Genomic DNA, 45,506 nt, shown 5'->3' on the forward strand with positions numbered 1-45,506 from the left:
CATCCATCTCAGCAGGGCCACGAGCTCCTACTTTGCTACGACACGAACCCCGGTTTCACCACGAACCGTGAAGAGCCGCTTTACTGGTGTGGACAAAAAACACGAGCACGAATAGGGCAGTGTCCACGGGCACGTCGACGGCCGAATTGCCGAGCATGCACGGCGGATGCAGCACGGTCCGAAAACGGACAGGACGGTCTTTTTCAGCGACGCCGTATTTGCGATTGCCATGACGCTGCTGGCACTTGACCTGAAAATTCCCACACTGCCGTCGGACATCAGTGAGCAGGGCTATAACGAGGTGCTGGTGGAGCGCCTGCCGTCGCTGGCCGCGTTCGTGCTGAGTTTTGTGCTGGTCGGGAGGGCATGGCTCACCCACCACCACCACTTCAACGCCATCGCCGCGTACGACAACAAACTGCAGGTACGGAACCTGGTCATGCTGTTCCTTGTGGTGTTCCTCCCGGTGCCACGGCCATGCTGTTCCAACCCGGGCCGGACACGCCGTGGACGCCGGCCATCTATGCACTGGCGTTTGCCGGGCTTAATTTCAGCCTGCGCTGGACGTGGCAGTACGCGCACCGGGCCGGGTTGATGTCCGCCTGGGTGGACGAGCCGCTGTACCGGCTCGTGCGGAGCGCGGCGGACCCGGTGTGGGCCGTGTTCCTGCTGTCCATACCGGTGGCGTTCATCAGCCCGGCCGCCGCCATGTATTCGTGGATACTTATCTGGCCGGCGTCGGTGGTGCACGGCAGGGTGCAGGATTCCCGGTTCGCCAAGGCCGAGACCGCCCGGGTCGACGCCGGGCTGTTGGGGGACAGGTCCGTGCCGGGCTGCGCCTTAGACTGAAACAGTGACTGCACAAACCACTGCCATTGCCCTCCGCCCGGCCCGCACCTCGGACGTGCAAGCGATCAAGGAGCTGGTGGCGCCGCTGGCGGAGCGGCGAATTTTGATCTCCAAGGAATCCGTCACGTACTTTGAATCCATCCAGGAATTTGTGGTGGCCGAGTCCGACGGCGAGACGGTGGGCTGCGGCGCCCTGCATGTCATGTGGGAAGACCTGGCGGAGATCCGCACGCTGGCCAGTGCCGGCCCGTGGCGGGGCAGGGGAGTTGGCCATGCCCTGGTGGAACAACTCCTGGAGCAGGCCCGGCGGCTGGGTGTCAGCCGCGTGTTCTGTCTGACATTTGAGGTGGACTTCTTCACCCGCCACGGCTTCGAGGTCATGGCCGACCAAAGCGTCGTTGACCCGGCCGTGTACTCCGAACTGCTGCGCTCCGCCGATGAAGGCATTGCCGAATTCCTTGACCTGGCCCGGGTCAAGCCCAACACGCTCGGCAACACGCGCATGATCCGCAGCCTCTGATCCGCAGCCTCTGATCCGCAGCCCGGCCGGGACCGCCTGGTTGCCCGCGGCCGCGGTCGACACCCCCCTACCAAGCGGCAACCGGGCCGGGTAGGGTTCAAGGGAGGGGCGGCCGCCGCAGCGGCGGCCGCCACCCGCCTATGCTCACTGTTCGATTCGAAGGGTGCTGAAAATGAAAAAGCTCATTAATGATCCCAAAGCCGTGGTTGATGAATCGGTGGAGGGATTTGGCCTGGCGCACGCCGATCTCGTCACCGTCCATCCCGACCCGCTTTTCGTCTCGCGGAAGAACGCCAAAACCGGCAAGGTGGGGCTGCTTTCCGGCGGCGGCAGCGGCCACGAGCCCCTCCACGCCGGCTATGTCGGTTTCGGCATGCTCGACGCCGCAGTCCCGGGGGCGGTGTTCACCTCCCCGACCCCGGACGCGATCATTCCGGCGACCGTTGCAGCGAACTCCGGGGCCGGCGTCGTGCACATCGTGAAGAACTACACGGGCGACGTGCTGAACTTTGAAACGGCGGCCGAGATGGCCCAGGCGGAAGGCATCGAGGTGCGCACCGTACTGGTGAACGACGACGTCGCCGTGGAGGATTCGCTGTACACGGCCGGCCGCCGCGGCGTTGGCGGCACGGTGCTGGTGGAGAAGATCGCCGGCGCTGCGGCGGAGCGGGGGGACGGGCTCGACGCCGTTGCCGCCATCGGCCAGCGCGTGAACGACAATGTGCGGACCATGGGCGTGGCGTTGTCCGCCTGCACGGTTCCGCACGCCGGGGTTCCCAGCTTCGAGCTGGCGGAGAACGAGATTGAGATCGGCATCGGCATCCACGGCGAGCCGGGCCGGCACAGGATCCCCATGGAGAACGCCGACGGGATCACCGACCGGCTGCTGGAACCCATCCTCGCGGACCTCAAGCCGGCGGCCGGGGACAAGGTGCTGCTGTTTGTCAACGGCATGGGCGGGACCCCATCCAGCGAGCTGTACATTGTGTACCGGCACGCGGTGAAGGTGCTGGAGGCGGCCGGGCTGGGCGTGGAACGGTCACTGGTGGGCAACTACATCACGGCGCTGGAAATGCAGGGCTGCTCCATCTCGGTGCTGCGACTGGACGATGAAATGACGGCGCTGTGGGACGCGCCGGTCCACACGCCCGCACTGCGATGGGGGATGTAAATGTCGGACACCGGCACGGGGCAGGGTCTGGACGCGGCCTGGGCCGTTGACTGGCTGCTCCGCAGCGCGGCAGTGGTGGCGGACAACAGGGTGGCGCTGAGTGAACTTGACCGTGCGATTGGCGACGGCGACCACGGCGAGAACCTGGACCGCGGCTTCTCGGCGATTGTGGCCAAGCTCGATGAAGAGGAGCCCGCCACGCCCGGTGCGGCATTCAAGATGGCCGCGATGACGCTCATGTCAAAGGTGGGCGGCGCCGCCGGCCCCCTGTACGGGACGGCGTTCCTGCGCGCCGCCACCGCAGTGGGAGACGCCGACGCGCTGGACCCAACCCTGCTGGTCGCGGCTCTGACAGCGGCGCGGGACGGTGTCGTGGCCCGGGGCAAGGCGGAGCCCGGCGAGAAGACCATGATTGACGCCTGGACCCCCGCTGTCGACGCTGCCGCTGCGGCCGCAGCCGGCGGCAGTCCCGCAGACGTGCTCCTGGCCGCGGCGGAGGCTGCCGAGGCAGGGGCCGTGGCCACAGATCCGCTGATTGCCCGCAAGGGTCGCGCGAGCTACCTGGGGGAGCGGGCAATCGGGCACCGCGACCCCGGCGCCGCGTCCTCCGCGTTGATCCTGCGCGCCGCTGCAGATGCGGCGGTTTCTTCGGGGACCGCCGGGGCGGGCGCATGACCGTCGGGCTCGTGATCGTTTCCCATAGTGCCCAGTTGGCGGCCGGCGTGGTTGAACTGGCGGCCCAGATGGCCCGGGATGTGGTGCTCGCCCCCGCCGGCGGCACGGACGACGGCGGCATTGGGACGTCACTTGAGAAGGTCATGTCCGCGATGGGGCTGGCAGACACGGGTGACGGGGTTGTGGTGCTGACGGACCTGGGCTCGGCGGTCATGACGGCGGAGTCGGCGCTGGAATTCATGGGAAGCCCGGAGAACATGGTGCTGGCCGATGCACCCCTGGTTGAAGGTGCGGTGGCGGCGGCGGTCGCGGCCCAGTCCGGCGCCACGCTGGCCGTGGTCCAAAAGGCGGCAGAAACGGCGCTGGATCCGGGAGCTGCTGCGTCAGCAAAGGCGCCAGGTGCAGCACAGGCGCCAGGTGGGTCGCAGGCGCCATGTGGCGGGCAGCCGTCGGATGGCGGTCCGGCAGCAGATAAGGGGGCCGGCGCCGGACATTCCACCGGTGCCGCCGTTACCGCCGTGCTGACGCTCATCAACCCGATGGGACTTCATGCGCGTCCGGCAGCCGTGCTGGCGGGCGAACTGGGCGCCATGGACGTGGACATTGAGATTAACGGCGCGGACGGTCAATCCGTATTTCTCCTCATGGCGCTCGGGGCAGGTGAAGGCAGGGAACTGCACGTCAGTGCCTCGGGACCCGACGCCCAACGCGCCGTGGACCTGGTCCGCAGCAAGGTCGAAGAAGGCTTCGGCGAACTCTGAGCGCCGGCGGTCGAGCGTGTGCCCACGGAGGAGCCGGAATTCCCTCGGCCGGGCCCACAAGCGCGACGGAACCGCTGCGAGCTTGCGAACAGGGGGAGCGCTTGGGGACTATGCGACCGACGGCCGCGGGCGGTCTTGCGGTCTCCTTTACGCAGCCTACGGAAACACCGGCTCGGCCGACTCAGTGTCCCCCAGCAAACGACGCCCCACTCCGCCTCTCCGCCCGTAGTACGGATAGGGCGGCCCGTTGCGCCGGAACGTCACCAGAGCCGTACAGTTGCCGAGGTTTCACACCCGCCGACCCACCGCTTCTGTACTCTGGGCAAGGCACAGCTTCCGGGTACGGCGAAGTCCCCCGGTGATCAGTGGGGCAGGTGGTAGCCGTCCCCGGAGAGCTGGGCCAGGCCGTCGGTGACCAATCCGGCAAGGGCGCGTTGCAGCTGCAACGCATGGGTGTTCAGCTCGTGTAGTTTTTGCAGGGCCGCCGCGACGTCGTCCGGATGGTCAGTGTGGGCGGCAGCGGCCGCCGCCTCTACCGCCGGGCCCCACAACAGGTCTGCGTGGACAGGGGACTCCGCAGCGCGGAGCACGGCCATGACGGCCCCGCGGACCTGCCGGTCAGTCCCCGCCCATGGCTGGCCCTTGGGGAGGTAGGTGGGCTCCGGCTGGCCTGCGGCAATCCATGCGCACTGGTCAATGACGGGGCAGAGCCCGCACTTGGGGCTGCGGGCCGTGCAGACCAGTGCGCCCAGTTCCATGACCCCGGCGTTCCATTCCACGGATTCGGCGGGGTCCTCCGGCAGGAGCTCGGCAGCCAGGGCCATCTCCGCCGCAGTGAGTGCCGGGGAGGGCAGGGCCTGGCCGATGACCAGCCGGGCGTGGACACGGCGGATGTTGGTGTCGACCACCGTTTCCCGCCGGCCAAACGCAAATGCGGCGACGGCGGCGGCCGTGTAGCTGCCGACGCCGGGAAGCGCCAAAAGTTCGTCAAAGGTGTCCGGCACGGCGCCGTCGTGCCTTTGCACCAGCTGTGTGGCGGCGGCGTGCAGGCGCAGGGCCCTGCGCGGGTAGCCCAGCCGGCCCCAGGCGCGCAGCACTTCCCCTTGGGATTCGGCGGCAAAGGCGCCAGGAGTTGGCCAGCGCGCCATCCACTGTTCCCAGACCGGCCGCACACGGACCACGGGGGTCTGCTGCAGCATGATCTCGCTGACCAGAATCCCCCATGGCGTGCAGCCCCCGCGCCATGGCAGGTCCCGGGCCGTTTCGCGGAACCATTGCCGGATTTCCTGGTGCACCGTGTCTCCTTCAAGCTTGTGTGGGCAGTTCAACTGTAGCGAAGGCGGCGTGGTTGGCGTGGCGGCGGCCCGGGTTTCGCTACTGTTGAAGCGTGGCTACATCAGGGACAAACGGGCAGGGCGGCAACGCGCCGCAGCCTGCCCGCAAGCCCAAGGTGTCGGCCAAAGTGTACCGGCGCCGCCGCCAGGTGGTTGGCGTTTTGGCGCTCCTTGTCGTCGCAGGCCTGGTGGCTGGCGCAATCGCGCTGGCCAGCTTCTTCGGCGGCTTGGGCGCGTCCGACGCCGGGACCCACCCCGCCGGTCCCTCGGCCAGTGCCGCGGGCAGCGCGTCCCCAACAGGCACGGCGCAGACCAAGCCGGCCGCAAAACCCGCCACCCCGCCGTCGGGCGTCTGTGACGAGGCGGGCATCAAGGTCAGCGGTAACCTGGACAAGGCAAGCTACGCTGCCGGCGAAGACCCCAAACTGACGCTGCGCGTCACGAACACCGGCCAGGCGCCGTGCAACATCAACGTGGGGACCAGCCAGATGGACTTTAAGGTCACCAGCGGTGAGGACGTTGTCTTCAGCTCCCGGGACTGCCAGGCCGACTCCACCAACCTGGTCAAGAACCTAAAGGCGGGTGCCTCGGAGGCGGCCAATTTCACGTGGAAGCGGAACCGCAGCGCGCCCGGCTGCGCGAAGGTTGCGGCCACGCCCGGTGCGGGAACGTATGTGTTTGTGGCGACGCTCGGAAAATGGTCCAGCGACAAAGTGATATTTGAGCTGCACTAGGCCGCAGCCCCCGGTACCCCGCTTCCCTGGCGGGGTCCGCGGTCAGGCAGTGCCGGCAGGCTAGAGGAAGCGGTCCAGCAGGCTTGCCTCGGCGATGCGGGACAGGCCCTCGCGCACGGTACGGGCACGGAGCTCGCCGATGCCGTCAACCACCATGAGTTCGTCGATGGTGGCGGCCATCAAATTCTGCAGCCCGCCAAAATGGTCCACCAGTCGGCCTGCAACGGCGCCCGGAACTGCCTTGAGCTCGGATACAAGCCGGTAGCCGCGGGGCTGGACTATCGCTTCGAGCGAGTCCACGCCCGACACGCCGACGACGCCGGCAATCAGGTTGAGGTTGATCAGATCCGCCTGGTCAATGTCCTGAAGGGCTGCCACTGCCAGGGCGACATCCGTGGTGTCCGGGTCGGTGTAGTCACGGATCACCATGTCGGCACCGGACCCACGTGTTGCTGAGAGCTCGTCGAGCTGCAGTGAGAGAAGGCGGCCGTCCGTGCCAAGTTCGAGCACATACTGTGCGATTTCCTCGGAAATGCGGCGCACCATCTCGTGGCGCTGCAAGGTCACGGCCACATCGCGGACGGTGACCATGGCCTCGATTTCCAGCGCGGAGAGCGAGCTGGTCACCTGGTCCAGGCGTGCGCGGTAGCGCTCCAGCGTCGCCAATGCCTGGTTGGCGCGGGCCAGCACCTTCTCGGAGCCTTCCAGTACATAGCGCAGGCCATCAACGTACAGGGCGATGATTTGCATCGACTGGCTGACGGAGACCACGGGAACGCCGGTCTGGATGGCGACGCGCTCGGCCGTGCGGTGGCGTGTTCCGGATTCCTGGGTTTCAATGCTGGGATCCGGCACGAGCTGGACTGCGGCACGAAGGATCTTGGTGACGTCCTTGTCGCACACAATGGCCCCGTCCATCTTGGCAAGCTCGCGCAGCCGTGTGGGGGCAAAGTCGATCCCAATCTCAAAGCCGCCCGAACAAAGGCTGTCGATGGTCTTGTCGGAACCAAGCACGATCAGGGCCCCGGTGCGCCCCCGAAGGATTCGTTCCAGCCCGTCGCGCAGCGGCGTTCCCGGGGCAACACGGGCGAGAGTGGCCTTCAGGGCCTCTTCGGGGCTGCGAAGCATTAACGAATCCTTCTTTTCGAGCGCGGGAATCCGCGCAAGTCACATTGCCCATAATAGTGTGAACCGCGTGCCAGCGCGGTTTGTGCGATTTTTGTGGCATCGCGTGCCCGTCCGGGTTTGGCGGAATGTTGTGTCTCGGAGACCTGATGGGCCGCGGCCGGCTAAAAAGGGGTGTGGCCGTCAAGGACATACGGGAGTGGCCGTCAAGGACTGGCTAAAAAGGGCAGGGTTCCTCGGTTTGGGCCTGGATGTAGATGCGGCCAGTGGGCGTGGTGGTTTTGGTCTGCCCGGGGCCGTGGGGTTCCACGGTCCAGCCGGTGTCGGGGACGTCCTTGAGTTGGTGGCAGAACACGTCGCGGGGACGCAGGTTCTCCACGCTGGTCTCGCCCTTGGGCAGGAGGGTGCCGCCGGGGCCGTACCGGTTCATCCAGAACGGGACTGTGTGGTCGAGTTCGCAGGTGGCCGCCGGGTGGTCACAGCCGATCCCGGTGCAGACGGGATCCCTGCGACGTACTTCTGCGGCGATGTCCGCCGGCGGGTGGTAGCGCTGCCGTCCCACGCTGAGCCTGGCGCTGGTGGCCGGGTCGGTCAGGAGGCGCTCCCACCAATACGAACCGGCCGCCAGCTCACGTGCCTGCCCTGGCGGGATGGGGCCGTATCCTTGCAGGTATCCAGGCTCCTCCGACTGGTGCATAAGCGTCAGCACTGGAACCACGACCTCGATCTTCGCCGGGATTCTGGCTTTGAACCAAGCTTCCGGCACCGGGTGGCTGTCTTTGCCGCCAGTCCCTGGTTTGCTTACGCTGCCGTAGGGACTTGGCGCGGCGGCATCGCTGCCGCAGGCACCGTTTCCGGTACCGCCGTTCCCGTCACTGCTTCTGGCGCTTCCGGCGCCGCTGCCGCAGCCTCGGCTGCTGGCGCCACAGGTGACGCAATATCCGGCCGGGTGGAGGAGCGCTTGATGGACGAGGTCCAGGAAGGTGTCGGCGAGGTAGTTGTTCAGGGAGCGGGAGGGACGGCCTGTGGGCGTGGCGCCGGTGCTGGGCTCCCCTCCAGGCTGGGCGCCGTCACGCTGTGCCTGGCGGGCCCAGGACTCCAGGGAATCGAAAAGGGACTTGGCGGGGACGGCATCCACGACCGCACTGATTTGGGCCATGCCGTCCGGGAGCGGGGTGAACCAGACGCGGCGGTCGCTCCTTGCCATTTCGTGGCGCACGGCAAGGGTCTCGGGATTGTTCTTGAGGGCGAGCCTGCGGATTTTGCGTGTCAGTGCCCGCGGGTTGGTCCGCGACGCCCCTGGCAGGAACATTGGTTCAATGAGCGTTTGTATCTCGGCAGGCACGTTTTCCACTCCGGCCAGGATCGCCTTGATCCGGATCGAATCGAGCAGCCCTTCACGGTAGAGCGAGGTGGTGCCCGGCAGGTTGTTCGCCAGGGTCTGGGCGTTCTCCAGCATGTACTGCGCGGTGCCCACCCCCACGCAGTGCACGGCCATGATCTCCGCAGCAGCATATCTTGACCGATAGGCAGCGTCGGCCAATTTCCCTGCAGGCGTTGCGGGCATTTCGCTGGCCAGGGGCGGACGCCGGGTGGAGAAGACGGCCAGCGCAGCAACTTCCATGGCATGGGCGAACGCAGCCAGGCGGCTGGCCGCGTGGATGTAGTCGAGAAGGTCGTTCTGACCGAGGTTGTGCAGTTCCAGGTTGGCGAGGGCGTCTGCGCCGGCCACGGGCGACCATGCAACATTCCGCGGGTTGTCCGGCCGGGGAGCCGCGGGCAGGTCAGGCACGGAGGCGCGGATGACCCGCACCCGGCCCCGATCGGCCGGACCTGAAAGCAGCGACAGGGTCGGATCGCACTGCTCCCGGTCAGCCCACGGCGCATCCGCCGTCGGGAAGGGGAAGGCTGCCTGGCCCTGCGCTGCCGTCCCCGAGGAAGAAGCTGGCCCAGCTGGCACCGGCGTTCGGTCGTGATCGGACAGATGGGGATTGCCGGGCCCCGGAGCGCCGTCATCGGGCATGGAGGCGATCAGCCGTGCGACGTCCTCATCACTGGTCCAGCTCGCCGGGTCATCGATAGTGGCCAATTGTCGGGCGCACTCGGCGTCGCTTATGACGGGGAGGCGTTCGTCGGCATAGGGGTCGGATGCGATCAGTGCCGCCAGGGCCGCGTCGGAAACCACATTGTTGGCAGAAGCTGGGTGGGAGAAAGCTGAAGCCGGACGCACAGACTTTTGGTCCTCCAGCGGTTGGCTGGGGGTCTGATCCAAAAGAGGCGTCCCGGCGGGGGTGGATTCCTTCTTGCCGCCGGGCCGATCCATCATGCCCATGGACCAAGACTACATCCAATGAGATATATATGTAATAGTTTCTCGGATTTAATTTCTAATTTTTCTTATACCATTTCGCCGGCCCCGATCGCCAGGTCCCGGTCACCCGGGCTAGCCGTGGAGCAGCAGTTCGGTGGCTTCGGCAATGTGCTCAATTTGTTTCACCGTGAAATTCGGCGGGATGACGCCCGGGCCTGCGGGGCTGAGGGGAACCAACGCGTGCGTGAAACCCAGCCTGTGGGCCTCGTGGATGCGCTGGCTGATGCCGGGCACGGGACGCACTTCGCCGGCCAGTCCCACTTCGCCAAAGGCCACCATCTTGTGGTGCACGGGGTGGTTGGTTTTGGCCGACGCAATGGCCATCGCCACGGCAAGGTCCATGGCAGGCTCCGTCAGGCGGGCACCGCCAACTGTTGCCACATAGCTGTCGTCGGAATCCAGGCGTACACCGGCCCGTTGCTGCAGCACGGCTAGCAGCATGCCCACCCGGGAGGAATCGAGACCGCTGACGGTTCGGCGCGGCTGCGAACCCATGGAGGGGGCAAGCAGCGACTGCACCTCGGCCAGCAGCGGCCGGCGCCCTTCCATCGTGACCGATATGCACGTGCCGGAAACGGGATGGCTGGTGCGGCTGGTGAACAATCCGCTGGGATCGGCCAGCCCCTCAATGCCGTCGTCGGTCAGGTCGAAGCAGCCCACCTCGTCGGTTTGCCCGTATCGGTTTTTCACGGCCCGCAGCAGGCGCAGGCGGGAGTGCCGTTCGCCGTCGAACTGGCAGACCACGTCCACCAGGTGTTCGAGCAGGCGGGGACCGGCGATGGAGCCGTCCTTGGTCACGTGGCCCACCAGGAGGGTCGTCATGTTCAGGCGCTTGGCCGCGGCGATGAGCGATGCCGCCACCTCCCGCACCTGCGACACCCCACCGGCGCTGCCGTCCACCTGGGCACTGCTGAAGGTCTGCACGGAGTCCACAATCAACAGGGCGGGCTGCACGGCCTCCACCTGGCCCAGCGCTGTGCCCAGGTCGGTTTCCGCTCCCAAATACAAGGTGCCGGCGACGGCGCCGATGCGCTCAGCGCGCAGCTTCACCTGGGCGGCCGATTCCTCACCGGTCAGGTACAGCACCTTTTGCGGTTCCCGGCCGTGTTCATTGCGGGCAAACTTCGCGGCCACGTCCAGCAGCAGCGTGGACTTGCCCACTCCGGGTTCCCCGGCCAGGAGGATGACGGCGCCCGGCACCATGCCGCCGCCCAGCACACGGTCCAGCTCGGGCACCCCGGTCAGGTTGTGGGCGGCCTTGGACGCGTCCACCTCGGAGATCAGCTGGGCCGGCCGCACCACGGTGGTGGCCGCCGTCGTGCGTACAACAACAGTGCCAATCTCCTCCAGCGTGCCCCATTCCTGGCACTCGCCACAACGGCCCACCCACTTGACGGCCGTCCAGCCACATTCGGTGCAGCGGAAGTTCTGTCCGGTGGCCTTGGCCGACTTGGTTGTTTTTGTTGCCATGGAACAACCCTAGCGCCGGGCACTGACACCCGGCGCCCGGGAAGGCGCTGGTGTGGACAACTACAACTTCGGGAGGAGGGAGCGGGCGTCGGCAGGGTCCATCTTGGCCGTCTCCAGCAGGTCCACCATCAGTGTCCTGAACAACAGCACCAGTGCCTCGCCCTCCATGCGCGTGATTTCCAGCTTGCTTGGATGCAGGCGGGTGGCGATGTCGGCCAGGGTGTCGCGGGCACGGCCAAGCGATGCCTTTCTGGAGCCCGACGGGTCATGTGCCAGTGCCGCGGCCAATTCGTCGACGGCGGCGGCGGAATCGCTCAAAACGTCGGCCAGGTGCACCGTGCCGGCGTCGGACAGGGCCGCGTTGTTGATGGTGCTGGCCAGCCTGCGCGCCAATACCCGGCTGGAACGCATGGCATAGTCAACGCGTTCCATGGTCCGGGCCAGGCTTTCGACCTCGTCGAGGTGGCGCCGGTACAGCGGGGAGAACTTGGCGATTTCAACCGAGCCGTGTAGCCCGTGCCGCATCGCGTCAATGCGGGGCTGCTGGCTGCGGGCCCGCACCAGCGCATGCCAGGCCGTGGTGGAATCGTTGTAGGACAGCGCAGACGCACATTCCCGCAGCACCATCGACAGCTCGCCGAGCATGATCCTCAGCTCGCCCCTGGGCTCGCGGCGGGGGTCCCGCGGCACCAGCAGCGTGGCAGCCAGGGCAAAGCTGCCTCCCACGATGGCGTCCATGCTCCGGGTGAACGGCCCGCCTGCCGGGAGGGGCAGCAGGACCACCAAAAGCGACTGCAGGGCCAGCTGCGTGGTGAAGATGGCACCGGAATCCAGGAACCTGGCCAGCAGGATGGACAGGAATACCACCAGTGCGGCCTGCCAGATGCCGGAGCCCAGCCAGCGAAGGAGAATGTCTCCCAAGGCAATGCCGATGGTGCAGCCCAGCCCCACCTCCAGGACCCGCCGAAGCCGCGGGTCCCGGGAGAAACCCAGGGCGATGATGGCGCTCGTGGCGGCAAACAGCGGACCCTGGTGGCCCAGCACGTGTTCGGAAAAGAAATAGGCGCCAACTGCGCAGACGGTGATCAGCAGCGCCTGGACAACAGAATTCCAGCTGCGGCGCAGGCCGAGCCGGGCACGTCTTTTGAGGAAGATGACGGTTTTGGCGGGCCGGTCGAGCTCAGGCATGGGCACCAGTCTATGCGTAACGCTCCCGCGCCCGGGGCGCCGGGTGCGGGAGCGTTACGGGGCAACGGCCAAGGGGCCGGACTGTCAGTCGTTGCTTTCGTTCAGCCGGTCCAGGAGGTTGGCAAGGCGGCGGACCTCGCCGGCGTCCCACGTCGAGAGCCGGTCGAAAAGTACCTGGCGGGCCTCAGACCGGGTCGCGTCGAAGCGGGTGCGGGCCGCGGTGGTCATGGCGACCAGGTGGGCCCGTCCGTCGCTGGGATCGGCGGTGCGCGTGATCAGGCCAAGTGCTTCAAGCGCCTTGATGGTGCGGCTCATCACTGCCTTGTCCGCATCCACCTCATGCGCCAGCGCCCCTTGTTGCAATGGACCTGACTGGGCGAGGATCGTGAGCACCTTGAAGCCCATCGGCTGCAGCTCGGGATGGATGGCGGCTGCCCGGGCCCGGATGCTTTTGCGGGCCCGGACCACCATGATCACGAACTGTTGCTCAACGTCCGTGATGGCCTCTCTCAGGCCGGTGTCGATGGCGCCCGCAGACGGCGGCAGCGCGAAGGGGTCGCCCGCGCAGTCCATGTCAGCGCCGTGCCGTGGCAACTTCGGTGTCCATGCCCGGTGTAACGGCTATGAGCGATTCGCTGACATCCACCAGGTTGAGCTCGGCGGCTTCCAGCATGGCATCGGCGGCGTCTGTATCCGCACGTTCCTGTCGAGTCTGGCTGCTCAGTGCCAGGTTCGGCATGAACACGACTGCCAGGATCGTCAGGATGCTCAAGGGTGCGGCGATCATGAAGATGTAGGCCACGGAGTCGCCGTAGGAGGACTCGATGATGGTCCGAACCGAGTCTGGCAGCGTGTGGACGGCGGGGATGCTTCCGCCGGCAATGGCAGCGCCAATTGCCTTGCCCTGGTCACCGAGCGCAGCGATGGCAGCCTGCAGTTCGGCTGACTTGCTGCCGAGCAGGTCCCCAACCTTGGTTGCCATAAGTGCGCCGAGGACGGAGACGCCGATCGTTCCGCCGAGGGAGCGGAAGAACGCAATGCCGGAACTTGCCACACCGATTTCCTTTGGGGTAACAGCATTCTGGACGATCAGCACCAGGTTCTGCATGACCATGCCCAGGCCTGCGCCGAGGAGGAACATGTACAAGGAGACGAGGACAAAGTTGGTGTCGTAATGGATGGTGCCGAGGAGGTAGAGGCCCACCAGCTGCAGGATCGACCCGGTGACCATGATGGCCTTCCACTTGCCGTACTTGGAGATCATTGCCCCGGCAATGGTGGAGATGATCAGCAGTCCGGCCATCATGGGAATCGTCATCAGTCCGGACTGGGTGGCGTTGGCCCCACGGGCCAGCTGCATGTACTGGGCCAGGAAGACCGAGGTGCCGAACATTGACACACCCACGGAGATGGATGCGACCACGGACAGCGTGAACGTGCGGTTCTTGAACATGGTCAGCGGGATGATCGGCTCGGAGGCCCTGAGCTCCACAATGACAAAGGCGATCAGGGCCACCATGGCGCCGCCGACCATCAGCAATGTGTTGGTGCTGGCCCAGTCGAACTGGCTACCGGCAAGGGAAACCCAGATCAGCAGCAGCGAGACTCCGGCCGTGAGCAGGACGATCCCGGCATAGTCAATGGTGACCTTGCGCTTGGGCTGCTCAGGGAGGTGGAGGGTCTTCTGGATCAGGAAGATGGCAACGGCCGCAAAGGGCAGGGCCACGAAGAAGTTCCAGCGCCAGTTGATGGCGTCGGTGATGAATCCGCCGATCAGCGGTCCACCCACGGTGCCCAGGGCCATGACGGCACCGAACAGGCCCATGTACTTGCCGCGTTCGCGCGGGGAAATGATGTCGGCCATGACGATCTGGGTCAGGGCTGTCAATCCACCGGCACCCAGGCCCTGGAAGACACGCATGGTGATGAGCATCGAGGTGTCCTGCGAGAAGCCGGCGATCGCGGAGGCGACCACGAAGATCAGCAGCGAGAGCTGCAACAGCAGCTTGCGGTTGGACAGATCGGCAAGCTTGCCCCAAATGGGGGTGGAAATGGTGGTGGCCAGCAGGGTGGCCGTGACCACCCAGGTGTAGGCGGTCTGGCTGCCGTGCAGATCCGAGAGGATGACAGGAAGCGAGGTGGAGACGACGGTTCCGGCGAGGATCGAGACGAACATGCCCATGAGCAGGCCCGTCAGCGACTGCATCACCTGGCGGTGTGTCATGCCCGATTCGGACAGCCCGGGGGCAGTCTTGGCGGTGGTGGATTTCTGAGACAAAAGGGCTCCAAAAATGTAAAGAAAGGTTGATTGATGTCAACTATATAAAATTGGTTGAACTAAGGCAACTAATTAGTCAGTGACGTGCGTCTCCCCCCGGACCGCCCGGACCGCCCGGACCGCCCGGACCGCCCGGGACGTGCAGGGGGCACGCGCACGGTGCCAAGGGGCACCCGGGGAGTGGCCGCCGTCGTACGAAAAAAACCAAGAATCCCATCAGCGTTAATCTTCCGTTCACTTGGGGTGGACCGCCGCTTCACTTGGCGCCCGTAGCTTCAAAGGGTAAGGAATCCACAGAACCCATCGAAGAGGTAAATCGCGTGAAGGCACTTCACATTGGCCGCATGGCAGCAGTTCTCACCGTCGGCGCGCTGGCATTGACGGCCTGTGGCACGGACAACGCCGTGACGCCCGGCAACGGCGGCACTTCAGCGGCTGCGGGCGCATCCGTCTCCGGGACCCTGACCGGCACGGGCGCCACGTCCATCTCCGCCGCCATGGATGCCTGGAAGGCCGGTTTCGAATCCGCCAACTCCGGCTCCACGATCCAGTACTCGCCCGAAGGGTCCGGTGCGGGCCGCAAGGCGCTGATTGCCGGTGCTGTGCAGTTTGCCGGTTCCGATGCCTACATGAAGGACGCCGAACTCGCCGATGCCAAGGCCAAGTGCGGACCCGACGGCGCCATCAACGTCCCGTGGTACATCTCCCCGATCGCCGTTGCGTTCAATGTCCCCGGTGTGAAGGACCTCAAGCTCGACGCCGCCACGGTCGCCAAGATCTTCCGCGGCGACATCAAGAACTGGAACGACGCCGCCATCAAGGCTGCGAACCCGTCCGCGACGCTGCCGGACCTGGCCATCACGCCCGTGCACCGATCGGACAACTCCGGCACCACCGAGAACTTCACCGACTACCTGGCCCAGGCGGCCAAGTCCGTCTGGACCGACGCCAAGTCCGGCGACTGGCCCTCCGCACTGCCGGGAGAAAACGCCAAGGGCACCTCCGGCGTCGTAAAGACCGTGACCGAGACGGCCGGCGCCGTCACCTACGCCGACGACTCCGCCGTCACCGACGTGCTGGGCAAGGCCGAACTGAAGGTCGGCGATGCCTACGTGCCCGTCACCGCCGAGGCTGCGGCGAAGGCTGTCGACGCCGCCAAGGTTGTTGGGGGCCGCTCCGCCAACGACCTCTCACTGAAGCTGGACCGCACCACCACCGCTGCCGGCGCCTACCCGGCCGTGCTGGTCTCCTACGGCGTGTTCTGTGCCCACTACCCGGACGCCAAGACCGTTGACCTGGTGAAGGCGTTCGGCAACTTCGCAGTCAGCGACGCCGGCCAGAAGGCTGCCGCCGACGCCGCCAAGAGCGCCCCGCTCTCGGCAGCGCTCGCCGCCAAGGCGAAGGCTTCGATCGACTCCATCACCGTCGCGGCCAAGTAAGCGACGGCCAAGCCACAAAAAGGTACTAGATTGTCCACCACCAAGCCCGCACGCCGGGCCCTACCTGGCCGCACCTCAGACTTAGTGTTCTCCGGTGCGGCACTGGGTGCCGGCGTGCTGATAGTAGTTGTGCTGTTCGCAGTCGCCATGTTCTTGGTCATCCAGGCCCTGCCGACGTTCAGCGCTGCACCCGCCGACATTACGGGAGGCAAGGGGTTTACCTCCTACATCTTCCCGATTGTCATCGGAACGCTGATTGCCGCGGCCATTGCCCTGGTCATCGCAACACCCATTGGGATTGCGGTGGCGCTGTTCATCTCGCACTACGCACCCCGCGGCATGGCCCGGGGCCTGGGCTATGTGGTGGACCTCCTGGCAGCCATCCCCTCAGTCATTTACGGCGCCTGGGGTGCAACCTTCCTGGCCTCGCAGCTGAAGGCTCCGTATCAGTGGCTGGCGGAGAACATGGGCTGGATCCCGATTTTTGGCGGGCCGGCGTCCGGCACCGGCAAGACCATCCTGACTGCCGGAATCGTGCTGGCGGTCATGGTCCTGCCCATCATTGCCTCCCTGGCCCGCGAAATTTTCCTGCAGGCGCCCATGCTGCACCAGGAAGCGGCGTTGGCATTGGGTGCCACCCGGTGGGAAATGATCCGGATGGCCGTGCTTCCCTTTGCCCGCGGCGGCATCATCAGCGCCGTCATGCTGGGGCTGGGACGCGCACTGGGTGAAACCATGGCCGTGGCCCTGGTGCTCTCCTCCGGGCCGTTGATCGCGTCGCTGATCCGCTCCGGCAACCAGACCATCGCGGCCGAAATCGCCTTGAACTTCCCCGAGGCGTTTGGGCTGCGCCTCAATGAACTGATTGCAGCGGGCCTGGTCCTGTTCCTCATCACCCTGCTGGTGAACATGGTGGCCCGCTGGATCATCAGCCGGCACAAAGAATTCTCGGGAGCCAACTGATGGCCACGCTCATGACCGAACGCAAGCGCTCCGCACTGACCCGCGGCCGCCTGCCCAAGTACACGCCCTACGTGGTGGCCGGTTCCGCCATCGTGGTGGCCGCCGCACTCATGGCCCTCATCGGCTTCAACGCCTTTGGCTGGGCCGTGCTCTCCGCCGTATTGTTTGCCGCGGGCAATGTGGCGAGCTCCGCCGTCGTCGAAGGCCGCCGCAGGGCCACCGACAAACTGGCCACCTCCCTGGTGGTGGGCGCATTCCTGGTGGCGCTGCTTCCGCTGGTCTCGGTGATCTGGACCGTGCTGGTCAACGGGGTGCCCGGCCTGCTCACGCCCGGCTTCCTGGGCACGTCCATGAAGGGCGTCACGGGCGCCGTGGACAACGCCTCGGTCGCCGGCCACACGCAGGTGCTGGGCGGTGTCTACCACGCCCTCCTCGGCTCGGTGCTGATCACCTTCTGGGCAACGCTGATCTCCGTGCCGGTGGGCCTGCTGACCTCCATCTACCTGGTGGAATACAGCGCGGACAACAAGTTCTCCAAGGTCATCACGTTCCTGGTGGACGTCATGACCGGCATTCCCTCCATTGTGGCCGGCCTGTTCGCCGCGGCCTTTTTCGGCCTGATCATGGGGCCGGGAACGAAGACCGGGTTCGTGGCCGCCCTGGCACTTTCGGTGCTGATGATCCCCGTGGTGGTGCGCTCCAGCGAGGAAATGCTCAAGATTGTGCCCAACGAACTTCGTGAAGCCGCCTATGCCCTCGGCGTCCGCAAGTGGCGCACCATTTTGAAGGTGGTCATTCCGACGGCGATCTCCGGCATTGCCTCCGGCGTCACCCTGGCCATTGCCCGGGTCATCGGCGAAACCGCGCCGCTGCTCGTGACGGCCGGGTTCGCGACGCAGATCAACTCCAACGTGTTTGCCGGATGGATGGCGTCGCTGCCCACGTTCATCTACACGCAGATCATGACGCCCACCTCGCCGTCCAACCCCGACCCGTCCGCGCAGCGCGCCTGGGCCGCGGCCCTGCTGCTGATCCTGCTGGTCATGCTCCTGAACCTCGGTGCCCGCCTCGTGGCGCGCCTGTTCGCTCCCAAGACCGGCCGCTAGAACTTAAGAAACGGAACTTTCAACTATGTCCAAACGCATCGACGTCAGCGAACTGAACGTCTATTACAGCGACTTCCTGGCCGTGGAGGATGTCAGCATCACCCTGGACGCCAAGTCCGTCACCGCCTTCATTGGGCCGTCGGGCTGTGGCAAGTCGACGTTCCTGCGCACCCTGAACCGCATGCACGAGGTCATCCCCGGTGCCCGCGTTGAGGGCAGGGTGCTGCTGGACGGGGACAACCTGTACGCCGACGGCGTGGACCCCGTGACCGTCCGCAGCCAGATTGGCATGGTCTTCCAGCGTCCCAACCCGTTCCCCACCATGAGCATCCGCGACAACGTCCTTGCCGGCGTCAAGCTGAACAACCGGCGCATCTCGCGGGCGGACGCTGACGAGCTGGTGGAGAAATCGCTGCAGAGCGCCAACCTGTGGAACGAGGTCAAGGACCGTCTGCAGAAGCCCGGCTCCGGCCTGTCCGGGGGCCAGCAGCAGCGCCTGTGCATCGCCCGCGCCATCGCCGTCTCCCCGGACGTGATCCTGATGGACGAGCCCTGCTCCGCCCTGGACCCGATCTCCACTCTCGCCATTGAAGACCTCATCAACGAGCTCAAGGACGAATACACGGTGGTCATCGTCACGCACAACATGCAGCAGGCCGCCCGGGTGTCCGACAAGACGGCGTTCTTCAACATCGCCGGCACGGGAAAGCCCGGCAGGCTGATCGAGTTTGCCGAGACCGCCACGATCTTCAACAACCCGGGGCAAAAGTCCACCGAGGACTACGTGTCCGGCCGCTTCGGGTAATCTCCCTCGTTGAGGTTGGAGGTAATGCCCCCATTCCGCGCGGATAGGGTCATGATCTCCAACGTCAACGGTCCTCTTGACCGCCCGGCCATCCCTGAGCGCGGAGTGCTTCCCTTATGCGTACGACGACGGCCTGCTGGCCACCCGCATCCAGCACGCCCTGGGAGATGCGCACCTGCCGCCAGCCCAGCTGCGCCATCAGGTGGTCGCGGCCGTCATCGATGCCCTTTTGCTTCACGGAGCGGTGGTGTGCGCCGTCGTATTCAAGGGCGACCTTCCATTCCGGCAGGGCGAGATCCGGCCACGAGCAGTCCTGCCCGTTGAGATCCTTGACCACGTAATTCAGGACCGGTTCCGGGAGGCCGGCACGCTGCAGCGCCAGGCGGAGCTTGGTTTCCGGCGGCGAGTCCGCGCCCACACGGATCAGCTCAGCCGCTTCGCGGGCCTTCACGAGTCCCCGGCGGCGAAACTCATGCCGGAGCCCTTCCTTGAGGCCGGCCAGCGTCACCAAGGCAATCCGGGGCGGGCCAAAACTGCGGTGGTGCTCACAGACCAGGAAGTCCCCGGCCGCCACCAGATCCTCGAGGTCCAGCAGGGAAGCCAAATCCAGCCAGGTTCGCAGGGGCGAAGTGACGGCGAGCCCCTGAACCCAGCAAATCTCACCAGGCTTGAAACTGGTGTGGTGGCCGGTGATGCCCTTGCGCTGCGGCGGGCTGACCGGGGAGTCCCTTGAGATGTGTATTTGGAAACTTCCGCCCAGCCAGGCAGGCAACGGGATCTTCCACAGGCGAGCCGCAGTGACGTGGCTTGCCACTCCGTCCGGGGTCACCTCGAGTATTGGCCGGATCAGATCCGCGAGCCCCTGAGCCACGCCCCACGGCACCCTGATCCCACGGCTGGGCGTGTGCAGCCCCCGATTGGCCGTCTGCTTGCGCGTCACGCCGCAGGCATCGGACTCGTTCAAGGTAAATGATCGTCCCTGAATCGGTTCCGGAAGCGGTGTGGCCTGGTGCATCCCTTAAGTCTGGCCCGGATTTTCGCCTCGTTTTGAGTTATCCACAGCTTGAGGTTGGAGATCATGACCCTATTTCCCCCGGATGGGGTCGTGATCTCCAACCTCAACGGGCGGGGCGCTCAGGGCCCGCGCCGGGACGCTCAGGCCAGCGGCGACAGCGCCAAGAGGAACAGCGCCCCGAGGAACGCGCAGGCGAAGGGCGTTGCCACCCACATCCACACGATGCGGCGCATGACGCGGCCGTTGGCGACGGAGAACCGCTGGTTCCGCCCCGCCCCGGCAATGGCGGAGGTGACGGTGTGCGTAGTGGATAGCGGCAGTGCCAGGCCGATGGCGCCCACAAACAGCAGCCCGGCGGCCACGATCTGCGCCACGAAGCCGCGCATGGGGTCCAGCCGGACCAGCCGGTGCCCCAGTGTGTAGGAGATCCGCCAGCCGCCACACAAAGTCCCCGCGGTCAGCATCACGGCCGTAAACACCGGCACCCACAGCGGGACCTCCCCGGCCACGCCCACACCGGCGGCCAGAAGCGCGAACAGGACAACCGCCGTCGTGCGCTGGCCGTCCTGGAGCCCGTGCCCAAACGCCACGGCGGCGCCGGCCACGGACTGGATCTGGCGCGTGCGCCGGAACGCCCGGCCCGGCGTTGTGTTCCGAAGCGCCCATGCAGTGGGGTAGACGGCCGCGAATCCCAGCACAAAGGCGATCACGGGGGAGATGAGCAGCGGCAGCACCACCAGGGTCAGCAGCGTGGCGTTGATGCCCTGCAACGGCGCGTGGCCCAGCATGGCAGAGCCCAGTGACGCACCCACCAGTCCGCTGATCAGTGCGTGCGTGGACGACGACGGGTATCCCCGCCACCATTGGTGCACGCCCCACAAACACGCGCCCAGGAGTCCCGCCAGCAGCAGGAGCAGGCCCGTGCGCCCGGGCGGCACCGTGAACAGGTGGCCGGCAAAAACGGCCACCAGGGCCACGCTGAGCAGGGCGCCGAGACAGTTGAAGAGCCCGGCCAGCAGCACGGCGTAGGTGGGTGTCAGGGCGCGGGACCGCACGGAAAGTGCGACGGCGGAGGAGGCGTCGCGGAAACCGTTCAGGAACGCGAAGATCGCCGCAGCGACGATCACGGCGCCGAGCAGGAACGGCACCAAGGTCAGGATTCCTTGACGATGATGCTGCCCACCTGGGTGGCGACGGCACGCATCCTTGTGCTGGCGGCGGCGAACTGGTCGGCCACGGAGCGGTACTTGGCAAAGCTGGTGGGGCTGTGGGCCTCCAGCAGCTCGGCCACCAGGACCCGGTGCGTGTGGTCGGCGCGCTTGGCCAGGCGCAGGATTTCCAACCAGTAGTCCTCCAGCGAATCAAGGTCGTTGAGCGACTTCATTGCCGTGACGGTCAGTTCGGCCTGACGGGCCAGGATCTCCAACTGGTCGGCGGCACGCGGCGGGATGCGGTCAAGTGAATACAGTTCCACGAGTTCGGCGGCGCCGGTAAGGGTCTCGCTGGCTTCGTTGAGCAGCCGGCCCAGGGCGTAGAGGTCCTCGCGGGGGAGCGGGTTGATGAAGCTGGTGCGCATGGTGGTCAGCAGGGTGGAGAAGTGGGCCGTTGCAGCCCCTTCATGCTGGCGCATCGTTTCAGCCAGGGCGGGGAAGTCGGCACGCCGGGCACCGAGCAGTTCGGCCAGGGTGTGGGTGGCCGCCAGGACCTTCCCGGCCATGAGGGCCAGCGTGTCCAGGCCGGCAGTCTCTTTGCCAAAGAACTGCAACTTCACTGTGGAGGCCTTTGTTTTTCGTGGAACATCCGGGCACAAAAAGTGGTGCCGAACCGGGAGCGCCTCTCGGCACAGGGCCGCTCGAAGCGGCAATAAAATGGAGCCCGGGGGTTCCGCAGTTCGACACCACTTTTAGTGTTCTACGTTGAGTCCCTGCTGTCAACCGGAGCCGGTGAACGACACCATAAACGGTGGTTGTACAGGTGGTTGGGGCCACAAAACGGACATGGATCCTTAGTCCAGGTCACCCTTGCGCCAGGACGCGGCTGCGCCCTCCAGGTCCTCGGCCGTGCGCACCAGCTGGTGGGCCTTCTTGGTCAGGGTGCGGGCATGGTCAGGATGTGCGGCCTCGCGGTCGTTCGCCACGGAGGCCTGGCCCAGCGCCACCACACGGCAAAAGGCGGCGGAACGTTCCAGCGCAACGTCGAAGTCGCCGTCGAACGCGCCGGAAAGGATGGCGTCCGCCATGGTGGTGATTTCCTCGGCACCCGGCGGCTCGGCCACGCCGGCGACGGCGTTCGCCACCTGCGCACGGTGCTGGCCCGCGCGGAAGAAAATGCTGATGCCTTCCGGGTCCTGAAGGGTGGCGGCGCGCAGTGCGTACAGCCGCCACAGCGCGCCGGGCAGGGAGCGGGCGGGGCTGGCTGCCCACATCTCGGCGATGGCTTCCAGGCCCTGCCGGTCCGCGAGCTTGACCAGGCGTTTGGTGATGGCGGGGTCGTTGCTCTCCCGGCCGCCCCTGACCAGGGCCCGGGCAGCAAGGTGCGCGGCCTCGGAAACGCGGGCGGGGTCCGTCCCGCCAGTGAACGGCTCGAAGTCTGCCGGTGCAAACGGCAACGGCTTGTGCGGTCGGGGTGTTCGGTTGCCTGGTTCTTCCTTCATGAGTCGACACTACGCCAGCTGCGCGGCGGGGTCGAGGGAGCAGGCCGGGGTGTTGTGGCACCAGCCTGACTGCCGGAGCCCGGGGTGCAATTGCAATCCGACGCGTGCCGTGCGGTAGTCTAAATTCCGACAACTTTTCTTTTGAAAGGCTGTCGCTAGGTCGGGCCTTTAGCTCAGTTGGTAGAGCATCGGACTTTTAATCCGTGGGTCGCGGGTTCGAGCCCCGCAGGGCCCACCAACAAACCGCAGGCAGGTGCCACATATCCATGGTCCCGGCCTGCGGTTCTTATTTGCCCGGGGCCGGACAGGTGCGGCCCCGCCGTCGCGAAACGGTCCGCAGGAATGCCCCGCCCTCGGCGCTGCCGCCCCGGCTTGCGCAGGCTGCCGGGCTGCCGCACCAAGATGGCAAGATGGATTCATGACATCCACAGCACCAGCACTTGCCCTGACCATCGCCGGCTCCGAAGCGACCGGCGGTGCCGGCGCCCAGGCCGACCTGAAAACGTTCCAGGAACTGGGCGTCTTTGGCATCGTCAATCTCACCTGCATTGTGTCCTTCGACCCGAAGGACAACTGGAACCACCGCTTCGTGCCGGTGGACCGGCAGGTCATTGCCGACCAGCTGGAAGCGACGACGGCGGCCTACGGCCCCGCGTCAGGCGCACCCACCGTGCTGGAAACTGTGAAGATCGGGATGCTGGGCAGCCCCGCCACCATCGGCACCGTGGAAACGGCGCTCAAGGCGGCCAACTTCAAGAACGTGGTGCTGGACCCGGTGCTGATCTGCAAGGGCCAGGAACCGGGCCACGCGCTGGACACCGACCAGGCACTGAAGGCCCAAATCCTGCCGCTGGCCACGTTCGTCACACCGAACCACTTTGAGGCCGAGTCGCTCTCCGGCCTGAAAATAAGCAACGTTGAGGACCTCAAGGCCGCCGCCCGAAAGATCCACGAAATCAGCGGGGCCGCCGTGCTCGCCAAGGGCGGAGTGCGCCTGGCCGGCCCGGACGCCGTCGACGTCTTCTTTGACGGTGAAACGCTGGAAGTCCTCTCCTCCCCAAAGGTGGGCGACGTGGCCGTGTCCGGCGCCGGTTGCTCCCTGGCCGCAGCCGTGACCGCGGAGCTGGCCAAGGGTGCCACGCCGCTGGAGGCGGCCCGGACGGCCAAGGCGTTCGTCACCGAAGGCATCCGGAACCGCGTGGTTTCAGCGGCGCCGTTCACCGCACTGTGGCAGGGCGGCGCCGCGGGCTAGGGATCTGTTGCCAGCGTCCCGGCATTGTGCCAAGCTCATTTTATGAGCGATAAAGATGCCGGGCGCGGGGACGCATTCGAAGCAGGTGTGACCATGGTCCGCAACGATGGGCGGGGCCGGTATGAGCTGCACGTCGGTGAGGATCTGGGCGCCGTCATCATTTTCCGTGAGCTGCCCGGGCACATTGACCTCATCCACACCGAAACGCAGGCCGGCTTTGAAGGCCGCGGCCTGGCGAAGGTGCTCGTGCGGTATGCGCTCGATGACGTGGTGGCATCCGGCAAGCGCATCATCCCGCACTGCCCGTACGTGGCCAGGTTCGTGGAGCGGAACCCGGAGCTGTACACCCAGTACACCGACTTTCCGGCCGAGCTGTAAGTGGGGCGCCCCACCGCGCTCATCACGGGCGCCACGTCTGGGCTGGGTGCGGAATTTGCCCAGCAGCTGGCGCGCTCGCAGCACAACCTGGTCCTGGTGGCCCGGAACGTCTCCCGGCTGGAGGCGAAGGCCGTCCGGCTCCGGACGGACTTTGGGGTGGAGGTTGAGATCATGCCGGCGGACTTGTTGACGGACGACGGCGTTGCCTCCGTGGCTGCCCGGCTGGCTGATCGCGCGCGGCCCGTTCGGGTTCTGGTGAACAACGCCGGCTTTGGGCTGGTGAAGGCGTTTGAGCACAACACCGCCGAAGAGGAGACGGACCACCTGCGGCTCCTGGTGCGCACGCCCATGCAGCTGATGCACGCAGCCTTGGAACCCATGCTGGAACGCGGCCAGGGACGGATCATCAATGTGGCCAGCGTCGCCGGGTTCATCCCGCGGGGATCCTACGGTGCGGCGAAGGCGTGGGGCATCAGCTTTAGCCGCTTCGCCAACCTGCGCTACCGCGGCCGGGGCGTCAACGTGACGGCGGTCTGCCCGGGATTTGTGCATACCGAGTTCCACCAGCGCATGGGTGCCAACATGGGCCGCATCCCGAAGTGGATGTGGCTGAACCCAGACCAGGTGGTGCGTGAGGGACTTGCTGACTCTGCGGCCGGCAAGTCGGTGTCAATCCCGTCGCGGCGCTACGCCGTGCTCATTGCCCTCAGCCGGCTGGTTCCGGACAACCTTGCAGCAGCCGCAGGCAACCGCGGGCGGTGACGGCTTGGGCCGGCCTCAGGCGACGGGCCGTCGCTTGTTGTTGGGGACCATTCCGGAGTGTTTACGATGTGATGGTGATGAGGCGTTCCGTCACGCGTTTTGAGGTCTCGTACAGGGGTTGATTGTTGGCGCGGGCGTAAGACCTCAAAAGCGCAAATGCCTGGTCAATGGTGACATTCGCCGTGTGCGCGATCACCCCTTTGGCCTGTTCGATCACGATTCTGCTGTTGAGGGCCCGTTGGAGCTGGTCATTGACGATTGTACTTTCACGCAGCGCCCGCTCCTGCAGCAGGCTGATGGTGGCCACATCGGCGAACGCCTGGGCGATCGCAGCGTCCTCGGCACTCAGCGGTCCGACTTCCTGGCCAAACAGGTTCAGGGCGCCGATCGTTTGGCCACGCAATCTCATCGGAACTGCATGGACTGACATGAACCCCTGGGACAGCGCGGCCGACTGAAATTGTGGCCACTTGGACCCGTTGCTCGCGATGTCATCGATGGTGACAACAGCACCGGTCCGGAAACAGTCAACGCACGGGCCCACCCCGGCTTCCAATTGGAGAACTTCCACCAATTCGCTTTTCTCACTCGTTGAGGCCATGACCTGAAGATCGCCCGCCGGATCGACCAGCAGGAGTCCGGCAGCAGCCGCATCAAGGAGCGCCACTGATTCCTCGACCAGGGTGTGAAGCAGGTCGACGACATCGTAGTCGGCCACCAAGGTATCCGCTATCTTGACGAAGGCGGCACTTACGCGCCGGGCGCGGCTTAAGATCGCCATGGTCGAATTCTACTCCACGGAAGCGATGTCATTACCCTGCCTTTGGTGGTGTGAAGTCCAAGGTCTTACTGACCACATCACGCGCAACCTCACGCACAGTGAGGCCCTCGGAGAACGCGTGGGCCCTCAGTAGTAGAAGCGCATCAGTGGCCGACGTTCCAGTCTGGGCAAGGACCATCCCAGTCGCCTGGTGGACTTCCCTTCGCGAGAGCAGGGAGCCGTCCCGCGACGGGCCCAGGTTGTCCCCGGGGGCGACAGTCAGGATGTGCTGCAACAGCTTCCAGGCGACGGAATCGGTCAGCTGAAGGGCCATGGAGTGGTCAGGGGAGCTTAGCGGCCCAGGGGAGGTGCTGTACAGCTCAACGATTCCAATGTCCATGGCGCCGAGCACGAGGGGGAATACGAAGAGCGCCGAAACGTCGAGGTCCAACAGGGCCTTGGCAAATACCGGCCATGCGGTGTGCCCGGCCGACTTCACGTTGGGGATTGCCACCGGCCCGCGTGTCCGCAGGGCCTCCCAGCGTGGTCCCTCCCCCAAATCGAACTGAAGCTCGTCGATCCGTGCTGATGTCGCATCGCTGGCGCAAATCGAAGTCTCCGGGGCATGGCCTGGAAATGCCGAGATGGAAACGCCGGAAATTGGCAAATTCTGCAGAAAGGTTGAGCACAAGTCCGTACCGAAACCCTGAATACCAGGGGAGAATTTCTCAGCCATGGGGTGCCATCGTCCCCAGCGGCTCCGGCGGCCCAGGGCAACCCATGATGATTACAGGGGAAACGGCCAGCGCAGCAACAGCTGGACAAATAATACGGGGCACGGGGCCGCGCCTCCTTCGGCTTAGTTGGAGCGCTGCCAAGCGTACAACGGAACCAGCTGGTATACCTACAGTTTAGGCACGTTCCGCGGGAGCGCCCTCATTGCGCTCGCAGATGGGTCTATGTAGCTGAAAGTCAACTAGGATGAAGTATCTGCCCCAGTCCCCGGCGTCGTCCTATTGTCGCGAATTCTTGAAAGGGACTGATGTAATGCCGGCCAACGATCACCTCAAAATCTCCCCGCTGCCTGCGGCCCGTTTCTTTCTGCAATGGCCGGTGGTTTGCGATGCGACATCCCCCGAGCTCTGAAAGACTCTTCGACAGGGTGCCTCTTTTGGTTGGCCAGGAATGGCCACTGGAGGGCCGGCTTTTATGTGGCCCAACCCTGGAACCCGATCCGGCATCGGCCAAATTGCGGCCCACATCACCCAATGAAGGCCACCTTGCGCGGATTCGCCTGGTCCGGCAGAAACAGTTGATGGCCGACACTATTGGGATTATCGCCAAACTTGACCGCAAGCTCGAATGCTATTTGGCGGTTCAATCCGCAAGCCCCTCGGAAGAATCCTCAAAGCTGATCAACGATTCCGCAGTTGTGTGGATCCGGCAGACACTCGAGGATTTGGCGGCAACCATTGAGGGCATTGAAGCGGCATTCACGGCGTCGCGCGCCGAAGCCCTGGAGCCCTGAAGCGTAGTGCCTATCGGTTTGACGCGAGTCGGCCCTGCAGCCCCGGGGGTGGTTAAAGTGGCAGCTCCCGTGACTACGTTACTGCCAGGGGCGGACCTCGAGAGTGCACGCAGGGCGGCCTAGGGGCCGGAATCTCGCCCGGAACCGCCCCAGAGTACGGAAAAGGTCGTTCCCATCCTCGCGAGGGCGCCACAGCTGTACTGTCAGCGGCCGGCCACCCCCGGTGTCAATGGGGTGTCAGGATTGCCAGGCCCAGCGTCAGGATCACGTCAAAATCGCTGCCGGGCGTTTCCGGAGGTGTTTCCATGGAATGAGGAGGGCGGCGGCCACGGCACGCGGCGCAGGGTCCTCCCGGAAAGGGAGCACCATGGTCCGCAAACAGCAAGAGTTCGCGCCCGCTGCGGCAGCGGCACCGCCGTGCGGCAGCGGGCACGGGTTCATCTCGGTGGACGATGGCGGGGATTTCCTCTTCCACGGGTCGGCTGCGGCGGTGGTTGCGGATTTTGAATATCCCTCCGAGGCGGCCTGGATTCTGGACCGGCAGGGCGGGGGATACAGGCTGGCCGCAGACGCAGACGCAGACGCAGACGCAGACGCAGACGCAGACGCAGTCCAGGGTTCAGGCGCCGGCCCGGCCCCCGGGCTCAGGCTGGTTCCTGCCGCGGCGGCCACGGATTTTTCGTGGCTGCGCCGGGCATGGCTCACTTCCCAGCACCGAGATCCACACCGGTACCCGCTGCGAAGGTTTTATCCCCAGGACGACCAGGCTCTGCTGCGGACGCTCTTTGAATGCCTGACCCTGCGGCACGGGCCGCAACCCTGGCCTGCGCGGTCCGTCGTGGCCGCGGGCCGCATCCTGGTCGATCCTTATGGCCATGCCTACCGGCCGGTGAAAATCGCCAGGGTCCTCAAGCCGCTCCATCTGCGGGCCGTGCATGCAAAGCCGGGTGCCGGAAGCCACATCATCAACCCGGTGTTCATCGAGATTGAGGCAGCTTCCGGCACCCGGCGAGGGAACCACGGGGGAACCGGTCACGCCTCGGATTCTGGACGGCCCACGGTCACCGGAATGCCCGCGCCGGGGGTCGGCGGCTCGTAGGAGTCGTCAAACGGCAGGTGGTCCATGTCCAGCAGCGGGTTGTCGTCCTGCCCAGCCACCAGGGCTTCCGCCTCCTCGACGGTTGCCACGCTTGGCATGGAACCGGGCAGCGGCTTCTGGGCCGATTCCCGCAGGAAGTAAATGGCCACCGCGCCGATGGCGGAGGTGAAAATCAGATAGTAGGCGGGCATCAAGTCGTTGTCCGTGAGCGTGATCAGCCCTTGGATGATGAACGGTGCGGTGCCGCCAAAGATTGCCACGGCAAAGTTGTAGGAAATTCCCATCCCGCCGTAGCGGCTGGAGGTGGGGAACAGGGCCGGCAGCGAGGACGCCAGGTTGGCCACGTAGAACGTCACCGGGAAAGCAATCAAAGCCAGGCCCAGCAGGGTGGACCAGACCGGACCCATGCCAATGAGCAAAAAGGCCGGCAGGGCCAGGACCACGGTGCTCAGCGCGCCCACCCAGAGGATGGGCCGGCGGCCCACCTTGTCGGAGAGGCGTCCGGTCAGCGGGATGCACAGGGCCATGATGACCAGGACAGGAATGGTCAGCAGCGTGCCATGAACGGGGTCGTAGCCCATGGAGTCAGTGAGGTAGGTCGGCATGTAGGACGTGAGGGCGTAACCCACCGTGTTGGCCGCAGCGACCAGGATCATGGCCAACACGATCTGCCGCCAGTAGACCTTGACCAGCCGGACCGGACCCTGGGAGGTGTCAGCGTCGCCGGCAGCGGCGGATTTGGCATTCTCTTCGTTCGCATCCAGGGTGGCCTGGAACTGGGGGGATTCCTCGATCTTCATCCGGAAGTACACGGCGATGGCACCCAGCGGACCCGCGACCAGGAACGGAAGCCGCCAACCCCACTGTTCCATGGCGTCCTGGCCGAGTGTCAGCTGCAGCACGGACACCAGGGCGGCACCGATGGCGAAGCCCATGTAGCTGCCCAGGTCAAGGATGCTGGCAAAGAAGCCGCGGCGGCTGTCAGGTGCGTACTCGCTGACGAACGTGGTGGCACCGGCGTACTCGCCGCCGGTGGAGAATCCCTGAACCAGCTTCAGCAGGACCAAGAGCACAGCGGCCCAGATGCCAATCTGTGCATACCCGGGCAGCAGGCCAACCGCGAACGTGGACGCCGCCATGATGATCAGTGTGGTGGCCAGCACCTTCTGCCGGCCAACTTTGTCACCCAGCCAGCCGAAAACGACGCCGCCCAGCGGGCGGGCCAGGAACGTGGCGGCAAAGGTGCCGAGCAGGAACAGTGTCTGTACCGACTTGTCCGCCTCGGGCAGGAACACCGGCCCCATGGTGGCAATGAGGTAGCCGAACACGCCGACGTCATACCATTCCATGGTGTTTCCGACCACGGTGCCGCCCAGGGCCTTGTGGAGCATGGGCTTGTCAACGATGTTGACGTGGTTGACGTCGAGCCGGCGCCGCTTTAGGGTGGGCAGACGCGGTATTTTGGTCTTGGCGGGCGATCGTCTTGCGGTGTCCTTGACACCTTCGTCCGAGTGGGTCGTGCTTCGGTCCATGGGCATTTGTTTAGCTCCCTGTGGAGGTCATTTGCGTTTGACTTTTAGCTTCCCTGTTACGGGCAGACCCTAAACTCTATCAGATGGGCCAATTTTGGACCCTTGGATGGTGTCTTTCCATGCACAAATCAATGCACAAAATGGGCTGCCGCGCCCCTGAAATGGCGGGTCCGGCGACGGTGGTTGGACCCCACCGTCGTACCCCGGCCGCGCAAGCCCGAATGGGTCTTCGCGGCCGGGGTAACGCCCCTTCCGGCATGGCCTTTCAGGAGACTTCCTTTGGGCTTCGTCAGCTGTTCTGGCTCACAAGCTGAGCCGCGGCGACAGTCTCAACCGGCTTGCGCACCGCCCAGCGCTTGAGGGCAACCACGGTGAACGCGGAGACCACCATGCCAACCAGGATCGCAGTAATGAACATGCCGATGTTGCCGATGGCGAAGAAGACGAAGATTCCGCCGTGGGGTGCCTGCGAGGTGACGCCGGCGGCCATGCAGATGGCTCCCGTGAACGCACCGCCCAGCATCATGGACGGGATGACGCGCAGCGGGTCCGCGGCTGCGAACGGGATGGCGCCTTCGGAGATGAACGATGCCCCGAGCAGCCAGGCGGCCTTGCCGTTTTCACGCTCGGCCAGGGAAAAGCGCTTCCTGTCGAGCACGGTGGCCAGGGCCATGGCGAGCGGCGGGACCATGCCCGCGGCCATGACGGTCGCCATGATTTCCCACGGCGCGTGGTTCAGGGCGGAGCCCGTTCCGAGGCCGGCGACGGCGAAGGCGTAGGCCACCTTGTTGACCGGGCCGCCCAGGTCGAAGCACATCATCAGGCCCAGGACAACGCCCAGCACGACGGCGGACGCCCCGGACATGCCCGTCAACCAGTGGTTCAGGCCGTTGGAAAAGGCTGCGATGGGACCGCCGAGGAACAGGAGCATGGCGCCCGAGGCGATGATGGATCCGAGGAGCGGGATGATGACCACCGGCATGAGGCCGCGCAGCCAGCGGGGCACCTTCCAGCTGCCAATCCAGTAGGCGGCAAGGCCGGCCAGGAGGCCACCCACCAGGCCGCCCAGGAAGCCGGAGCCCATGAAGACCGCCACAGCGCCGGCGGTGAAGCCCGGCGCGATGCCCGGACGGTCGGCGATGCCGAAGGCAATGTAGCCCGCCAGCGCCGGGACAAGGAAGCTCATCGAGAGGCTGCCGATCTTGAACGCCACGGCACCCAGATACAGGGCGAGGTTGCCGCCGTCGGGGAGATTCAGCAAGGTGTTATGGGTGAGGATGTCGTCGGCATGGGTGCCCAGTGCGATGCCGTAGCCGCCCAGCAGGAAGCCGAGCGCGATCAGCAGCCCGCCGCCGGCCACGAACGGAATCATGTAGCTGACGCCGGTCAGCAGCACCTTCTTGATCTTGGTGCCCAGGTGTTCCCCGGATGCCTCAGCCTGGTGCTCGGCAGTTTCCTCGGCGCCAAAGTGCGGCACGCGGTGCGCGTGGGGGTCGCCGGCGGCCACAAGTGCCTCCTGGATCATCTTGGCTGGTTCGTCAATGCCGCGCTTCACCGGGGAGTTCACCACGGGCTTGCCGGCAAAGCGTTCCTTGCCGCGCACGTCCACGTCCACCGCAAAGATCACGGCGTCGGCGGCGGCGATGACGGCCGGGTCCAGCGGGGTCACTGCGCCGGAGCCCTGCGTTTCCACCTGCAGATCCACGCCGGCTTCCTGGGCTGCGAGCACCAGCGAGTCGGCGGCCATGTAAGTGTGCGCAATACCGGTGGGGCAAGCCGTCACGGCAACGAGGCGCAGCGGTGCGGCATCACGGGCGCCCGCTTCGCCCGCGGGGGAAACCCCGCCCGTCCCCAGCTGCTCCCCAAGCTCGCGAGCTCGCTCGGGGCCCCTCGCAGCCGTGGCCCCACCGCGGTGCCCGACCACACCCTGGCTCCCCCCGGCGGCTTCGCGGACGCCGGTGGCGCCGCCGTCGGCGTCCGCAGCCGTGCTCGGCTTTGGCGTGTCTGCCAGGGCGCCGTCCACGAGGGCGACGACGTCTGCCGGGGTCTTCGCCGCGCGCAGGGCCGCGGTGAAATCCTTTTTAATGAGCGAGCGGGCCAGCTTGGACAGGAGCTTGAGGTGTTCGTTGTCGGCGCCGGCGGGGGCTGCGATGAAGAAGATGATGTCGGCGGGGCCGTCCTTGGCGCCGAAGTCCACGGCCGGTGCCAGCCGGGCCATGGCCAGCGTGGGCTCCAGCACGGCTGCGGAGCGGCAGTGCGGGATGGCGATGCCGCCGGGGATGCCCGTGGCGGTTTTCTGCTCGCGGGCCAGGGCGTCGGCAGATAGCGCGTCGACGCCGGTGGCCCGGCCGGTGCCGGCAACCATGCCGGCGAGGCTGCGGATTACGGCGGAGGCATCGGCGCCAAGGTTGGCGTCCAGCACCACCAGGTCGGTGTTGATCAGTGTGGTCATGAGTGTTCTCCAAGACGTGCGTCCAGGGCCGTCACGGCGACGGCGTCGGGGTGGGTTTGGTGCAATGTGGGAACCAGGGTTCCGGGGAGGGAAGCGGCGGCCGCCCCATGGGCCACTGCCTGCTGCAGGCACGCTGCGGGGGAGTCCCCGCGGAGTGTGCCAAGCAGATAGCCGGCGAGGGCGGAGTCGCCCGCGCCGACGGTACTTTTTGCTTCGATGGCGGGCCCGGCGGCCAGCCAGCTGCCGTCAGCGGTGACCAGCACGGCGCCCTTGGAACCGAGCGTGGCCAGGACTGCGCCGACGCCGCCGTCCACCAGTTTTTGTGCTACGCCAGCCGCCAGGGAGGGATCTTCCTCAAGTGATCGCCCGTCGGAAATTCCGGTCAGCTCCGCCAGTTCCTCGGCGTTGGGCTTGAGGAGGTCGGGTGTCGCAGCCACGCTCGCGGCCAGCGGCGCGCCGGAGGAATCGACCGCGATGCGGGGTGCGCCGTCGCCATGCCTTGCACGGACGGCGGCAATCACGCGGGCATAAAAGTCGTCCGGGGCCCCCGGCGGAAGTGAACCGGCCAGCACCAGCCAGGACGCGCCGTCGGACTTCTCCACGGCCAGCTCCAGCAGCGAGGTGAGCTGCGCTGTGCTGAGTGTGGGGCCGGGCTCGTTGACCTTGGTGGTGGTGCCGTCGGGCTCCGTGACGGCCACGTTGCTGCGCAGCGCCGCGCCAATCGGCAGCGACAGGTGCGGGATGTTCTCCCGTGCCAGGGCCCGCACGACGTCGTCGCCCGGGTCCCCGGGCAGCAGCGCCAGGGCGTCGGTGCCGGAGGCCGTAAGTGCGCGGACAATGTTCACGCCCTTGCCGCCGGGGTGCGCCGAGGCGCGGACGGCACGCTGCACTTCGCCACGTTCCAGCGGGCCGGGAAGTTCGATGGTGCGGTCCAGGCTCGGGTTGGGGGTCAGGGTAAGGATCATGCGAGCACCACCTCGACGCCGGCAGCGGCCAGTGCCACGGCGAGATCGGGTGCGGGTGCGGCGGTGGTGATCAAGGTGTCGACCTCTTCCAGGGTGGCAAAGCGGACAAGGGTTTCGGCGCCCAGTTTGGACGCGTCGGCCAGGATGACAATTTGGCGGGCTGCCCGGACCATGGCGGTCTTCGTGGCGGCCTCGACGGGGTCCGGCGTGCTCAGGCCAAAGTCGGCATGGACGCCGTTCGTGCCAAGGAAGGCGATGTCGGGGCGGAGGGCGCCGAGCTGTTCGGTGGCGCGGGCGCCCACCACGGCGCTGGTCAGGCCGCGGACCCGCCCGCCCAGGATGTCCAGAAGCAGGTGGCTGCTGCCGCCCAGTGCGGCCGCGATCGGCAGTGAGTTGGTGATGGCCAGGAGTTCGTCGCCGTTGTTGGACGGCGTCCAGTCCGCGAGGCGGTCGGCCAGGGCTGCCGTGGTGCTGCCCGAATCCAGCAGGATGGACACGGTCTGCGTGTGGGGGATCAGGGCCAGGGCGGCTGCCGCGATCCGCTGCTTCTCCTCCAAGTGCTGGGTCTGGCGCTCACTCAGGCTCGGTTCGGAGCGGCTGAGCCTGTCGAGGGAGACGGCCCCGCCATGGACGCGCCGCAGGACGCGGCCGTCCTCGAGGCTGGCCAGGTCCCGGCGGACGGTTTCCTGCGTGATGGAAAAGAGGTCCGCCAGTTCGTTGACGCCGACGCGGCCCTGCGCGCCGACCAGCTCGGCGATGCGCTGGTGCCGTTCTTCTGCAAACATGGCGCTCCTTCTTCTAGTTCCCATTCACGTGATGGGCATCACATGGTGTTGTTTCAGATCACTCTATCTGTGCTTATCTTTGTTTGTCAACAAGAAACAACATAAACACAGATTGGGGCAACTCGGGTTGAGCGGATTTGCGTTCCGAACCGTCCAGAACGAGGCATTTTCGCGCCCTCGCGGATGCGCGGTTACAAAATGGCAGTTGCGTGACGGCCGGTGCGTAGGCTGGCAGCATGGAAACCGTCGCCTGGTCCCGGCCCCACGCAGAACGTGCCGGCACGCCGCTGCTGTTGATGCTGCACGGCTACGGCTCCAGCGAAAAGCGCATGGCTGAGCTGTTTAGTGCCATGCCGGACGGATTCACCTGTGCAGCGCCACGGGGCCCGCTGGATGTTGGAGGGGACTGGGGCTGGTTCCTGCTGGATTACTTCCTGGACAACGATTTCGCCGAGGTGGTGGGCGCGGCCTCCACGCTGCTCGCCTGGCTGGACACGGTGGCGCAGCGCCACCGCTTCAGCTCCGTCTCCATTCTGGGCTTTTCGCAGGGAATGGCCATGGGCACAACGCTGATGCGGCTGCGCCCGCTGGCGTTCACGGCCGGCGTGGGGCTCTCCGGGTTTGCCCTGGACAACGGCCTGCTGGCCGCAATGGAACCGCTGGAGCCGAAGATGCCAGTTTTACTGGGCGCGGGGCACGGCGGACCTGGTCATCAACCCCGACGCCACCGCCTTCACGGCGGACTGGCTCGCCAACAACACGGAGTTGCAGCAGGCCCGCTATGACGGCATGGGCCACAACTTAAGCGCCGCCGAGCTCTCCGACGTTTCATCGTTCCTGACGGCCAACGTCCCCGACTCCTTCGTGCCGCGGGGATAGGGGGAACGATGGCGGGCAAGGCAGCCGGCTTCGAGTTCACAGTGGCCCGCAGCGGCGAGGTCGCCATTAGGCACAACGGCTTGCCGGCCGCCACACTGCGCGGAGCGGCAGCCCAGAAATTCCTTGCCGATGTGGAAGCGGCAGACCCCCAGGAACTCATGGCGCGCGTGACCGGCAACTACCGCCGCGGCAACGAACGGACGGCCAGGAACCACCCGCGGAACGCCCGCCGGCGCCGCTGAACGCGAACGGCTGAACGTCGCCGCGCTGAACGTCACCGCTAGCGCCCGTCTCGAAAGCACCCAATTGGCGCCGCTGATTCAACCAAAAGGTTGATGGCCGGCGTCGTGCGTGTTCCTAAGCTGGAATCAAAGGCCCGCACAGGGGCCCACCAGCAAAGGACACCTCATGAAGAAGCTCTTTTACTCAGCATTCGCCTACATGGTCATCGGCGTGCTCTCCGGCCTGTTTTACCGCGAGTTCACCAAGGGCAAGGACTTCACCGGCTTCACCCAGCTCTCCGTGGTCCACACCCACCTGCTCACCCTGGGCTTCATCGTGCTGCTCATTGTCCTGATCCTGGAGAAGCTGTTCACGCTCTCCGAATCGCCCCTGTTCAACTGGTTCTTCTGGACGTACAACGCCGGCCTGGTGATGACCGCGGCCATCATGGTGGTCCACGGCATGCTGCAGGTCAACGGCGCCACCGACGTCTCCGCCGCCATCCCAGGCATTGCCGGCCTGGGCCACATCCTGCTCTCCGCCGGCATGGTGCTGCTGTTCCTGGCCCTGCGCACCCGCCTCTTCGGCACCCAGGCCGTGAAGCACGACGCCGGCACCCCCGCCGCGCTCGCCGGCTGAGCACTGCGCGGGCGCATCAACGGTCAGATAACTCGGTTTTACTTGGGCTCCACCCATTCAACGCTCAGATGGTGGCGGAATGGGCTCGCAAAAAGGCCACGATCTGACCGTTGAATGCCGTGACCAGCAGGGCTCCCTTCAGAATCGGCGGCTAGGCTTGGAACACGTCAACAGTCAGGGGAGTGCATGGCACGCAAGGATGTGGAAAAGACCGGGACAGTGCCCGGGCGCGGCTTTGGCAAGTCCGCCAGAAAGCCGAATCCCGCCGTCGGGCTGGCCGCGGCGGCCGCCTTTGACGAGCGCGGCAAGCCCAAGCCCGCAGTGCACAACATGCTGTTGCGGGCCGTGGAAGTGCAGCGGCCGCTGGTGTTGGCGAACCTGCGGCGGCTGCGCAAAAAACACCCCGAGGCCACGGCGTTTGAGCTCAGCCGGCGCCTGGAACGCGACTTTCTTAACGGCGTCGGAACCGGGGGAGCGGCCATTGGCGCCACGGCCATCATCCCCGGCGTGGGCACCGTTGCGGCGCTGTCCATCTCGGCGGCCGCAACCGTGGTTTTCCTTGAAGCGACAGCCCTGTACGCCCAATCCGTGGCCGAGCTGCACGGCGTGAGGCTGGCCGATCCCGAGCGGGCGCAGCTCACCGTCATGGCGATCATCCTGGGCGACGAAGGTACGGCCATGCTGGCCGGCCTGACCGGACACGCCCTGGGCAACGGCAGGACCCCCATGCAGGCGTGGGGCAAAACCGTCAGCAAGTCGATGCCGATCTCGGCTGTCAAGGGGATTGCGGTGTCCATGCAAAAGAAGTTCCTGCGGAAGGTGGCCGTCAGGGGCGGCGCGTCCGTGGTGGGCAAGGCGCTGCCGTTTGGCGTCGGCGCGGCCGTCGGCGGGGTGGGCAATTACATGATGGGCCGTGCCGTCATCGCCTCAACCAAGCGGGCCTTCGGCCCGGCGCCGCTGGAGATCCCGGAAGACCTCCGCAGCGAACTTGACGCGCCCAAGGAGCCAAAGGCCCTGAAGGCTTCACGCCGTAAGCGCTGACTCTGAGCGAACCGTAGCGGATCGGCCTGCAGCGATGTTGGGGCTGGCGGCGTGCGTTCAACCGCTTCTCCAAGTACGCGGCGCCAGAGCGCCGTGTACTTGGAGCCTCTGCGGTTTCTCTTGGGCGTCGCCACGGACGCACCGACGGAGTCGTGTGTGGCGCGGTGCGGGCACCAGCCCCAAGCATCGCCGAAGGCCGCCCCGCCGCTCAGTGGAAGACCAGCGTGGCGATCGTGAAGATGGCCAGTCCTGCCAGTGAGCCCACCACGGTGCCGTTGATGCGGATGAACTGCAGGTCCTTGCCGACCTGAAGCTCGATCTTCTCGCTGGTTTCCACGGCGTCCCACCGTTCCACGGTTTCCGTGATGATGGAGGCGATCTCATGCTTGTAGGTGCGCACCAGGTAGGACGCGGCGTCGCTGATCCAGGCGTTCGCCTTGCCTGCCAGCTCGGCGTCGGTGGCCAGACGGGTGCCAAAGTCCTGGACGGCCGCCGTGAACTTGAGCCGCAGCTCGGACTGGGGATCCTCGACGGCGTCAAACAGCGCCGTCTTGATGGTCTCCCAGGCGCGCCCGGCCACATCGCGCACTTCCGGATCGCCCAGCACCTGCGCCTTGATGGATTCGGCCCGGGCGATCATGGCCGGATCGTGCTGGAGTTCCTGGGCCAGCTCCGCCAGATAGTTGTCCAACTGCAGCCGAAGCTCGTGGCGCGGGTCTTCCTGGACGGCACGGGCAAACTTGTAGACCTCCGTGTAAATCTTGTCGCCGACCAGCCCGTCCACAAACTGGGGCACCCAGCTGGGCGAGCGGTCCGAGACCAGCCCGCTGATGGTGGCGTGGTTCGCCTCAATCCATTGGGTGGAGCGGTCCACGAGCAGGTCCACGAGGGCGTGGTGGTGGCCGTCGGCGAAGATGCGCTCGGCCACCTTGCCGATGGGCGGTCCCCAGGGCGGGTCGACCAGGTGCTTGCGTACCATTGACTCGATGACGTCTCGGACGTCGTCGTCCTTCAGCACGGCCATGGCGCCGCGCATGGCGGCCGCGCCCTCCGTGGCCACGCGCTGGGCGCTGGCCGGTTTCGACAGCCAGGCGCCCACCTTTTGGGCGATCTGTGTCTTGGCCAGCTTTTCCGCCACTACGGTCTCGGAGAGAAAGTTCGTTTCCACAAACTCGCCCAGCGACGCGCCGATCTCATCCTTGCGGTTGGGGATGATGGCGGTGTGCGGGATCTTCAGTCCCATGGGGTATTTGAACAGGGCGGTCACGGCAAACCAGTCGGCCAGGGCGCCCACCATGCCACCCTCGGCGGCCGCGCGCACGTAGAGGAGCCACGGGTGTTCACGCTGGAAGGCGAAAGCCAGGGAAAAGATGACGGCCATGGCGATCAACAGCCCCAGTGCGATGTTTTTCATTCGGCGCAGCGCCGCGGCCTTTTGCGCATCGGGGTTGGGAACCGGGGCCGGAAGCGTGCCCGGCTGTTGTGTTTGGGCCATGGAGCAAGCGTAGCGTGATGCCATGGACATGCAGATCTACGCCCACCGCGGCTCCAGCGGCAGCTTCGCCGAACATACCCGCGCCGCGTACCTGCAGGCCCTGGCCGACGGCGCCGACGGCGTGGAGTGCGATCTCCACCTCACCGCGGACGGTCACTTGGTGCTTTTGCACGACGATGCCGTGGACAGGACGTCGGACGGTTCCGGCGCCGTGGCGGACAAGTCGCTGGCCGAGCTCCGCGGGCTGGACTTTTGCGGTTGGAAGGGCGCGGCAATCCCGGCCGCCTATGGCACCCCGTCCGAGCAGCTGCTCACCCTGGACGGGCTGCTGGACATCCTGGCCGCTGCCGGCCGGCCCGTCGGGCTGGCCATCGAGTTCAAGTTTGGTGCCGGCTTTGAGGCCCGGCTGGTGGACGCCACGCTGGAATGCCTTGGCCGCCGCGGCTGGCATGCCGCGGACTCGATGGCCGGCAACGTTGACGTGTCCTTTATGAGCTTCCACCCGGACGCCGTGAACTACCTGGCCGAAAGGGTCCCCGCGGGGCGGCTGTGCCAGCTGTTGGAGGAGGTGAATCCCGGGGAGCCGGACGTCGGCGGCGCCGCTGGAGCCATGTTCATGCGCCAGTCTGGGTCTGAGGCCCTGCTGGACGACGGCGTGGCCCACCTCGCCGGACCCGGCGTCGACTACCTGCGGGCGAACCCGGGGAACGCCTCCCGGTGGCTGGCTGCCGGTCGCACCCTTCGCGTGTGGACGGTGGACACGGCACAGGAGCTGCAGCTTTGCCGAGATGCCGGCGTCGCCGAGCTCACCACCAACTGGCCGGCACAGCTGCGGGCCCTGATGGCGGAGCTCCCGGGCGCCTCCTGACCATCGCGCGGCACGGAACGGTGGCCGGTCGGGAGGCCGGGGTGCGCGGCCTGGAATCACCGCGGACCTGCATTCGCTGGGGCCATGTGGTTGCATGGACACATGGCCTCAAGGATTGAAGATTATGCGTTGCTTTCCGACCTCCACACCGGTGCCCTGGTGGGCCGCGATGGCAGCATCGACTGGCTTTGCTTTCCGCGCTTTGACTCCCCGTCGGTATTTACGGCGCTTTTAGGCAACGAGCACCACGGGCGGTGGCTCATTGCCCCCACCGACGCACGGGTGGCGGCCCGGAACTACGTGGAGCAGACCTTTGTGCTGGCGACCCGCTGGGAAAGCGCCGCCGGGGTGGCCCTCGTGACGGAGTTCATGCCCATCGGTGACAGGAGGGCCTCGGTGGTCCGGCGGATCGAGGGCATCTCCGGGTCCATGGAATTCAAGCAGGAAATCACCATGCGTCCAGGGTATGGCAAGGTGCTCCCCTGGGTGCGGCGGGTGAGGGCCGACGACGGCACCTACGTCATCGTTGCCGTGGCCGGCCCTGACGCCCTGGCGCTGCGCGGCAATCGGCTGCCCCACGCCGTCGACCACAAGCACGCGGGCAACTTTACGGTGGCGGCAGGAGAGGTGGTGCAGCAGGAGCTCACCTGGTACCCGTCGCACCGCCCCATCCCGCAGGACATTGACCTGGACGCAGCCTTGGCCGAAACGCTGGACTACTGGAACGGATGGGCTGCCAAGTGCAGCCACGACGGCCGGTATGCGCCCATGGTGGAGCGCTCGCTCCTGGTGCTGCGGGCACTGACACATGAGGACACGGGAGGGATTGTGGCCGCTCCGACCACGTCTCTGCCGGAGGATTTTGGAAACACCCGAAACTGGGACTACCGCTATTGCTGGCTGCGGGATGCGGCGTTGACGTTGGAGGCCATGCTCACCCACGGCTACGAAAATGAGGCCCTGAAATGGCGTGACTGGCTGCTGCGGGCTGTCGCCGGCGACCCCGAGGACCTGCAGATCATGTATGGTCTGGGCGGGGAGCGCGAGTTGTCCGAGGGCGTGCTGGACCACCTGCCCGGCTACGAGGGTGCGGTGCCCGTGCGCATTGGCAACGGGGCCGTGGGCCAGTACCAGGCCGACGTCGTGGGTGAGGTGCTGGTGGCGCTGGAAAAGCTGCGCCAGGCAGGCGGCAAGGAGGACCACTTCTCCTGGCCGCTGCAGCAGGCCATGCTGGCGTTTGTCGAACGGCACCTGGCCGACAAGGACCACGGCATTTGGGAGATGCGCGGGGAGCTGCAGAACTTCACCCATTCACGCGTCATGATGTGGGCGGCGTTTGACTGCGGCGTCCGCGCCGTCCGTGACCACGGGCTGAAGGGCCATGCAGAACGATGGGAGGCGCTGCGTGATCAGCTGCGTACCGAAATCATGGAAAACGGGTTTAACCGTGATCTGGGCACCTTCACGCAAATCTACGGCGGAACCGCCACCGATGCCTCGCTTCTGGTCATCCCCCAGGTGGGGTTCGTGGCCTACGATTCGCCGGAGATGCTCGGCACCGTGGCGGCCCTGGAGAAGGAACTGGTGGATGAATACGGGCTGATCCTGCGCTACGAAACAGCTGCCGGGCTCGACGGCCTGGCGCCAGGCGAGCATCCGTTCCTGGCTTGCTCGTTTTGGCTGGTGGAGCAGTATGCGCACACCGGCCGGCACGACGACGCCGTGGCCCTGATGGACAAGCTGACGGGGCTTGCCAATGAGCTCGGCCTGCTCAGCGAGGAATACTCCATGAAGGACGGGCGGATGGCGGGCAATTTCCCGCAGGCGTTCTCCCATCTGGCGCTGGTGCGGGCAGCGGATGCCCTGCACGGAACCGAACAGTTGAGCATGGCGGCCGACGGCGGCGGAAGGGGCCATGCCGGTGTTGACAGCCCGGACGAGGACAGCCCGGATAAGCCAGACAGCGCCGGAACGGACAGGATATTGGACGCGGGGGAGGATTCCGTCCAACAACATGGAACCATGGGTTCATGAACTTAAGAACCGTCAGTGCCGTTGCCCTGGCCGCCCTGCTCGGCGCCAGCGCCGTAAACCATGTGCGCAATCCGAAGTTTTACTACCCGGTGGTGCCGCCTGTGCTGTGCACGGAGAAGGACGGGAACCTGGGCGTCATGACCAGGAACCAATGGGTGCTGGCGTCCGCAGTTCCCGAAGCGCTCGCCGTGGCAGGGTTGCTGGCGCCGAAGACGCGCAAGGCCACGGCCACCGCCACGGCATTGATGTTCACCGGCTTCACGGCCGGGCATGTCTCGGCACTCCGGCACGCCTTTGGCCCCGCAGGGACACCGGAGGCCCGCCGCATCCATGCCGTTCGGCTGCCACTGCAAATTCCTTTGGTCCTGTGGGCCTGGAGCATCCGCCGGGCATGAGGCTCAGGGAGTCCCCGGCGGCCAGGATCGGCGCGTCGATTGCGATCGCCACGGGCCTCTATGGGGTGTCCTTCGGCGCGCTTTCCGTGGCGTCCGGGCTGAGCTTTTGGCAGACCATGGCGCTGAGCCTGCTGCTGTTCAGCGGCGGCTCGCAGTTCGCGTTCATCGGTGTCATCGCCGGCGGAGGCACGGGCGTGGCGGCCATGAGCGCGTCCGCGCTGCTGGGAATCCGCAATGGCGTGTACGGCATGCAGCTGAATGCGCTCATGAAGCCCACGGGATGGCGCCGCTTTGTCTCCGCCCAGATCACGATTGATGAATCCACGGCCACGGCCACCGGTCAGAGGGATCCGGCCGAGCAGCAACGTGGCTTTTGGGTTGCCGGAATCGGCATATACGTGTTGTGGAATATCTTTACGGCTGCCGGTGCCTTTCTCGGCGATGCCCTCGGGGACCCCAAGCAGTGGGGCCTGGACGGCGCCGCCGTCGCAGCGTTCCTGGGCCTGCTGTGGCCGCGGATCCGGGCTTTCCAGCCCGCCGCCATCGCCGTCGTGTGCGCCGTGGTGACGCTCCTCGCCGTGCCACTCGTCCCGCCGGGCGTCCCCATCCTGGTCGCCGCCCTGGCGGCCGGGTTGATCGGCTGGTTCCGGCGCGGCCACACCCCCGACCATTCCCCCGGCCACGATGACGACGGCATGGAGCCGGACATTGAGCCATACGGGCGCGGTGACCATTCCCACGGGCAGCCTGCGGCACGCCCCGTGCCGGGACGGACCGGTACCGGCGGAAGAGACGGAATTTTTGGCACGGCGGGATCCGGCGGAACTCCCGGCCACGGGCCCCTCGGCTTCAGTGAAGGTGGGGCCGCGTGAGCCTGTGGTTCTGGCTGGCGGTGTCCGTTGTCCTGGCCTACGCCACGAAGCTGTTGGGGTACCTTGTCCCGGCCAAGGTGCTGGCGAATCCCCGGATGTCCCGTGTGGCGGGAACGCTGACGATCGGGCTGCTGGCCTCGCTGACGGTGGTGAACGCGGCAGCCAGCGGCACGGCCGTCGTGCTGGATGCACGCGTGGGTGCACTGGTGGCGGCAGCTGTGGCCCTTTGGCTGAAGGCACCATTTCTGGTGGTGGTGATTGTGGGCGCCGCCGCCGCAGCAGGTCTGCGCCTACTTGGTTGGCCCTGACAAGCGTGGCTGCCGAAGGCCGGCGCCACTTATGCGTTATGCCGGCCCCGCGCCGTGCGCACAATGCAGTGGCAAGCCGCCGGGCCGGGGCAATAATGGAGGGAACCAAACGTTCAAAGGAGAGTTTTCATGATTGTGGCATTTTCAGTGGCACCCAGCGGCAGCCCCACGGCTGAACCTGCCGGCACGGGCGACGACGCATCAGTCCACACGGCCGTGGCTGCGGCGGTCAAGGTGGTTCGCGATTCCGGGCTTCCCAACCGCACCAGCTCCATGTTCACCGAGATTGAGGGCGAGTGGGACGAGGTCATGGACGTGGTGAAGCGCGCCACCGAGGCCGTGGGGCGCTACGGCAGCCGCGTGTCCCTGGTGCTGAAGGCGGACATCCGCCCGGGCCACACCGGCGAGCTCACCGGCAAGGTCGCCCGGCTCGAAGGCGCGCTGGACACGCTGGCGGAGTAGCCGGCGTCGGACTTGGCATCCCCTGTCCGAATGCCCCCACCTGGCTTACGCTGGGACCATGGTTGAGCATCAGCGCAGTCCCGGTTGGGCCGAGGTCGAGGAATATTTGTCCGCGACGCTCGTCCGCGGCGGCGACGGCATGGACGCGGTGATTTCCAGCATCGACGCTGCGGGCATGCCGCGCATTGAGGTGGCCCCGACGGCCGGCAAGCTGCTCATGCTGCTGGTCCGCATCCAGGGCGCCCGGCGCGTGCTGGAGATCGGCACGCTGGCCGGGTTCAGCACCATTTGGCTGGCCCGCGGCGTGCCCGACGGCGGACACGTCACCACCTGCGAATTCCTCCCGGAACACGCCGCCCTCGCCCGCAAAAACATCGACGCCGCCGGTTTCGGGGCGAAGGTGGACATCCGCGTGGGTCCGGCACTGGATACACTGCCCACCCTGGAGCACAGTGAGCCATACGACTTTGTGTTCATCGACGCGGACAAGGGCAACGACACGAACTACCTGCAGTGGGCGTTGAAGCTGACCCGCCCCGGCAGCGTGATCGTCATGGACAACGTCATCTGGGAGGGCACCATCCTGGACCCGGGCGGCGATCCGGACGCAGCTGCCATCCGTGCCGCACTCGACTTCATGGGGGCCAGCCCGTCGCTGGACGCCACGGCCATCCAGACCGCCGGTTCCAAGGGCTGGGACGGCTTCGCGATCGCCGTGGTGAAGTAGGGGCTGCACTACGCTGGACTGGCATCTTCGTGCCGTTGTGCCGTGGGTTGCCGCTATCCACCTCCGTTACGCTGGGACTGTGACCATTTCGCTGCGCCCCGCCGCCCCCGAAGATGCCGAGGCCGTGATGCGCCTGCACCTGCGCTGCCACGAGGAAGCGTACGGCCGCCACCTCCCGCCGGAGTTCTTTGCCATGCGGCGGGAAACGCTGCCGGGCCGCGTGGATAACCTCCGCAAGGGGATTGCTGCGGGCCATGTTCCAACACTGGCGTACGACGGCGGGGGGCTGCTGGGTGTTGCCGGGGCAGGGCCGGCGCGGGATTCCGATGCGCCCGCCGAATTGGAATTGAATTGGATCTATACCCTCGAACGCGCCTATGGCAGCGGTGCCGGGCAGCTGCTGCTGGACGCCGTGATTGGCAAACAGGCGGCGTTCCTGTGGGTGCTCGAGGACAACCCGCGCGCTCAGGCGTTTTACGCGAAGAACGGCTTTGTCCTGGACGGCACCCGCAAGCTGTTGCCGCCGGAATGGCACAGTCTCCCCGAAGTTCGCATGATCCGCCCTGCGGCGGCGGGCTGATGGGCCGGCAGCGCCCGCCCAAAAACGTCGTGGTTGAACCCGATGCCGACGTGTCAGGTCCCGTGGCCGGGCTGTACCCCACGGACACCGGCACGGCGGAATTGATCCCCGATGGCGACAACCCCAACGGCTGGCTGCTCATGCTCAACGGAGTGCAAAGTTCGCACGTGGACCTGGCCGATCCGCTCCGCCTCGAATTTGAGTACATGCGCTGGATCATGGCCCTGGTCCAGGACCGCTGGGCTCCTGATGCGAAGCTGCGCACTCTGAGCCTGGGCGGCGCGGCCTGTTCCATGCCGCGCTACCTGGTGGCCGCCTACCCCAATTCCCGCAATGTCGTGGTGGAGATCGACGGCAAGTTGGCCAACCATGTGCGCGGCTGGTTTGACCTGCCCCGGGCGCCCCTGCTGAAGATCCGCGTGGGCGAGGCCCGGGAAGTCACCGAATCACTGTCGGCGGCCAGCCGTGAGCTCGTCATCCGGGACGTGTTTGCCGGTGCCAAAACTCCGCACGCGCTGACCACGGCCGAGTTCACGGCCGCCGCCCGTAAAGTTCTTGTACCCGGTGGCGTGTATGTGGTCAACTGTGGGGATTCGCCCGCCTTGGCCACGGCTCGCCGCGAAGCGGCCACCATTGCGGCCGTCTTTGAACATACCGTGATCATCGCGGACCCGCCCATGCTCAAGGGCCGGCGTTCCGGCAACATCATCATCGCCGGAAGCGATGCGGCCCTGGGCGACGGCGCCGGCCTGCCGCGGGCGCTGCTCGGAGGCTCCATGCCGGCCCAGCTGTGGGACGACGCCAAGGTCCGCCAGTTCGGCCAAAGCGCGACGATCCTCACCGACGCTGTTTAGCCGCCGAAAGTACGGATATGGCGATCTGATTCACCGCCGGCCCACCGTATCCGTACAGTGGGAGAGCCCGGCGGCTCTTTAGTGGCTCTTCAGAATCCAGAGTGTAATTTTGGTCTGAACCCGCCGGATTCCAGCAGTGACCTGGCGACATAGTTGGTGA

Annotated in this window: 47 protein-coding genes and 1 tRNA gene; 30 read left to right on the top strand and 18 right to left on the bottom strand. The window is 66.2% G+C overall.

Going from position 1 to position 45,506, the window contains the following annotated elements:
* Positions 1 to 166 precede the first annotated feature (166 nt).
* From CVV68_RS19415 to dhaM, 6 genes are all read left to right on the top strand, one after another.
* Positions 167 to 595: a TMEM175 family protein gene (locus CVV68_RS19415; RefSeq protein WP_110502651.1), complete on the top strand. Its 429-nt coding sequence runs from the start codon at positions 167 to 169 to the stop codon at positions 593 to 595.
* On the top strand, positions 595 to 849 hold the full coding sequence (locus tag CVV68_RS19420) for a hypothetical protein (RefSeq protein WP_110502652.1): 255 nt from the start codon (positions 595 to 597) through the stop codon (positions 847 to 849). The genes CVV68_RS19415 and CVV68_RS19420 overlap by 1 nt, the downstream gene beginning before the upstream one ends.
* Positions 850 to 853: 4 nt before the next feature.
* Positions 854 to 1,369 (top strand): amino-acid N-acetyltransferase, encoded by a 516-nt coding sequence (locus CVV68_RS19425; protein ID WP_110502653.1) that lies wholly within the window; start codon positions 854 to 856, stop codon positions 1,367 to 1,369.
* Between the two features lie 172 nt (positions 1,370 to 1,541).
* Positions 1,542 to 2,540, top strand: a complete 999-nt coding sequence (gene dhaK, locus CVV68_RS19430) for a dihydroxyacetone kinase subunit DhaK (RefSeq protein ID WP_110502654.1) — start codon at positions 1,542 to 1,544, stop codon at positions 2,538 to 2,540.
* The gene (gene dhaL / locus CVV68_RS19435) at positions 2,541 to 3,215 is read left to right on the top strand and encodes a dihydroxyacetone kinase subunit DhaL (RefSeq protein ID WP_110502655.1); all 675 of its coding nucleotides are present in this window, start codon (positions 2,541 to 2,543) and stop codon (positions 3,213 to 3,215) included.
* Positions 3,212 to 3,976 carry a dihydroxyacetone kinase phosphoryl donor subunit DhaM gene (gene dhaM / locus CVV68_RS19440; RefSeq protein WP_110502656.1) on the top strand — a complete coding sequence of 255 codons (765 nt, stop codon included), beginning with the start codon at positions 3,212 to 3,214 and terminating at the stop codon, positions 3,974 to 3,976. The genes dhaL and dhaM overlap by 4 nt, the downstream gene beginning before the upstream one ends.
* Positions 3,977 to 4,338: 362 nt before the next feature.
* Here dhaM and CVV68_RS19445 read toward each other — a convergent pair whose 3' ends face one another.
* Positions 4,339 to 5,304 (bottom strand): iron-sulfur binding domain-containing protein, encoded by a 966-nt coding sequence (locus CVV68_RS19445; protein ID WP_110502657.1) that lies wholly within the window; start codon positions 5,302 to 5,304, stop codon positions 4,339 to 4,341.
* Between the two features lie 59 nt (positions 5,305 to 5,363).
* Here CVV68_RS19445 and CVV68_RS19450 point away from each other — a divergent pair, with 59 nt between their 5' ends.
* Positions 5,364 to 6,044, top strand: a complete 681-nt coding sequence (locus CVV68_RS19450; protein WP_110502658.1) for a hypothetical protein — start codon at positions 5,364 to 5,366, stop codon at positions 6,042 to 6,044.
* A gap of 60 nt (positions 6,045 to 6,104) precedes the next feature.
* On the opposite strand, the gene disA is transcribed toward CVV68_RS19450, so the two are convergent.
* The 6 genes from disA to CVV68_RS19480 form a co-directional block, all read right to left on the bottom strand.
* A complete protein-coding gene (gene disA / locus CVV68_RS19455; RefSeq protein WP_110502659.1) occupies positions 6,105 to 7,172 on the bottom strand; it encodes a DNA integrity scanning diadenylate cyclase DisA in 1,068 nt (355 codons plus the stop codon).
* Positions 7,173 to 7,386: 214 nt separating this feature from the next.
* The gene (locus CVV68_RS19460) at positions 7,387 to 9,501 is read right to left on the bottom strand and encodes a DUF222 domain-containing protein (RefSeq protein ID WP_110502660.1); all 2,115 of its coding nucleotides are present in this window, start codon (positions 9,499 to 9,501) and stop codon (positions 7,387 to 7,389) included.
* Positions 9,502 to 9,612: 111 nt separating this feature from the next.
* Positions 9,613 to 11,010 carry a DNA repair protein RadA gene (radA, locus tag CVV68_RS19465; protein ID WP_110502661.1) on the bottom strand — a complete coding sequence of 466 codons (1,398 nt, stop codon included), beginning with the start codon at positions 11,008 to 11,010 and terminating at the stop codon, positions 9,613 to 9,615.
* A gap of 60 nt (positions 11,011 to 11,070) precedes the next feature.
* Positions 11,071 to 12,198, bottom strand: a complete 1,128-nt coding sequence (locus CVV68_RS19470) for an FUSC family protein (RefSeq protein ID WP_110502662.1) — start codon at positions 12,196 to 12,198, stop codon at positions 11,071 to 11,073.
* An 84-nt stretch (positions 12,199 to 12,282) separates the two neighbouring features.
* Positions 12,283 to 12,792: a MarR family winged helix-turn-helix transcriptional regulator gene (locus CVV68_RS19475; protein WP_146238969.1), complete on the bottom strand. Its 510-nt coding sequence runs from the start codon at positions 12,790 to 12,792 to the stop codon at positions 12,283 to 12,285.
* Positions 12,773 to 14,422, bottom strand: a complete 1,650-nt coding sequence (locus CVV68_RS19480) for an MDR family MFS transporter (RefSeq protein WP_110502696.1) — start codon at positions 14,420 to 14,422, stop codon at positions 12,773 to 12,775. Before CVV68_RS19480 ends, CVV68_RS19475 begins: the two co-directional genes overlap by 20 nt.
* Positions 14,423 to 14,796: 374 nt before the next feature.
* Here CVV68_RS19480 and pstS point away from each other — a divergent pair, with 374 nt between their 5' ends.
* Genes pstS through pstB form a run of 4 tightly spaced genes read left to right on the top strand, consistent with a single transcriptional unit; the run spans position 14,797 to position 18,789 of the window.
* A complete protein-coding gene (pstS, locus tag CVV68_RS19485) occupies positions 14,797 to 15,915 on the top strand; it encodes a phosphate ABC transporter substrate-binding protein PstS (RefSeq protein WP_110502664.1) in 1,119 nt (372 codons plus the stop codon).
* Positions 15,916 to 15,945: 30 nt separating this feature from the next.
* Complete coding sequence (gene pstC, locus CVV68_RS19490; RefSeq protein ID WP_110502665.1) at positions 15,946 to 16,878, top strand: phosphate ABC transporter permease subunit PstC; 933 nt, start codon at positions 15,946 to 15,948, stop codon at positions 16,876 to 16,878.
* Positions 16,878 to 17,984, top strand: coding sequence for a phosphate ABC transporter permease PstA (gene pstA / locus CVV68_RS19495; protein WP_438502661.1), 1,107 nt, complete (start codon positions 16,878 to 16,880; stop codon positions 17,982 to 17,984). Before pstC ends, pstA begins: the two co-directional genes overlap by 1 nt.
* Before the next feature lie 25 nt (positions 17,985 to 18,009).
* Positions 18,010 to 18,789, top strand: coding sequence for a phosphate ABC transporter ATP-binding protein PstB (pstB, locus tag CVV68_RS19500; RefSeq protein ID WP_110502667.1), 780 nt, complete (start codon positions 18,010 to 18,012; stop codon positions 18,787 to 18,789).
* A 64-nt stretch (positions 18,790 to 18,853) separates the two neighbouring features.
* Here pstB and CVV68_RS19505 read toward each other — a convergent pair whose 3' ends face one another.
* From CVV68_RS19505 to CVV68_RS19520, 4 genes are all read right to left on the bottom strand, one after another.
* Complete coding sequence (locus CVV68_RS19505; RefSeq protein ID WP_146238970.1) at positions 18,854 to 19,804, bottom strand: endonuclease domain-containing protein; 951 nt, start codon at positions 19,802 to 19,804, stop codon at positions 18,854 to 18,856.
* A 140-nt stretch (positions 19,805 to 19,944) separates the two neighbouring features.
* On the bottom strand, positions 19,945 to 20,952 hold the full coding sequence (locus CVV68_RS19510) for an inorganic phosphate transporter (protein ID WP_306415712.1): 1,008 nt from the start codon (positions 20,950 to 20,952) through the stop codon (positions 19,945 to 19,947).
* A 5-nt stretch (positions 20,953 to 20,957) separates the two neighbouring features.
* Positions 20,958 to 21,575: a DUF47 domain-containing protein gene (locus tag CVV68_RS19515; protein ID WP_110502670.1), complete on the bottom strand. Its 618-nt coding sequence runs from the start codon at positions 21,573 to 21,575 to the stop codon at positions 20,958 to 20,960.
* Positions 21,576 to 21,809: 234 nt separating this feature from the next.
* The gene (locus CVV68_RS19520) at positions 21,810 to 22,457 is read right to left on the bottom strand and encodes a hypothetical protein (protein WP_110502671.1); all 648 of its coding nucleotides are present in this window, start codon (positions 22,455 to 22,457) and stop codon (positions 21,810 to 21,812) included.
* Between the two features lie 162 nt (positions 22,458 to 22,619).
* On the opposite strand from CVV68_RS19520, the gene CVV68_RS19525 reads away from it, so the two are divergent.
* From CVV68_RS19525 to CVV68_RS19540, 4 genes are all read left to right on the top strand, one after another.
* A tRNA-Lys gene (locus tag CVV68_RS19525) sits at positions 22,620 to 22,695 on the top strand.
* Positions 22,696 to 22,875: 180 nt separating this feature from the next.
* Positions 22,876 to 23,709, top strand: a complete 834-nt coding sequence (locus tag CVV68_RS19530) for a hydroxymethylpyrimidine/phosphomethylpyrimidine kinase (RefSeq protein ID WP_110502672.1) — start codon at positions 22,876 to 22,878, stop codon at positions 23,707 to 23,709.
* A 42-nt stretch (positions 23,710 to 23,751) separates the two neighbouring features.
* The gene (locus tag CVV68_RS19535; protein WP_110502673.1) at positions 23,752 to 24,087 is read left to right on the top strand and encodes a GNAT family N-acetyltransferase; all 336 of its coding nucleotides are present in this window, start codon (positions 23,752 to 23,754) and stop codon (positions 24,085 to 24,087) included.
* Positions 24,088 to 24,849: an SDR family NAD(P)-dependent oxidoreductase gene (locus CVV68_RS19540; protein WP_110502674.1), complete on the top strand. Its 762-nt coding sequence runs from the start codon at positions 24,088 to 24,090 to the stop codon at positions 24,847 to 24,849.
* Between the two features lie 61 nt (positions 24,850 to 24,910).
* On the opposite strand, the gene CVV68_RS19545 is transcribed toward CVV68_RS19540, so the two are convergent.
* Both CVV68_RS19545 and CVV68_RS19550 read right to left on the bottom strand, forming a co-directional pair.
* Entirely contained in the window at positions 24,911 to 25,630 is a 720-nt protein-coding gene (locus CVV68_RS19545) for a GAF and ANTAR domain-containing protein (RefSeq protein ID WP_110502675.1), read from the bottom strand.
* Positions 25,631 to 25,661: 31 nt separating this feature from the next.
* Positions 25,662 to 26,345 carry a GAF and ANTAR domain-containing protein gene (locus tag CVV68_RS19550; protein ID WP_110502676.1) on the bottom strand — a complete coding sequence of 228 codons (684 nt, stop codon included), beginning with the start codon at positions 26,343 to 26,345 and terminating at the stop codon, positions 25,662 to 25,664.
* A gap of 435 nt (positions 26,346 to 26,780) precedes the next feature.
* On the opposite strand from CVV68_RS19550, the gene CVV68_RS19555 reads away from it, so the two are divergent.
* Both CVV68_RS19555 and CVV68_RS19560 read left to right on the top strand, forming a co-directional pair.
* Positions 26,781 to 27,137, top strand: a complete 357-nt coding sequence (locus CVV68_RS19555; RefSeq protein ID WP_146238971.1) for a hypothetical protein — start codon at positions 26,781 to 26,783, stop codon at positions 27,135 to 27,137.
* A 367-nt stretch (positions 27,138 to 27,504) separates the two neighbouring features.
* Positions 27,505 to 28,236, top strand: coding sequence for a hypothetical protein (locus CVV68_RS19560; RefSeq protein WP_110502678.1), 732 nt, complete (start codon positions 27,505 to 27,507; stop codon positions 28,234 to 28,236).
* On the opposite strand, the gene CVV68_RS19565 is transcribed toward CVV68_RS19560, so the two are convergent.
* From CVV68_RS19565 to CVV68_RS19580, 4 genes are all read right to left on the bottom strand, one after another.
* Entirely contained in the window at positions 28,170 to 29,774 is a 1,605-nt protein-coding gene (locus CVV68_RS19565; protein ID WP_110502679.1) for an MFS transporter, read from the bottom strand. The two genes, CVV68_RS19560 and CVV68_RS19565, sit on opposite strands and share 67 nt — an antisense overlap.
* Before the next feature lie 283 nt (positions 29,775 to 30,057).
* Positions 30,058 to 32,220 (bottom strand): PTS fructose transporter subunit IIABC, encoded by a 2,163-nt coding sequence (locus CVV68_RS19570; protein WP_110502680.1) that lies wholly within the window; start codon positions 32,218 to 32,220, stop codon positions 30,058 to 30,060.
* Positions 32,217 to 33,185: a 1-phosphofructokinase family hexose kinase gene (locus tag CVV68_RS19575; protein WP_110502681.1), complete on the bottom strand. Its 969-nt coding sequence runs from the start codon at positions 33,183 to 33,185 to the stop codon at positions 32,217 to 32,219. Before CVV68_RS19575 ends, CVV68_RS19570 begins: the two co-directional genes overlap by 4 nt.
* Complete coding sequence (locus tag CVV68_RS19580) at positions 33,182 to 33,970, bottom strand: DeoR/GlpR family DNA-binding transcription regulator (RefSeq protein ID WP_110502682.1); 789 nt, start codon at positions 33,968 to 33,970, stop codon at positions 33,182 to 33,184. The genes CVV68_RS19575 and CVV68_RS19580 overlap by 4 nt, the downstream gene beginning before the upstream one ends.
* A 236-nt stretch (positions 33,971 to 34,206) precedes the next feature.
* On the opposite strand from CVV68_RS19580, the gene CVV68_RS19585 reads away from it, so the two are divergent.
* The 4 genes from CVV68_RS19585 (at position 34,207) to CVV68_RS19600 (ending at position 36,751) form a co-directional block, all read left to right on the top strand.
* Complete coding sequence (locus CVV68_RS19585; RefSeq protein ID WP_306415711.1) at positions 34,207 to 34,755, top strand: alpha/beta hydrolase; 549 nt, start codon at positions 34,207 to 34,209, stop codon at positions 34,753 to 34,755.
* 102 nt (positions 34,756 to 34,857) lie between these two features.
* The gene (locus CVV68_RS19590) at positions 34,858 to 35,091 is read left to right on the top strand and encodes a hypothetical protein (RefSeq protein WP_110502683.1); all 234 of its coding nucleotides are present in this window, start codon (positions 34,858 to 34,860) and stop codon (positions 35,089 to 35,091) included.
* A 166-nt stretch (positions 35,092 to 35,257) separates the two neighbouring features.
* Positions 35,258 to 35,710 (top strand): DUF2871 domain-containing protein, encoded by a 453-nt coding sequence (locus CVV68_RS19595; protein WP_110502684.1) that lies wholly within the window; start codon positions 35,258 to 35,260, stop codon positions 35,708 to 35,710.
* Between the two features lie 186 nt (positions 35,711 to 35,896).
* A complete protein-coding gene (locus tag CVV68_RS19600) occupies positions 35,897 to 36,751 on the top strand; it encodes a hypothetical protein (protein WP_110502685.1) in 855 nt (284 codons plus the stop codon).
* 208 nt (positions 36,752 to 36,959) lie between these two features.
* Here CVV68_RS19600 and CVV68_RS19605 read toward each other — a convergent pair whose 3' ends face one another.
* Entirely contained in the window at positions 36,960 to 38,246 is a 1,287-nt protein-coding gene (locus tag CVV68_RS19605; RefSeq protein WP_245933667.1) for a DUF445 domain-containing protein, read from the bottom strand.
* 22 nt (positions 38,247 to 38,268) lie between these two features.
* Between CVV68_RS19605 and CVV68_RS19610 the strand changes: the two genes are divergently transcribed.
* The 9 genes from CVV68_RS19610 to CVV68_RS19650 all read left to right on the top strand — a co-directional run bounded on the left by CVV68_RS19610 (position 38,269) and on the right by CVV68_RS19650 (position 45,346).
* Positions 38,269 to 39,114, top strand: coding sequence for a glycerophosphodiester phosphodiesterase (locus CVV68_RS19610; RefSeq protein WP_110502687.1), 846 nt, complete (start codon positions 38,269 to 38,271; stop codon positions 39,112 to 39,114).
* Positions 39,115 to 39,198: 84 nt separating this feature from the next.
* Entirely contained in the window at positions 39,199 to 41,148 is a 1,950-nt protein-coding gene (locus tag CVV68_RS19615) for a glycoside hydrolase family 15 protein (RefSeq protein ID WP_281268310.1), read from the top strand.
* Positions 41,145 to 41,543, top strand: coding sequence for a DoxX-related protein (locus CVV68_RS19620; protein ID WP_110502689.1), 399 nt, complete (start codon positions 41,145 to 41,147; stop codon positions 41,541 to 41,543). Before CVV68_RS19615 ends, CVV68_RS19620 begins: the two co-directional genes overlap by 4 nt.
* On the top strand, positions 41,540 to 42,415 hold the full coding sequence (locus tag CVV68_RS19625) for an AzlC family ABC transporter permease (protein ID WP_110502690.1): 876 nt from the start codon (positions 41,540 to 41,542) through the stop codon (positions 42,413 to 42,415). Before CVV68_RS19620 ends, CVV68_RS19625 begins: the two co-directional genes overlap by 4 nt.
* Positions 42,412 to 42,723 carry an AzlD domain-containing protein gene (locus CVV68_RS19630; protein WP_110502691.1) on the top strand — a complete coding sequence of 104 codons (312 nt, stop codon included), beginning with the start codon at positions 42,412 to 42,414 and terminating at the stop codon, positions 42,721 to 42,723. Before CVV68_RS19625 ends, CVV68_RS19630 begins: the two co-directional genes overlap by 4 nt.
* A gap of 129 nt (positions 42,724 to 42,852) precedes the next feature.
* A complete protein-coding gene (locus tag CVV68_RS19635) occupies positions 42,853 to 43,185 on the top strand; it encodes a thiamine-binding protein (RefSeq protein WP_110502692.1) in 333 nt (110 codons plus the stop codon).
* A 58-nt stretch (positions 43,186 to 43,243) separates the two neighbouring features.
* Positions 43,244 to 43,912, top strand: a complete 669-nt coding sequence (locus CVV68_RS19640; protein ID WP_110502693.1) for an O-methyltransferase — start codon at positions 43,244 to 43,246, stop codon at positions 43,910 to 43,912.
* A 79-nt stretch (positions 43,913 to 43,991) separates the two neighbouring features.
* On the top strand, positions 43,992 to 44,492 hold the full coding sequence (locus CVV68_RS19645; RefSeq protein ID WP_110502694.1) for a GNAT family N-acetyltransferase: 501 nt from the start codon (positions 43,992 to 43,994) through the stop codon (positions 44,490 to 44,492).
* Entirely contained in the window at positions 44,492 to 45,346 is an 855-nt protein-coding gene (locus CVV68_RS19650) for a spermidine synthase (RefSeq protein ID WP_110502695.1), read from the top strand. Before CVV68_RS19645 ends, CVV68_RS19650 begins: the two co-directional genes overlap by 1 nt.
* Positions 45,347 to 45,506: the final 160 nt, after the last annotated feature.

The organism is Arthrobacter livingstonensis (genome assembly GCF_003219815.1).
In the GTDB taxonomy this organism is placed as follows: domain Bacteria; phylum Actinomycetota; class Actinomycetes; order Actinomycetales; family Micrococcaceae; genus Specibacter; species Specibacter livingstonensis.

What these genes read in the sequence shown, in the direction of transcription:
- CVV68_RS19550 (WP_110502676.1), bottom strand. Translation starts at nt 26,345, where the DNA reads ATGGCTGAGAAATTCTCCCCTGGTATTCAGGGTTTCGGTACGGACTTG.
- CVV68_RS19635 (WP_110502692.1), top strand. Translation starts at nt 42,853, where the DNA reads ATGATTGTGGCATTTTCAGTGGCACCCAGCGGCAGCCCCACGGCTGAA.
- CVV68_RS19560 (WP_110502678.1), top strand. Translation starts at nt 27,505, where the DNA reads ATGGTCCGCAAACAGCAAGAGTTCGCGCCCGCTGCGGCAGCGGCACCG.
- CVV68_RS19600 (WP_110502685.1), top strand. Translation starts at nt 35,897, where the DNA reads ATGGCACGCAAGGATGTGGAAAAGACCGGGACAGTGCCCGGGCGCGGC.
- pstA (WP_438502661.1), top strand. Translation starts at nt 16,878, where the DNA reads ATGGCCACGCTCATGACCGAACGCAAGCGCTCCGCACTGACCCGCGGC.
- CVV68_RS19565 (WP_110502679.1), bottom strand. Translation starts at nt 29,774, where the DNA reads ATGCCCATGGACCGAAGCACGACCCACTCGGACGAAGGTGTCAAGGAC.
- CVV68_RS19420 (WP_110502652.1), top strand. Translation starts at nt 595, where the DNA reads ATGTCCGCCTGGGTGGACGAGCCGCTGTACCGGCTCGTGCGGAGCGCG.
- CVV68_RS19605 (WP_245933667.1), bottom strand. Translation starts at nt 38,246, where the DNA reads ATGGCCCAAACACAACAGCCGGGCACGCTTCCGGCCCCGGTTCCCAAC.
- CVV68_RS19460 (WP_110502660.1), bottom strand. Translation starts at nt 9,501, where the DNA reads ATGGGCATGATGGATCGGCCCGGCGGCAAGAAGGAATCCACCCCCGCC.
- CVV68_RS19530 (WP_110502672.1), top strand. Translation starts at nt 22,876, where the DNA reads ATGACATCCACAGCACCAGCACTTGCCCTGACCATCGCCGGCTCCGAA.
- CVV68_RS19625 (WP_110502690.1), top strand. Translation starts at nt 41,540, where the DNA reads ATGAGGCTCAGGGAGTCCCCGGCGGCCAGGATCGGCGCGTCGATTGCG.
- CVV68_RS19480 (WP_110502696.1), bottom strand. Translation starts at nt 14,422, where the DNA reads ATGACACACCGCCAGGTGATGCAGTCGCTGACGGGCCTGCTCATGGGC.
- CVV68_RS19640 (WP_110502693.1), top strand. Translation starts at nt 43,244, where the DNA reads ATGGTTGAGCATCAGCGCAGTCCCGGTTGGGCCGAGGTCGAGGAATAT.
- CVV68_RS19650 (WP_110502695.1), top strand. Translation starts at nt 44,492, where the DNA reads ATGGGCCGGCAGCGCCCGCCCAAAAACGTCGTGGTTGAACCCGATGCC.
- radA (WP_110502661.1), bottom strand. Translation starts at nt 11,010, where the DNA reads ATGGCAACAAAAACAACCAAGTCGGCCAAGGCCACCGGACAGAACTTC.
- CVV68_RS19570 (WP_110502680.1), bottom strand. Translation starts at nt 32,220, where the DNA reads ATGACCACACTGATCAACACCGACCTGGTGGTGCTGGACGCCAACCTT.
- CVV68_RS19585 (WP_306415711.1), top strand. Translation starts at nt 34,207, where the DNA reads ATGGAAACCGTCGCCTGGTCCCGGCCCCACGCAGAACGTGCCGGCACG.
- CVV68_RS19415 (WP_110502651.1), top strand. Translation starts at nt 167, where the DNA reads ATGCAGCACGGTCCGAAAACGGACAGGACGGTCTTTTTCAGCGACGCC.
- CVV68_RS19615 (WP_281268310.1), top strand. Translation starts at nt 39,199, where the DNA reads ATGTGGTTGCATGGACACATGGCCTCAAGGATTGAAGATTATGCGTTG.
- CVV68_RS19470 (WP_110502662.1), bottom strand. Translation starts at nt 12,198, where the DNA reads ATGCCTGAGCTCGACCGGCCCGCCAAAACCGTCATCTTCCTCAAAAGA.
- pstB (WP_110502667.1), top strand. Translation starts at nt 18,010, where the DNA reads ATGTCCAAACGCATCGACGTCAGCGAACTGAACGTCTATTACAGCGAC.
- dhaM (WP_110502656.1), top strand. Translation starts at nt 3,212, where the DNA reads ATGACCGTCGGGCTCGTGATCGTTTCCCATAGTGCCCAGTTGGCGGCC.
- CVV68_RS19595 (WP_110502684.1), top strand. Translation starts at nt 35,258, where the DNA reads ATGAAGAAGCTCTTTTACTCAGCATTCGCCTACATGGTCATCGGCGTG.
- CVV68_RS19580 (WP_110502682.1), bottom strand. Translation starts at nt 33,970, where the DNA reads ATGTTTGCAGAAGAACGGCACCAGCGCATCGCCGAGCTGGTCGGCGCG.
- CVV68_RS19575 (WP_110502681.1), bottom strand. Translation starts at nt 33,185, where the DNA reads ATGATCCTTACCCTGACCCCCAACCCGAGCCTGGACCGCACCATCGAA.
- CVV68_RS19535 (WP_110502673.1), top strand. Translation starts at nt 23,752, where the DNA reads ATGAGCGATAAAGATGCCGGGCGCGGGGACGCATTCGAAGCAGGTGTG.
- CVV68_RS19590 (WP_110502683.1), top strand. Translation starts at nt 34,858, where the DNA reads ATGGCGGGCAAGGCAGCCGGCTTCGAGTTCACAGTGGCCCGCAGCGGC.
- CVV68_RS19520 (WP_110502671.1), bottom strand. Translation starts at nt 22,457, where the DNA reads ATGAAGGAAGAACCAGGCAACCGAACACCCCGACCGCACAAGCCGTTG.
- CVV68_RS19545 (WP_110502675.1), bottom strand. Translation starts at nt 25,630, where the DNA reads ATGGCGATCTTAAGCCGCGCCCGGCGCGTAAGTGCCGCCTTCGTCAAG.
- dhaK (WP_110502654.1), top strand. Translation starts at nt 1,542, where the DNA reads ATGAAAAAGCTCATTAATGATCCCAAAGCCGTGGTTGATGAATCGGTG.
- CVV68_RS19610 (WP_110502687.1), top strand. Translation starts at nt 38,269, where the DNA reads ATGGACATGCAGATCTACGCCCACCGCGGCTCCAGCGGCAGCTTCGCC.
- dhaL (WP_110502655.1), top strand. Translation starts at nt 2,541, where the DNA reads ATGTCGGACACCGGCACGGGGCAGGGTCTGGACGCGGCCTGGGCCGTT.
- CVV68_RS19505 (WP_146238970.1), bottom strand. Translation starts at nt 19,804, where the DNA reads ATGCACCAGGCCACACCGCTTCCGGAACCGATTCAGGGACGATCATTT.
- disA (WP_110502659.1), bottom strand. Translation starts at nt 7,172, where the DNA reads ATGCTTCGCAGCCCCGAAGAGGCCCTGAAGGCCACTCTCGCCCGTGTT.
- CVV68_RS19620 (WP_110502689.1), top strand. Translation starts at nt 41,145, where the DNA reads ATGAACTTAAGAACCGTCAGTGCCGTTGCCCTGGCCGCCCTGCTCGGC.